The sequence below is a fragment of the Paenibacillus mucilaginosus 3016 genome (assembly GCF_000250655.1).
GTDB lineage: Bacteria > Bacillota > Bacilli > Paenibacillales > NBRC-103111 > Paenibacillus_G > Paenibacillus_G mucilaginosus.
Genome location: NC_016935.1, coordinates 3747280 through 3803681 on the forward strand (window position 1 = coordinate 3747280; position 56402 = coordinate 3803681).

Annotated in this window: 56 protein-coding genes, 4 pseudogenes and 1 riboswitch (1 of these 61 running past the window's edge); of the genes and pseudogenes, 46 read left to right on the forward strand and 14 right to left on the reverse strand. The window is 60.5% G+C overall.

What is annotated here, in order from left to right; translation table 11 throughout:
• The 3 genes from PM3016_RS16165 to PM3016_RS38685 form a co-directional block, all read left to right on the forward strand.
• Positions 1-594, forward strand: partial view of a sensor histidine kinase gene (locus tag PM3016_RS16165; protein ID WP_014370158.1) — the 3' portion only. 468 nt of this gene lie to the left of the window's left edge; 594 of the gene's 1062 nt are visible here — the last part of the coding sequence; the start codon falls outside the window, past its left edge; its stop codon occupies positions 592-594.
• 177 nt (positions 595-771) lie between these two features.
• A complete protein-coding gene (locus tag PM3016_RS16170; RefSeq protein WP_014370159.1) occupies positions 772-1326 on the forward strand; it encodes a TetR/AcrR family transcriptional regulator in 555 nt (184 codons plus the stop codon).
• A gap of 192 nt (positions 1327-1518) precedes the next feature.
• Positions 1519-1686, forward strand: coding sequence for a hypothetical protein (locus tag PM3016_RS38685; RefSeq protein WP_013916745.1), 168 nt, complete (start codon positions 1519-1521; stop codon positions 1684-1686).
• Positions 1687-1785: 99 nt separating this feature from the next.
• On the opposite strand, the pseudogene PM3016_RS16175 reads toward PM3016_RS38685, so the two are convergent.
• The 4 genes and pseudogenes from PM3016_RS16175 to PM3016_RS16195 form a co-directional block, all read right to left on the reverse strand.
• Positions 1786-3955: pseudogene (locus PM3016_RS16175) on the reverse strand (HelD family protein).
• Between the two features lie 1276 nt (positions 3956-5231).
• On the reverse strand, positions 5232-5627 hold the full coding sequence (locus PM3016_RS16185) for a hypothetical protein (RefSeq protein ID WP_014370160.1): 396 nt from the start codon (positions 5625-5627) through the stop codon (positions 5232-5234).
• 54 nt (positions 5628-5681) lie between these two features.
• The gene (locus PM3016_RS16190; RefSeq protein ID WP_014370161.1) at positions 5682-6080 is read right to left on the reverse strand and encodes a hypothetical protein; all 399 of its coding nucleotides are present in this window, start codon (positions 6078-6080) and stop codon (positions 5682-5684) included.
• Between the two features lie 56 nt (positions 6081-6136).
• Complete coding sequence (locus tag PM3016_RS16195) at positions 6137-6334, reverse strand: helix-turn-helix transcriptional regulator (RefSeq protein WP_014370162.1); 198 nt, start codon at positions 6332-6334, stop codon at positions 6137-6139.
• A gap of 611 nt (positions 6335-6945) precedes the next feature.
• On the opposite strand from PM3016_RS16195, the gene fumC reads away from it, so the two are divergent.
• From fumC to PM3016_RS16270, 15 genes are all read left to right on the forward strand, one after another.
• The gene (fumC, locus tag PM3016_RS16200) at positions 6946-8340 is read left to right on the forward strand and encodes a class II fumarate hydratase (protein WP_013916752.1); all 1395 of its coding nucleotides are present in this window, start codon (positions 6946-6948) and stop codon (positions 8338-8340) included.
• 519 nt (positions 8341-8859) lie between these two features.
• A riboswitch (cyclic di-GMP riboswitch) is annotated at positions 8860-8948 on the forward strand.
• Between the two features lie 84 nt (positions 8949-9032).
• The gene (locus tag PM3016_RS16205) at positions 9033-9374 is read left to right on the forward strand and encodes a DUF192 domain-containing protein (RefSeq protein ID WP_013916753.1); all 342 of its coding nucleotides are present in this window, start codon (positions 9033-9035) and stop codon (positions 9372-9374) included.
• 38 nt (positions 9375-9412) lie between these two features.
• Positions 9413-9595 carry a Flp family type IVb pilin gene (locus PM3016_RS16210; protein ID WP_013916754.1) on the forward strand — a complete coding sequence of 61 codons (183 nt, stop codon included), beginning with the start codon at positions 9413-9415 and terminating at the stop codon, positions 9593-9595.
• Positions 9596-9801: 206 nt separating this feature from the next.
• Positions 9802-9984, forward strand: coding sequence for a Flp family type IVb pilin (locus PM3016_RS16215; RefSeq protein ID WP_013916754.1), 183 nt, complete (start codon positions 9802-9804; stop codon positions 9982-9984).
• Positions 9985-10165: 181 nt separating this feature from the next.
• Positions 10166-10348 carry a Flp family type IVb pilin gene (locus tag PM3016_RS16220; RefSeq protein WP_013916756.1) on the forward strand — a complete coding sequence of 61 codons (183 nt, stop codon included), beginning with the start codon at positions 10166-10168 and terminating at the stop codon, positions 10346-10348.
• 181 nt (positions 10349-10529) lie between these two features.
• The gene (locus PM3016_RS16225; protein ID WP_013916756.1) at positions 10530-10712 is read left to right on the forward strand and encodes a Flp family type IVb pilin; all 183 of its coding nucleotides are present in this window, start codon (positions 10530-10532) and stop codon (positions 10710-10712) included.
• 106 nt (positions 10713-10818) lie between these two features.
• Positions 10819-11343: an A24 family peptidase gene (locus PM3016_RS16230; protein WP_013916757.1), complete on the forward strand. Its 525-nt coding sequence runs from the start codon at positions 10819-10821 to the stop codon at positions 11341-11343.
• A complete protein-coding gene (locus tag PM3016_RS16235; protein WP_013916758.1) occupies positions 11340-11801 on the forward strand; it encodes a TadE/TadG family type IV pilus assembly protein in 462 nt (153 codons plus the stop codon). The genes PM3016_RS16230 and PM3016_RS16235 overlap by 4 nt, the downstream gene beginning before the upstream one ends.
• A 37-nt stretch (positions 11802-11838) precedes the next feature.
• Positions 11839-12747, forward strand: a complete 909-nt coding sequence (locus PM3016_RS16240) for a pilus assembly protein TadG-related protein (protein ID WP_013916759.1) — start codon at positions 11839-11841, stop codon at positions 12745-12747.
• Between the two features lie 64 nt (positions 12748-12811).
• Positions 12812-13483, forward strand: a complete 672-nt coding sequence (gene cpaB / locus PM3016_RS16245; RefSeq protein ID WP_013916760.1) for a Flp pilus assembly protein CpaB — start codon at positions 12812-12814, stop codon at positions 13481-13483.
• Positions 13484-13598: 115 nt separating this feature from the next.
• A complete protein-coding gene (locus PM3016_RS16250) occupies positions 13599-14459 on the forward strand; it encodes a CpaE/TadZ family protein (RefSeq protein ID WP_013916761.1) in 861 nt (286 codons plus the stop codon).
• Between the two features lie 51 nt (positions 14460-14510).
• On the forward strand, positions 14511-15941 hold the full coding sequence (locus PM3016_RS16255; protein ID WP_013916762.1) for a TadA family conjugal transfer-associated ATPase: 1431 nt from the start codon (positions 14511-14513) through the stop codon (positions 15939-15941).
• A 2-nt stretch (positions 15942-15943) separates the two neighbouring features.
• A complete protein-coding gene (locus tag PM3016_RS16260; protein WP_013916763.1) occupies positions 15944-16906 on the forward strand; it encodes a type II secretion system F family protein in 963 nt (320 codons plus the stop codon).
• Positions 16907-16910: 4 nt separating this feature from the next.
• A complete protein-coding gene (locus PM3016_RS16265; RefSeq protein WP_013916764.1) occupies positions 16911-17852 on the forward strand; it encodes a type II secretion system F family protein in 942 nt (313 codons plus the stop codon).
• 143 nt (positions 17853-17995) lie between these two features.
• A complete protein-coding gene (locus tag PM3016_RS16270; RefSeq protein ID WP_014370163.1) occupies positions 17996-19081 on the forward strand; it encodes a LysM peptidoglycan-binding domain-containing protein in 1086 nt (361 codons plus the stop codon).
• Between the two features lie 247 nt (positions 19082-19328).
• On the opposite strand, the gene PM3016_RS16275 is transcribed toward PM3016_RS16270, so the two are convergent.
• Positions 19329-20621, reverse strand: a complete 1293-nt coding sequence (locus PM3016_RS16275; RefSeq protein ID WP_014370165.1) for an MFS transporter — start codon at positions 20619-20621, stop codon at positions 19329-19331.
• 210 nt (positions 20622-20831) lie between these two features.
• On the opposite strand from PM3016_RS16275, the pseudogene PM3016_RS16280 reads away from it, so the two are divergent.
• A pseudogene (locus PM3016_RS16280) lies at positions 20832-22289 on the forward strand (DNA topoisomerase); the annotation flags it as partial.
• On the opposite strand, the pseudogene PM3016_RS41385 reads toward PM3016_RS16280, so the two are convergent.
• From PM3016_RS41385 to PM3016_RS16290, 3 genes and pseudogenes are all read right to left on the reverse strand, one after another.
• Positions 22290-22901: pseudogene (locus tag PM3016_RS41385) on the reverse strand (GT-D fold domain-containing protein); the annotation flags it as partial.
• Positions 22902-23018: 117 nt separating this feature from the next.
• Positions 23019-23645, reverse strand: a complete 627-nt coding sequence (gene trhA / locus PM3016_RS16285) for a PAQR family membrane homeostasis protein TrhA (protein ID WP_014370167.1) — start codon at positions 23643-23645, stop codon at positions 23019-23021.
• Positions 23646-23838: 193 nt separating this feature from the next.
• On the reverse strand, positions 23839-25200 hold the full coding sequence (locus PM3016_RS16290; RefSeq protein WP_014370168.1) for a hypothetical protein: 1362 nt from the start codon (positions 25198-25200) through the stop codon (positions 23839-23841).
• 647 nt (positions 25201-25847) lie between these two features.
• Between PM3016_RS16290 and PM3016_RS16295 the strand changes: the two genes are divergently transcribed.
• The 19 genes and pseudogenes from PM3016_RS16295 (at position 25848) to PM3016_RS16385 (ending at position 43789) form a co-directional block, all read left to right on the forward strand.
• The gene (locus tag PM3016_RS16295; protein ID WP_014370169.1) at positions 25848-27830 is read left to right on the forward strand and encodes a methyl-accepting chemotaxis protein; all 1983 of its coding nucleotides are present in this window, start codon (positions 25848-25850) and stop codon (positions 27828-27830) included.
• Between the two features lie 234 nt (positions 27831-28064).
• Positions 28065-29123, forward strand: a complete 1059-nt coding sequence (locus PM3016_RS16300; RefSeq protein WP_014370170.1) for a CobW family GTP-binding protein — start codon at positions 28065-28067, stop codon at positions 29121-29123.
• A 62-nt stretch (positions 29124-29185) separates the two neighbouring features.
• Entirely contained in the window at positions 29186-29662 is a 477-nt protein-coding gene (locus PM3016_RS16305; RefSeq protein WP_014370171.1) for a Fur family transcriptional regulator, read from the forward strand.
• 372 nt (positions 29663-30034) lie between these two features.
• Positions 30035-31132 carry a sulfate ABC transporter substrate-binding protein gene (locus PM3016_RS16310; protein WP_013916777.1) on the forward strand — a complete coding sequence of 366 codons (1098 nt, stop codon included), beginning with the start codon at positions 30035-30037 and terminating at the stop codon, positions 31130-31132.
• A gap of 60 nt (positions 31133-31192) precedes the next feature.
• Positions 31193-32029 carry a sulfate ABC transporter permease subunit CysT gene (cysT, locus tag PM3016_RS16315; protein WP_013916778.1) on the forward strand — a complete coding sequence of 279 codons (837 nt, stop codon included), beginning with the start codon at positions 31193-31195 and terminating at the stop codon, positions 32027-32029.
• 21 nt (positions 32030-32050) lie between these two features.
• Positions 32051-32935 (forward strand): sulfate ABC transporter permease subunit CysW, encoded by an 885-nt coding sequence (cysW, locus tag PM3016_RS16320; protein WP_013916779.1) that lies wholly within the window; start codon positions 32051-32053, stop codon positions 32933-32935.
• A 4-nt stretch (positions 32936-32939) separates the two neighbouring features.
• Positions 32940-34001, forward strand: a complete 1062-nt coding sequence (locus PM3016_RS16325) for a sulfate/molybdate ABC transporter ATP-binding protein (RefSeq protein WP_014370172.1) — start codon at positions 32940-32942, stop codon at positions 33999-34001.
• A gap of 179 nt (positions 34002-34180) precedes the next feature.
• Complete coding sequence (locus PM3016_RS16330) at positions 34181-35011, forward strand: alpha/beta hydrolase family protein (RefSeq protein ID WP_013916781.1); 831 nt, start codon at positions 34181-34183, stop codon at positions 35009-35011.
• A 166-nt stretch (positions 35012-35177) separates the two neighbouring features.
• On the forward strand, positions 35178-35381 hold the full coding sequence (locus tag PM3016_RS16335; RefSeq protein ID WP_013916782.1) for a YezD family protein: 204 nt from the start codon (positions 35178-35180) through the stop codon (positions 35379-35381).
• A gap of 230 nt (positions 35382-35611) precedes the next feature.
• Positions 35612-36196 (forward strand): NADPH-dependent FMN reductase, encoded by a 585-nt coding sequence (gene ssuE, locus PM3016_RS16340; protein WP_014370173.1) that lies wholly within the window; start codon positions 35612-35614, stop codon positions 36194-36196.
• Positions 36193-37206 carry a sulfonate ABC transporter substrate-binding protein gene (locus tag PM3016_RS16345; protein ID WP_014370174.1) on the forward strand — a complete coding sequence of 338 codons (1014 nt, stop codon included), beginning with the start codon at positions 36193-36195 and terminating at the stop codon, positions 37204-37206. Before ssuE ends, PM3016_RS16345 begins: the two co-directional genes overlap by 4 nt.
• Before the next feature lie 66 nt (positions 37207-37272).
• A complete protein-coding gene (ssuD, locus tag PM3016_RS16350) occupies positions 37273-38448 on the forward strand; it encodes an FMNH2-dependent alkanesulfonate monooxygenase (protein ID WP_014370175.1) in 1176 nt (391 codons plus the stop codon).
• Complete coding sequence (gene ssuC / locus PM3016_RS16355) at positions 38445-39227, forward strand: aliphatic sulfonate ABC transporter permease SsuC (protein ID WP_014370176.1); 783 nt, start codon at positions 38445-38447, stop codon at positions 39225-39227. Before ssuD ends, ssuC begins: the two co-directional genes overlap by 4 nt.
• A 127-nt stretch (positions 39228-39354) precedes the next feature.
• Positions 39355-40029 (forward strand): annotated as a pseudogene (locus PM3016_RS16360) (ATP-binding cassette domain-containing protein); the annotation flags it as partial.
• A gap of 77 nt (positions 40030-40106) precedes the next feature.
• Positions 40107-40460 carry a hypothetical protein gene (locus PM3016_RS16365; RefSeq protein ID WP_013916789.1) on the forward strand — a complete coding sequence of 118 codons (354 nt, stop codon included), beginning with the start codon at positions 40107-40109 and terminating at the stop codon, positions 40458-40460.
• A 14-nt stretch (positions 40461-40474) separates the two neighbouring features.
• Complete coding sequence (locus PM3016_RS16370; RefSeq protein ID WP_014370178.1) at positions 40475-41251, forward strand: ABC transporter ATP-binding protein; 777 nt, start codon at positions 40475-40477, stop codon at positions 41249-41251.
• A 37-nt stretch (positions 41252-41288) separates the two neighbouring features.
• A complete protein-coding gene (locus tag PM3016_RS16375) occupies positions 41289-42182 on the forward strand; it encodes an ABC transporter permease (RefSeq protein ID WP_014370179.1) in 894 nt (297 codons plus the stop codon).
• A 46-nt stretch (positions 42183-42228) separates the two neighbouring features.
• On the forward strand, positions 42229-42711 hold the full coding sequence (locus PM3016_RS16380) for an OsmC family protein (RefSeq protein ID WP_014370180.1): 483 nt from the start codon (positions 42229-42231) through the stop codon (positions 42709-42711).
• 67 nt (positions 42712-42778) lie between these two features.
• Positions 42779-43789, forward strand: coding sequence for an aldo/keto reductase (locus tag PM3016_RS16385; protein ID WP_014370181.1), 1011 nt, complete (start codon positions 42779-42781; stop codon positions 43787-43789).
• Between the two features lie 39 nt (positions 43790-43828).
• Here the strand turns inward: PM3016_RS16385 and PM3016_RS16390 are convergent, their stop codons facing one another.
• Positions 43829-45103, reverse strand: a complete 1275-nt coding sequence (locus PM3016_RS16390) for an MFS transporter (RefSeq protein WP_013916794.1) — start codon at positions 45101-45103, stop codon at positions 43829-43831.
• 263 nt (positions 45104-45366) lie between these two features.
• Between PM3016_RS16390 and PM3016_RS16395 the strand changes: the two genes are divergently transcribed.
• The 3 genes from PM3016_RS16395 (at position 45367) to PM3016_RS16405 (ending at position 47749) form a co-directional block, all read left to right on the forward strand.
• Positions 45367-46218, forward strand: a complete 852-nt coding sequence (locus PM3016_RS16395; RefSeq protein WP_014370182.1) for an ABC transporter substrate-binding protein — start codon at positions 45367-45369, stop codon at positions 46216-46218.
• A 134-nt stretch (positions 46219-46352) separates the two neighbouring features.
• Complete coding sequence (locus PM3016_RS16400) at positions 46353-47030, forward strand: amino acid ABC transporter permease (protein WP_014370183.1); 678 nt, start codon at positions 46353-46355, stop codon at positions 47028-47030.
• Positions 47027-47749 carry an amino acid ABC transporter ATP-binding protein gene (locus tag PM3016_RS16405; RefSeq protein WP_013916797.1) on the forward strand — a complete coding sequence of 241 codons (723 nt, stop codon included), beginning with the start codon at positions 47027-47029 and terminating at the stop codon, positions 47747-47749. The genes PM3016_RS16400 and PM3016_RS16405 overlap by 4 nt, the downstream gene beginning before the upstream one ends.
• A gap of 137 nt (positions 47750-47886) precedes the next feature.
• Here the strand turns inward: PM3016_RS16405 and PM3016_RS16410 are convergent, their stop codons facing one another.
• The 3 genes from PM3016_RS16410 to PM3016_RS37385 all read right to left on the reverse strand — a co-directional run bounded on the left by PM3016_RS16410 (position 47887) and on the right by PM3016_RS37385 (position 49831).
• Entirely contained in the window at positions 47887-49071 is a 1185-nt protein-coding gene (locus PM3016_RS16410; RefSeq protein WP_014370184.1) for a M20 family metallopeptidase, read from the reverse strand.
• A 214-nt stretch (positions 49072-49285) separates the two neighbouring features.
• Positions 49286-49468, reverse strand: a complete 183-nt coding sequence (locus tag PM3016_RS16415) for a hypothetical protein (protein WP_013916799.1) — start codon at positions 49466-49468, stop codon at positions 49286-49288.
• Between the two features lie 186 nt (positions 49469-49654).
• Positions 49655-49831: a Spo0E family sporulation regulatory protein-aspartic acid phosphatase gene (locus tag PM3016_RS37385; RefSeq protein WP_013916800.1), complete on the reverse strand. Its 177-nt coding sequence runs from the start codon at positions 49829-49831 to the stop codon at positions 49655-49657.
• A 173-nt stretch (positions 49832-50004) separates the two neighbouring features.
• Here PM3016_RS37385 and PM3016_RS38690 point away from each other — a divergent pair, with 173 nt between their 5' ends.
• Positions 50005-50154 (forward strand): hypothetical protein, encoded by a 150-nt coding sequence (locus PM3016_RS38690; protein WP_013916801.1) that lies wholly within the window; start codon positions 50005-50007, stop codon positions 50152-50154.
• 236 nt (positions 50155-50390) lie between these two features.
• Here PM3016_RS38690 and PM3016_RS38695 read toward each other — a convergent pair whose 3' ends face one another.
• Positions 50391-50564: a hypothetical protein gene (locus tag PM3016_RS38695; RefSeq protein WP_013916802.1), complete on the reverse strand. Its 174-nt coding sequence runs from the start codon at positions 50562-50564 to the stop codon at positions 50391-50393.
• A 164-nt stretch (positions 50565-50728) separates the two neighbouring features.
• Here PM3016_RS38695 and PM3016_RS16420 point away from each other — a divergent pair, with 164 nt between their 5' ends.
• Complete coding sequence (locus PM3016_RS16420) at positions 50729-51457, forward strand: phosphonate ABC transporter ATP-binding protein (RefSeq protein ID WP_013916804.1); 729 nt, start codon at positions 50729-50731, stop codon at positions 51455-51457.
• A gap of 144 nt (positions 51458-51601) precedes the next feature.
• On the opposite strand, the gene PM3016_RS16425 is transcribed toward PM3016_RS16420, so the two are convergent.
• The gene (locus PM3016_RS16425; RefSeq protein WP_014370186.1) at positions 51602-52579 is read right to left on the reverse strand and encodes a YpdA family putative bacillithiol disulfide reductase; all 978 of its coding nucleotides are present in this window, start codon (positions 52577-52579) and stop codon (positions 51602-51604) included.
• 237 nt (positions 52580-52816) lie between these two features.
• Between PM3016_RS16425 and PM3016_RS16430 the strand changes: the two genes are divergently transcribed.
• The 3 genes from PM3016_RS16430 to PM3016_RS16440 all read left to right on the forward strand — a co-directional run bounded on the left by PM3016_RS16430 (position 52817) and on the right by PM3016_RS16440 (position 56168).
• On the forward strand, positions 52817-53626 hold the full coding sequence (locus tag PM3016_RS16430) for a hypothetical protein (protein ID WP_014370187.1): 810 nt from the start codon (positions 52817-52819) through the stop codon (positions 53624-53626).
• Between the two features lie 402 nt (positions 53627-54028).
• The gene (locus PM3016_RS16435; protein ID WP_014370188.1) at positions 54029-54577 is read left to right on the forward strand and encodes an NfeD family membrane protein; all 549 of its coding nucleotides are present in this window, start codon (positions 54029-54031) and stop codon (positions 54575-54577) included.
• Between the two features lie 73 nt (positions 54578-54650).
• Positions 54651-56168, forward strand: coding sequence for a flotillin family protein (locus tag PM3016_RS16440; protein ID WP_014370189.1), 1518 nt, complete (start codon positions 54651-54653; stop codon positions 56166-56168).
• Positions 56169-56402: the final 234 nt, after the last annotated feature.

Consider the following 56402-nt stretch of genomic DNA (forward strand, 5'->3'; position numbering starts at 1 on the left):
ATCAAGTTCCGGATCAATCAGGTGCTTCAAATGACAAGAGCGAACCATTACCGGGAAGATATGGCGGCGGAAGAGGTGGACATCCGTCAGGAACTGAGGAATGCCATTAAGGAAAACTCCCTGTTCTTCATTCATAAAAATATCGAGATTGAGACGGACCTGAAGCCGTTTACGGTGATCAGCGACAAAAAATGGGTATTTGATATCTTCTGTCAAATTTTGAACAACTGCAGTAAATATACGGCTTCGGGCGGCCGTCTGATCATCACCGCTCACGAGACGGACCGTGCGTATGATGTACGCATTCGCGATAACGGAATCGGGATTCCGCGCGAGGACCTTCCCCGCATTTTTGACAAGGGCTTTACCGGCCGAAACGGCAGACTCGGGACGAAATCCACCGGAATGGGGCTGTATTACGCGAAGAAAATGGCCGACCGCTTGCGCATCGGGCTGGAAGCGGCAAGTGAAGAAGGGGTTTATACCGAATTTACGGTCACCTTCTATAAGCTGTCCGATGATTACAACGCTGCTGCTTCCGCTTATTCCAAAGCATCCAACACCCTGGCCAGCAGGGGCTCGGGAGAGATATGAACGGCCCGCGCCCCCGGGAGGCTTCGATACACAGGGAATCCCGGGGGGACCGAGCTTGCGTTGGCGGGTGTGATCTGGTAAGCTAAGAATGTAGTAATTGATCAATCACTAATTAGAACGGCACAACAGGATGCATCCTTGATTCACCATCATCATTTCAGAAAAGAGGGATTGGCTATGGCCCGGGAATCCGGAAGAACGGCGGAAGGGGAGGCGGCGTCCGTCAGCCGCAGGGAAGAGATTCTGGAAGCGGCCGTCAGCGTCTTCGCACAGTGGGGGTATTACAAGGCGACCACGGCTCATGTTGCGGAGCGGGCGGGCATCTCGCAGCCTTATGTGTTCAAGTTTTTCAAGACGAAGGAAGAGCTCTTCACGGCGGCGCTGCAGCGGGCCTTCGGCCGGATCCGGCGCGTCTTCGACGGGGTGCAGGCCCCGCGGGAAGCGCTGCTCGGGAAGATGATCGCCGCCTACGAAGGGCTGATGACCACGCATCATCAGGAGATTGTGCTGCAGGTCCACGGCCAGACGATTCCCGAGGAAGGCATCCGCGAGACGATGCGGACCGGCTTGAGGGAAGTGTGGTCGCAGGTGGAGAACAAGTTCCGTGAAGCGGGGCTGCCCGATCCCGAGGTGCTCACGAGCACGTTCATGGCGAACGGGATGCTCTGTCACGTATCCGCCGTGCTGGGGATGCCGGAGATCAAGCCGGTGCATAAGGCCGGAGCGGAGTAATTGCAATGGAGCACACCTGAATCCGTGGTTGCCTGAAGAATGTACTGCCAATGCGATGGATATCCGGGAGCAGATCCGGCATTTCGGTTGTACAGGCAGCTGTAATTGTGGTAAAATATTCCATAATAAGTCTTGATTGCTCCTGCTCCAGTAAGTAGTAGCAGCTCGGCAGCGGAGGCTGGTGATGGAATCGTGAAAAACCTGATCTACAGTCTCGTCAGTACCTTTGTGATTGGAGTCGGAACGATTTACTTATACGGCAGGATCATCAACTTCACGGTTCCTTTGCTGTCCGTCGGGATCGTTCTGGCCGGTTATCTGCTCGTGCACCTGGTGAGACGATGGAGCTCGCATCGATAAGAGGTCATGGTAATCGTAAAAAAGCAGAACAAAGCGGAGTCTCCAAACGGGACTCCGCTTTGTTTATTGGACAGCTGCTTTTCCTCGTAACCTCGGCTCTCAGGTGTGCCGGACAAAGTCGCCTTCGACTCCTGCGATCAGCGGGGAAGGCTCGCCGCTGTAGAGGAGCTTCAGCTCATGCAGCGCCCGGGTGCAGCCGACGTAGAGCAGCTTCGCGTCCTGCGGCGAGGCCGCGTAGTGGAGCGGGTCGACGTCCGTAAGGAGCACGGAGTCGAATTCGAGGCCCTTGGCCATGTACACGGGCACGATGGAAACGCCGCCCTCGTACTGCTGCTGGCCGGGCACGATCAGGTTCACGCCGCTGCAGCCGGCGGCCTCCAGGGCCGTATGCAGCTCGCGGCACCGCTCTTCGGTGCGGGCGAGCACGGCCAGCGTGCCGGACCCTTCGCGGGCGCGGTGGGCCGAGATGTCCGCAGCAAGCCTTGCGGGCATCTCGGCTTCCTGTGTGCGCAGCAGCTCCACCGGCTCGCCGCTGCGGAACACCGGGACGGCCAGGGAGGCCGGCTCAGCGATGCCGCGCTTCAGCACCTCGTTCGCGAAGTAGATGATCTCCATTGTCGAGCGGTAGCTCCGGTTCAGCGAGTAGTAGGCCCGGTTCTCCTCCGGGAATAGCGACAGAAGCTCCTGCCAGTCGTGTACGCCCTGGTAGGCGTGGATGCCTTGGGACAAGTCCCCAAGGATCGAGAAGGACCCGTTCTTCGTATGCAGCGAGAGCAGCGCTATCTGGAACGGCGAGAAATCCTGCGCTTCGTCAATCACCGTATGGTCGAACCGGAGATCGCCGTGGATGCCGTAGAACCGCTGGCGGATATACATGAGTGCCGGGAGATCTTCCGGCTGCACTTTTTTCTTCTTCGCGAGCTTGAGCGTCTCGGCGCGCAGGTCTTCCGGCAGGAAGGTGTGCGGGGCATCCTCTCCACCGGCCGCGAAGGCAGGCGGCGTATCGGCGAAGAGCTCCCTGTAGAAGCTGAACGGCGTGTATTCCGTCCACTGCTTCCCGAACTCCCGCAGCTTGGCCGAGGACTTTTTCTTATAGTCCTTCTTGAGGTGGACCTGCCAGACCTTCTCGAGCTCCATCTCGGTCCAGCGCTTGATCCGCGCCAGCACGCGCTCCCGGCGCTTCATCAGCGGCTCGTGCTTGTACTCGGTTTCGTACCACGTCCTGATCTGGCGGCGGGGCAGCCGGGCTCCTTCCCAAGGGGGAGAAGTCGGCCTGCGGCACCGCCGCCGCCTCGTACGCGTCCAGCTGCCGGTCCAGCCACTGCATGAAGCGAATGGAGCCCTTGAACCGGCCGGGGGCCTTCTCGTCGATGACGGGACGGTTCTTCCCCGAGCCGAACCAGTAGCGCAGCCGCTCGGCCGGATCGGCCAGCGCCACCTCCTGCTCCAGCAGGTCCAGCGCCCAGTCCGCGAAGGTCGTCTGCTGGATATGCCCGACGCCCAGCTCCGGCAGCACGCCCGAGATGTAGTCGAGGAACATGCGGCTTGGGGCGAAAATAATCATTTTCTCCGCTTTGACCTGATCTCTGTAATGATAGAGAAGGTAAGCCAGACGATGGAGGGCGACGGTCGTCTTCCCGCTTCCCGCGACCCCCTGGATGACGAGCGCGTGGTTTTTGCCCGCCCGGATGATCGCATCCTGCTCCGCCTGGATCGTGGATACGATGTCGCGGAGCTTGTTATCCTTGTTCTCGCCGAGCCGGTAGAGCAGGAACTCGTCCGTTACCGCCGGATCGTCGCCTTCCCGGTCGAACGTGTCGACGACCCGCTGCAGGATCTGCTTGCGGATGACAAGGTTGCGCTTCAGGTAGACGAGGCCCTCGATCGTACCATCCGGCGATTCATACTGTGCGCTCTCGCTGCCGCCCGTGAAGGAATAGAAGAGGCTGGCAACCGGCGCCCGCCAGTCCACGACGAGCAGCTCGGGCGAGTCCGCTTTTTCCACACCGAACTTGCCTATGTATAAGGGCTGCGGCCCTTCCTTGCCTGCCTCCTGAAAGTCCAGCCGTCCGAAGTAGGGCTCGGGTCTGGCGTGGGTGAGGCTGCGCCGTTTGTTGTCGCGGATGGACTCCAGCACCTGCTCGGTCAGGTCCGGCCCCGTGTACACAGGCACGCCCTGCAGGTAAGAGAGCTGCTCCTCCATCTCTTGGATCGTACTCTCGAGGCGTTCAAGTTCCTCGCTGTAGGCTTGCTGCAGACCGGATTCCAAGTTGTTTCACCCTCCGTTCGAATATGCTTTTGCTGTGGATGGATCACGTTTCCTTGTTTTGACAGGAGTAATACTATAGCACACGGCCTGGGCGGCTGCAAGTGATTTGAAGCGTTTTTATGACGGCGGCGGGCGCTTCGCGGCGGGGGCTGAATAAGGGGGCTCCGCCTCTGGGAAGGAGCAGGGGACACGGCGGTGGGCGTGCTTCAGAGAAACAGGAAGGGGGGAGCGAGGGGGGCAAGCGAGGAAAGGAACGAGGAAACTGGAAGAGAGTGAGGAACACGGTGGAATGAGGAAGAGAGAGCGGGGAAGTGGAGGGGTGCGAGGAGTGCAGATACAGGGGTTCGAAGTAACTGGTGGGGACGAGGAAGGCAGGGGGGAGAAATTGAAGGGGGCCTGCCTGGTAACGTGTGGGAACGAGGGGAGAGAAGGGGACTGAGGATGCTGGGAAACTGAGGGGGACGGGAAAAACGGTGGGAGCTACGCAGCGTGGGATCATGGAATGCCGGTGGAACGAGGACGCGGCCGGAAAGGGCGTGGGAAAAGAGAAGAGCTAGCCATGCCATGCGGAGGGGCACAAGGGAACCGGAGGAGAAGAACAAGGCGGGCAAGGGTCCGGGTGGAAACAGGGGAAATAGGAGGACGCCAGGAAAAAGGAGGATGCAAGAGATTCGGAAGTGCACAGGGGAAGCTCAGGTGGACCAAGACAAGGGCGGAAGGGTGCCGGGAAAGAAAGGAACGAAGAATTACGGTGGGGAGCAAGTGGACCGGAGGAGAACAGAGCGGGGAATACCGCACCAATCTAAATAAAGGAACTCCGATGCCTTATTCGAGTATTTCCCATCATTTCCCGTCAAATAGCGGAACCCAGATGCGTTATGGGCACCGATTTCCTCCAAAACCAGGCTCGATCATCGAAATAGCGAACTTCAGTTCCTCTATTCTCGAAAAAGCCCCTGCGGCGGGGCCGATAGCGCACTGAAGTTCCGTTATTTTCTTTTTCCCCGTGGTTGAGAGCTTCGGAAGGGGTTCCCGGGATCTCAGAGGGTCCAATCGGAGCATGCATACCGCGCAGATCAGCTGCGGTTCTCCGTCATTCGAGCCTATTAAGTGTCTTAGGTACTCCAGAGCTCTCTGGATTCTTCACAGACTCTCGCTCACCCGGGTTTTCGTCGAACCGGCACCCAAGTCAAGCCCATACGTGCGGTTTCAGCCCGAGTATAGTGCTGGGAGCTTCACGGACCGCCTGAGTTGGCGCTGCCGCCCGCATTGCAGGCTAGCGGTGCTTGCGGGCCTTCCACCATTCAACGACGGGCTGAAGGATAAGGGCGGCGCACAGCACGACGAATAAGGGCACATTGCTGACGAACTCCCCATTGCGGCGTCCCAGCCACAGATCAACAATAAACATCAACAGCAGCAGCACCAGCAGAACATGGTAGCTGAAGGCCGCACTCTCGGTGGAGAAGGTTTTTCCCCGTTCATCCCGTTCTTCCTCCATGGAATTCCATGTGAACGTGTTCAGGAGCGTGTGAAGGACCAAGGCAAGCAGGAACAGATCCATGATGCTGATCGACTGGCCTTCGAGCAGCTTCCCAGCAGCAGAACCAACCATATAAAGCGCGGCGGCGCAAACGGCTGCCCGGCGGACCAGCTGAAGAAGTGGAGGCATGGCGGACATCCTTCCTTTTCTGGGATAGGGTTTGCGGGCTCGGATCTCCCGGATCTAGCGGTATTTGCGTGCCATCCACCATTCGATGCAGGGCTGCAGCACCATGCCTGCGCACAGCGCGGCGAACAGCAGCTCATGATCGATGCTTCCGCTGCCGCGTCCCCTCCATTCTCCGATAAGGAACAGCAGCAGTAACACCACAAGCATGGCATAGTAGCTCAGCGACGCGCTCTCTGTCGCGATGGAAACGCCCATCTCATCCCGTTCCTCCTCAGACGTATTCCAGGTGAATACGTTGAAGAATGTGATAAGGGCTATGGGAATCGAGATCAGGTCACTTTCGGTGAGAGGTTTGCCCTGAAGCAGCTTGGCGGCATTGAGGCCGAGAATGGCCAGAATGGCAGTTGCAGCAAGGGTACGGCGGATCCGTGTAAGGGAGGGCGGTTTGGGCATATTCGGATCTCTTCCTTTCGGGGGGATTGGAACGGATCGGTATTCCGCTCACAAAGTCAGGACTTGCCGCCGCAGAACAACTCGTCTACCGTCACCCCCAGCACCCGGGCCAGCTGAAAAGCCAGGGAGAGACTCGGATCATACTTGTTGTTCTCGATGGCATTGATCGTTTGGCGGGACACCGCGCAGGCTTGGGCGAGATCGTCCTGTGAGAGGCCCTTGGCCTTCCGGCGCTCTTTGATGTCATTTTGCATGGAGAGCTCCCTTGTGGATGTCAAACATGTTTGACACTATTGTAGATGGGGAATCCAGAATATGTCAATTGTTATTTGGTAGAAAAAGGACGGATGTCAAAAAGTTACCGGACAACCGGTGCTAGTGCCGTTAGCGTGCCATATTCAGTGCAGGCGGGGGAATACGATACGGTAGGGAGGAGTTCCAGGAGTTCGGCTGGAGGCGCCGCCAGGATCAGCATGACAATACATTAGTAGAAGGAATACCGGCGATAGGCTGCACTTTTACCTAAATGAAAGAAGGGTTATAATCAAAACGATACCAGATATTGGCTGGCCTGCCTTTGATGATAACGGTTGGCTGATCCGCCTGGGATGAGGCACTCCTGATTCGGCAAAAAGTATACTCATGCCAATCCGCTTGCCGGACACCCGCTGCATCTGCTCCTCGTCTGTGCGGCGTTCGTGTATGTTCTTCGTTCGGGCTCCCGTTGTCGCCCTGGTTCTGCTGGGATTCTCACGGATGGCCTCGGGAGCCGGGCGGCGCGTTCCACGATCCGCCCAACCGAATGGAAGGAGCAGGAAACGGGGTAATATAAGTGGATGAGATCAAGTCAAGGAGAGTGACGAGAATGGAAGGGTTCAGAATCGAACGCGATACGATGGGCGAAATCAAAGTGCCGGCGGATAAGCTGTGGGGCGCGCAGACGCAGCGCAGCAGCGAGAACTTCCGCATCGGTACGGAGCGGATGCCGCTCGAGGTGGTGCATGCCTTCGCCATCCTGAAGAAGGCGGCGGCAAGGGCCAACGAGCGGCTCGGCAAGCTGGAGCCGGAGAAGGCGGAGGCGATCTCCGCAGCGGCGACGGAGATCATCGAGGGCAGGTGGGACGACGAGTTCCCGCTCGTCGTCTGGCAGACCGGCAGCGGCACGCAGTCCAATATGAACGCGAACGAGGTCATCGCCCACCTGGCCACCAAGCGGCTGGAGGAGGGGGGCAAGTCGGTGCGGATTCATCCGAATGACGATGTGAACCGCTCCCAGAGCTCCAACGACACGTTCCCGACCGCGATGCATATCGCGGGTGTGCTGGCGGTCGAGAAGCGCCTGCTGCCGGCCCTGGCCGAGCTTCAGGACACGCTGAAGTCGAAGATGGAGGAGTTCAGCGACATCGTGAAGATCGGGCGCACGCATCTGCAGGACGCCACGCCGCTGACGCTCGGCCAGGAGATCAGCGGCTGGTGGGCGATGCTCGAGAAGAGCGGCGTGATGATCCGGCAGAGCGTGGAGACGATGCGCGAGCTTGCTATCGGCGGGACGGCCGTCGGCACCGGGCTCAATGCCCATCCGAAGTTCGGGGACACGGCGGCCGAGGAGATTTCGAAGGAAACGGGCATCCCGTTCGTGTCCTCGGACAACAAGTTCCACGGCCTGACGAGCCACGACCAGATCGTCTATACGCATGGGGCGATCAAGGCACTGGCGGCGGATCTGATGAAGATCGCCAACGATGTCCGCTGGCTCGCCAGCGGTCCGCGCTGCGGCATCGGCGAGATCCGCATCCCGGAGAACGAGCCGGGCAGTTCGATCATGCCGGGCAAGGTGAACCCGACGCAGAGCGAAGCGCTGACGATGGTCGTCTGCCAGGTGATGGGCAATGACGCGGCGATCGGGTTCGCGGCCTCCCAGGGGAATTTTGAGCTCAATGTGTTCAAGCCGGTCATCATCCACAATTTCCTGCAGTCCGTCCGGCTCCTCGCCGACAGCATGGAATCCTTCAACCGCAACTGCGCGGTCGGCATCGAACCGGACCGGGCGGTGATCCAGCGCTATCTGGAGCAGTCGCTGATGCTGGTAACGGCGCTCAACCCGCATATTGGGTACGAGAAGGCGGCGTCCATCGCGAAGACAGCCCACAAGGAAGGGCTTACCCTGAAGGAGGCGGCGATGCGCAGCGGGTATTTGACGGCGGAGCAGTTCGACAGCATCGTGCGGCCCGAGGACATGATTCATCCCTGGGAATCGTAAGCGGATTTTCCATAAAATACAGAGCGCACCATAGAGCTCCGTTCAGCGGGGCTCTGTTTTTGCTGCCCAGGCGTTCCGTCCGGGCACTTCTGAATGCCGTCCGGATCGTCCCGCAGCCCTTAAGACCGCAGGAAAAGAATGGGGAGCCGTCCGGATCCTCGATCCCGACGACAAGGGTTGGGTCTGTGGGCCCGGGGGTATGCCTCAGCCAGTACCGGGACTTCGTGCAGGGCCTACGCCCTTACTTCCAGCCTACCTCTGTGCAGGGTGGATTTACCAAGGAGAGGAGAATCCCCTTGTTTCCTCCCGGAAGCAGGGGGATTCCCGCCTCTTCCCATGCCGTTAGCCTCTTTCGGGCACCATGAATGCAGGTCCTGAGGCTCTTCTGGTAATAATGCCGAAATGCCTATTAAAATGGATGTCAAGCATAAAAAACATAGTTCATTAAGCACATGGAAACTCCCCTAAATCCCGATAAGATATGGCTATCAAACGAGTTCGACGACAAAATTCGCCGAATCTCGATAAAGGCAAACCTGGTGAAAACCAGCGACGCAAAGCTACAGGGGCTACAGCGACAAGGTGCGCTATGCCAGCCAGCTACCGAAAGATGACGGGGTACATAGATGTTTCCCATCCCTCCTTTCGGCTGAAGCAGGGATATTTTGTATGAAAAGGAGGCGAAATCCAAGATGAAGCTGGTGAATCTCGAGACGGGAGAAATCCTGGCGTGGGAACTGCGTACAGCGAAAACCTTCATGCAGAGGCTGCGCGGCCTGATGTTCTCGAAAGAGCTGCCGGAGGGCACCGGCCTTCATATCCGTCCCTGCCGCTCAATCCATACTTTCTTTATGCGTTACGCCATCGATGTGCTGTATTTGGACGAGAACGATACCATTGTGGGCATGCAGGAGAAGCTGCCCCCGGGCCGGGTCGGGCCGCTGGTCCCCCGCGCCGTATCGGTCATCGAGCTTCCTGCGGGAAGTCTGGGCCTGACGCGGACGAAGCATGGACAAGCCGTAGTTTTGCTCTAACCACCTAAACCTTACACCCCAAAGGAGAGAGACACACCATGATGAACAAACTGAGAGCACTCGTAACCGAAGAACAGGGACAAGGCATGACGGAATACGGATTGGTCCTCGGGCTGATCGCCGTAGCGGTCGTCGCGACACTGGTGATGCTGCGTACGGAAATCACGAACATTTTCACTGACGCGCTGAACACGGTCCAGAGCCGCAACACCACGCCGTAACCTCTTCGGAAGCGGAATCAAGTTCTGAAGACCTCAGGCGCAGGGAACCGGAAGCTGCCTAAAGCCAAGCGGACTCCCCATAATGCAGGCAGCCTGCCGCCAACAAAAGTCGGAATTTTCAAACTATAAATCGGATCGGATCATTCGGCCCTTCCGGCACCAATCGATCGATACTCCAAACCAACACCACAAAGGAGACATACACCATGATGAACAAACTGAGAGCACTGGTAACCGAAGAACAGGGACAAGGCATGACGGAGTACGGTTTGGTCCTCGGGCTGATCGCCGTAGCGGTCGTCGCGACACTGGTCATGCTGCGTACGGAGATTACGAACATTTTCACCGACGCGCTGAACACGGTCCAAAGCCGCAACACTACGCCCTAATCGGTCCAGGGCTGCCGCTCCAGAGCAGGGAACCGGCGAAGGGCGGCCCCAGCACCTCCGGCCCTCCCGGCAGCGGACTGTCACTAATCATCGGAATTTTCAAACGACACCACCCGAGCGGGCGGCCAATTCAACCGCCCTTACCACCTAACCTACCCATTCAAAGGAGAGACATAACATCATGATGAACAAACTGAGAGCACTCGTAACGGAAGAAAAGGGACAAGGCATGACGGAGTACGGTCTGGTCCTCGGACTGATTGCTGTAGCCGTGGTCGCCACGCTGGTGATGCTGCGTACGGAAATCACGAACATTTTCACCGACGCGCTGAACACGGTTCAAAGCCGCAGCGAGACGCCATAAACGGCGAGACAGAGGGCGCACCCGCACACTCTTAGGGGGAGCCGCAGCGGCTCCCCGACATATGGCAGCCCAGGTTGACGGCAAACATAGACCGAAGCCAGGCTTGTTGGAACCGCTTCCCACGGCCGCAAAGCGGAGGAACACACCTACACCCTACCCATTCAAAGGAGAGACCGACATCATGATGAACAAACTGAGAGCACTCGTAACGGAAGAAAAGGGACAGGGCATGACGGAGTACGGTCTGGTCCTCGGACTGATCGCCGTAGCCGTGGTCGCTACACTGGTGATGCTGCGTACCGAGATCACGAACATTTTTACCGACGCGCTGAACACGGTTCAAAGCCGCAGCGAGACGCCATAATCGGGCGGCGCACACGGCAGCCTGCGGTTCGTACCCGGATTCGCAGGCTCCGGTGTTTCCCGGAGGGAGTCACCTCCGGCAGTACATAACGAAAGAGGGGAGCCTTATGCTGATCGACGCCGTGCTGCTCGTTATTTTGGCGGTATGCACAGTCACGGATATCCGAACACGCAAAATTTACAACAAAGTCATCGGTCCCGGCCTGCTGGCCGCACTGGGACTGCAGGCAGCGGAGGGCGGCTGGAGCGGGGTTCTCGGTGCCGGTATCGGCTTCGCCGCCGGCCTCGGCATTCTGCTGATTCCCTACATCTTGGGCGGTATGGGAGCAGGCGACGTCAAGCTCCTGGCGCTGGTCGGCGCCTTCAAGGGAGCGGCCTTCGTCGGGATGGCCGCCGTGTACATGGCGCTGCTGGGCGGGGCGATGGCCCTGTGCCTGCTTCTGCTGCGACGGGGCTGGAAGGAGAGGGCGCGCAGCCTCTGGGCAGCCATGGTCTCGGTGCGCTCGGGCCTCGGACTGCCCGCCGCGCAGCCCCTGCCTGGCGGGGCGGCAGCACTCACGTATCCGTACGGTCCGGCGATTGCCGGCGGCTGCCTCCTCTGCTACCTGGCGAGAGGATGGGGGATCGGATGAAGCGGATGAAGGAGGATGGGGAGCGGAGCGGTACGGGGGGCAGGCAGCGGGGGCGTACCGCTCTCCGCAGGCACCGGCTGCTCCGGGAGGAGCACGGCCAGTCCTTGACGGAGCTGGCCCTGATGCTCCCGCTCCTGCTGCTGCTGGTCTGCGGCGTCGTGGATTTCGGCCGCGTGCTGTATGCCTACCTGCACCTGAACCTTGCGGCGCAGGAGACGGTCCGCCTCGGGGGGCTGGGCCGCAGCGATGCGGAGATCACCGCGTTCGCCCGCAGTTACGTTCATCTGGGCGGAGCGGAGTCGCTGGTGGTGACCATTGCTCCCCTGCAGGCGCAGCGCCGGTCCGGCGAGTATATCAAAGTTACCTTAAGCTATCCGGTAGGGTACATCACCCCGCTTGTGGGAGGGCTGCTGCCGGCGCCGGTTGTGGCGGCGGATTCAACCATACGGGTGGAGTGAGACATAAGACAAAGCCAACAAGGAAGGGGGAAGAGTCATGGGAAGACGTTTCCTCGGGGAACAGCAGGGCAGCGCGCTGGTCCTCGCCGCCTTGATGCTGGCGGTGCTGCTTGGCGCAGCGGGCCTGGTCATCGACGGGGGGACGGTCTACGTGCAGAAGAGCCGGCTGCAGAAAGCCGCTAATGCGGCGGCGCTGTCGGGGGCTCAGGAGCTGACGGGCGCGCAGGCCGCGGTGAACGGGGTCGTCCGGGAGGTGCTGCTCCGGCACGGAGAGGAGCCGTCCCTCGTGTCTTCGCAGGTCGAGCTTGGCCGCAAGGTGACGGTGTCGCTCCGCCGGGAGGTGAAGCTCGGCTTCTCCGGGCTGTTCGGGCGGGAATCCGCACCGGTGGAAGCCCGGGCCGCGGCGGAGATCCTGACGATGGGCGAAGCGGCCGGAGCCGCACCCCTCGGGATTGACGAGAGCATCCCGCTCGAATTCGGCCGCCAGTACCGGCTGAAGGTCGACCAGACGGAAGTCAGCTACGGCAACTTCGGGGTTCTGGCGCTGGGAGGCACCGGGGCGGCGACATACGAGGATAATCTGAAGTACGGCTACAAGAAAGCGCTCAAGGTCGGCGATATCATCGAGACGCAGACGGGCAATATCGCGGACAAGACGCGGGGGGGCGTCAACGAGAGGATCAACAGCTGCCCCTACCCGGACGGGGATTATTCCCACCGGGACTGCACCCGGATTATCCTGATCCCGGTGTACAAGCCCTACGCCCAGACGTCCAGCCAGCTCAAGCAGGTGGAAATCAAGGGGTTCGCCTACTTCTATATCTCGAAGCCGATGGCTCCCAAGGACACCTATATCGACGGGATCTTCATCCAGCGGGCCGGTACCGGGATCGCTGCGCCGGGAGCCGTCTCCCGGGGAGCTTATGCGATCCGGCTGACAGAGTAAAGGGCGGCATCGTGGGTGGTGAATAAGACGGACAGAGGAACGGACAAAGGAGAGGACAGACATCATGAGATCCAAGCTGATTATGGCCGCGGCCCTGGTCATGGGGCTGTGCACGACCTTCTTATTTTTCAATTATATGAAGAAATTCGATACCGCGGCCGCCGTTCAGGCGTCCATGGTGGAGGTGGTGGCCGTGAAGGCCGCCGTCAAAAAGAACCAGGTGCTGGATGCCTCGCAGCTGGAGCTCGTGCAGGTGCCGGAGCTCGGTCTGCATCCGCAGGCCGTACGAATGCTGGCGGAGGCCGAGGGCAAGCTGGCCGGCGGGGAGCTGGCTGCGGGCGAAGTACTGCTCGCCCATCACCTGACCGGAGGCCGCGTGGAATCGCTGTTCGTCTCCCGCAAGGTGCAGGAAGGCTTCCGCGGCGTCTCGGTCGGCGTCAACTTCGTCCAGTCGGTCTCGAATCTGATCGAACCGGAAGACATGGTCGATGTGGTGTTCACGCCGGCGGACAAGGGTACGGGGCCTGTGGCCTCCATCACGCTGCTGGAGAATGTGCGTGTGCTGGCGGTAGGCCGCCGGATGGTCGAGGCCGACAAGGATACGCCGTATGCGGAATACAGTGCGGTCACGCTGGAAGTGAAGGCGGCGGATACCGTCAAGCTGGTTCAAGCGGATGAGCTCGGCACCGTTTCGCTGGTGCTGCGCGGCCGTGCGGTGCAGGCGGGCTCGCCGTAAAGCGAACGGGCATACAAGCGCTGGAGCGAATACACGTTAGAACGATCGGAGCTCCGGGCGGCTGCCCGGAGGGATGCAGCGATAGAAGGATGGATGGAAGGAAGGGGGAGTCCGAATGGAACAGCGGGACAACGGTCCGGGTGCGGACCAGGCCCCGGTTACGAAGCGGGGGGAGATCATCGCGGTGGCCGGGGCCAAAGGCGGCATCGGACGCACGGTGATGACGGTCAATCTGGCCGCGGCGCTGGCGAAGAATACCCGGCTGCAGGTGGCCGTATTGGACGGAGACCTGCAGTTCGGAGATGTGGGCCTGGCGATGGATCTGCAGCCGACCTTCACGATCAAGGACGTGGCCGAGGGCATCGCCACGATGGACGGCTTCACGCTCTCGAGCTATCTCAGCCGGCACGGCAGCGGGGTGCGCGTCATGGCGGCGCCCGAGCGGCCGGAGCAGGCGGACCTCGTTACACCGCATGCGGTCGAGCGGATTGCCCTGATGCTGGCCGCTCAGCATGATTACCTGCTGGTCGACACGGGGGTAGGCCTGCAGGAGCAGACGCTCCAGTTCATCGAGAAGGCGGACCAGGTGTTCGTGCTGACGACGCTGGAGATGGTGGCGATCAAGAACACGAAGCTGATGCTCGAGACGATGGAGATGCTGGGCCTGCGCGACAAGGTCCAGGTGGTGGTCAACCGGGCGACGATGGAGAGTGTGATCAAGGCGGGGGACGTGCCGGACATCCTCGGGGTGGAGACGGCGTACTATGTGCCGAACGACTTCGGCATGGTGTCCCAGTCGCTCAATCTCGGCATTCCCTTCGTGCTGAACCAGACCAAGAGCGAGCTGGCCAAGGCCGTATACAAAATGGCCGAGCAGCTCATCGCCAGACGCGAAATTTCGCATTTCAAGCCGAAGCCGCAGTCGCTGCTGCAATCGCTGCTGCAGAAGACGAAGGGGCCGGCATCGTTCTTTTAATGAAAGGCAATCGATTCTTCTCATTTCAACCATGACTAAGGAGGCCGTGTGATGAGTTTGATGGACCGGATTCAGGCCAAGGCCAAGGAGGCGCAGGCCCAGGGGGAAGGCGCTCCGGAGGAAGCGTTCGAGACGCAGCCGCCGAAGCCGCCGAAGAAAGATCCGATCGCCGCGTTCCGCGAGTCCCGCCGGACCGGTGAAGGCAGCCCGAGCCGCGAGCAGCGGTCTCAGCCGACGAAGCACCAGGAGCTCAAGAACCGGCTCTACAAGCAGGTGCTCAGCGAGCTGAAAGACGACGATGTCGAGTCGGTGATCGGCAAGCTCGACGCGATGGCTGTCGAGATTCTGAAGGAGGATGAGTCGTTCCGGGGCCGGATCGACCGCAAGAAGGTCATCGACGAGCTCGTCAACGACCTGACGGGCTTCGGACCCATCAATCCGCTGCTGCTCGACGACGAGGTCAGCGAAGTGATGGTCAACGGGCCGAACCAGGTATACGTGGAGCGGAGCGGCCGGCTGGAGCTGACCCATGTGCAGTTCAGGGATGACGAGCATGTCATGAGCGTCATCGACAAGATCGTCGCACCGATCGGCCGACGCATCGACGAGAGCTCGCCGATGGTCGACGCGCGTCTGCCCGACGGCTCCCGCGTGAACGTGATCATTCCGCCGCTGGCGCTCAAAGGGCCGACGATCACGATCCGGAAGTTCTCGAAGGATCCGTATACGATCGAGGACCTCATCGGCTTCGGCACGGTGAGCCGCGAGATGGCCATCTTCCTCGACGCCTGCGTCAAGGCGCGGCTGAACATGTTCGTCAGCGGCGGCACGGGCTCGGGCAAGACGACGACGCTCAACGTGCTCTCCTCGTTCATCCCGAGCGACGAGCGGATCGTGACGATCGAGGATGCCGCCGAGCTGCAGCTCTCCCAGGAGCATGTCGTCTCGCTGGAATCCCGCCCGCCGAACATCGAGGGCAAGGGCGGCATCACGATCCGTGATCTCGTTCGCAACTCGCTGCGGATGCGCCCCGAGCGCATCGTCATCGGCGAGGTGCGCGGCGGCGAAGCGCTGGACATGCTGCAGGCGATGAATACGGGCCACGACGGGTCGCTGGCGACCGGACACTCGAACTCCCCGCGGGATATGATCTCGAGGCTGGAGACGATGGTGCTCATGGCCGGGATCGACCTGCCGGTGAAGGCGATCCGCGAGCAGATTGCCGGGGCGATCGACGTGATCATCCAGCAGTCCCGGCTCAAGGACGGCTCGCGCAAAATCACGAACATCACCGAGGTGCAGGGGATGGAGGGCGATGTCATCGTCCTGCAGGACATCTTCATCTACCGGCAGACCGGCGTCAGCGACGAGGGACGGATGATCGGCCGTCTGGTGCCGACGGGTGTGCGCCCGAAGTTCTACGAACGCCTCGAAGCCTCGGGCATCTACATCCCGCCGACAGTCTTTATTGAGGAGGAATGACGATGAAATGGCTCATTGTGCTTTTTTTCGCCCTCTCGTCCTTCCTGCTGTTTGCCGGGCTCCTGCAGACGCTCTTCCTCTCGGACCGCAAGCTGAAGGGACGGATCCGCCGTTACCTGGCCCTCAATGACAAGCGGAAGCTCGGCCGCCGCCAGTTCGGTCTTCTCGTGCAGCTGCAGCTCTACAAGCAGGCGGTCAAGGAGAACGTGCTCACAAAGAAAAAGAACGACCGGCTTGAGGATATGCTGGGCCGTGCGGGGCTGACCCTTCGTCCGGAGGAGTACATCCTCCTGCAGTGGGTCGCGATGGCGCTGCTCGGCGGCCTGCTCCTGCTGGTGACCGGCAGCCTGCCGGGCCTGCTGCTTGGGGTGCTCCTGGGGTATCTGGCACCGAAGCGGGTGGTGAAGAGCAAGGAGCAGGAGCGGATCACCCGGTTCAACGACGGACTGCAGGACATGATCACGACGATCATCGGCTCGCTGAGGGCGGGCTTCTCGTTCGCCCAGGCGCTGAAGACGGTGGTCGACGAATCCGAGGACCCGATCCGCAGCGAGATGGAGATCGTGCTGAAGGAGATGCAGTACGGCACGACCATGGAGGAGGCGCTCCTGCGGCTCAAGGAGCGGATGCCGAGCGCGGACCTCGATCTCATGATCCAGTGCATCCTGATCCAGCGACAGGTGGGCGGCAATCTGGCCGTCGTGCTCGAGACGATCGTGCAGACGATCCGCGACCGGAGCAAGATCCAGCGCCAGATCCGCACCCTGACGGCGCAGGGGCGCCTCTCAGGCCTCGTGATCGGCCTGCTGCCGGTGGTGCTCGGCGTGCTGATTTATTTTATCGAGCCGGATTACATCGGCTCGCTGTTCCACCACCCGGTGGGCCTCCTGATGGTAGGCGCGGGCGTCTTCTCGGGAATCATCGGCTTTATCTTCATCCGCAAAATGACGACGATCGAGGTGTAGACCCATGGTGTTTCTGAGCTTTTTTCTTACCGTTACCTTAAGCGTCTACGCGCTCTTCGTTATATGGGAGCAGCGCCGTGGGCAGGTGCGGCGCCGTCTGGCGATGATTACCTCGGAAGGCGAACCGGCGGTTGACGCCATCCTGGAGAGCGGGCCCCCTGAGCGCGGCAGCCCGGCCCGGTCCGCTCTTCTGGCTTCCTTCGCCAAGAAGGGCTGGGTGCTGGCTAAGCGCCGCTTCGGGCGCCGGATGACGGAGGCGCAGGCGACCCGCCTGGAGATGAGGCTGCTGCAGGCCGGAAGGCCCTTCGGCATGGGGACGCTCGAGTTCCGCATGCTGCAGCTGGTGCTCTATGTGCTGCTGCCCACGCTCTTCGGGCTGTACGGGGCGCTGATCGGCGCCGGCTTCGGGGGCACCGTGCTCTTCGCCGGCATGGGACTCGCCGGAGCGGGCATGCTGCCGCCGTATTACCTGCGGCTGAAGACCAAGCAGCGGCTGCGCCTCTCCCTCCGCGAGCTGCCCGACGTGCTTGACATGCTCACCGTGTCGCTGGAAGCCGGGCTCGGCTTCGATGCCGCGCTGAGCAAGCTCGTCGCGAAGTCCGACGGCGTGCTGCCAGGCGAGTTCCGCTACTGCCTTGAGGAGATCCGCCTCGGCAAGACACGGCGTGAAGCGCTGAGCGGCGTGCGCGACCGGCTTCCGCTCGACGAGCTGCGCGTGCTCATCTCCTCGATCCTGCAGGCGGAGAAGCTCGGGATCGGGATGGTGCAGGTGCTCCGCGTGCAGTCGCACGAGGTGCGCGAACAGCGCAAGCAGCGGGCGGAGGAAGAGGCGATGAAGGCGCCGATCAAGATGCTGTTTCCGCTCATCCTGTTCATCTTTCCTTCGCTGTTCATCGTGCTGCTGGGACCGGCCGTCATCCAGTTCATCGAAGCGTTCTCGAAGTAACCTTTTGGCTCCGGCTTCCGGGGAGGGACTGCGCCTTGGGCTTATGGGCGGCCTCCTGTTCTGGTAAGAAACTCCTCTTATAGTTTCTGGTAAATGGAGGAACAGTAACCGGAGAGACCGGAGACAAAAGGGAGGAAGCGAGTGTGTTTCGAAGCATGAGAAAGCGGATTCTGGCCGCAGCCGTCCTGATCTCCATTTGTTCCGCCGCGGGGAGCGTATCGGCCAAAAGCCCGACCGTGCCCCTAAGGGATGTGTTCGAGGCGATGGGCGCCAAAGTCACCTGGACGGCGGCGAGCGGCAGGATCGAGATCCAGCGCGACGAAGTGACACTGCGGTTTCAGACCGGATCGGCTACCGCCTACAAGAATGGGGTGGCGGTCGCCATGGATACGCCGGTGGCGATCAGCCCATCGGGCAAAGCGATGATCTCGGCCTATGCCGTCTACCCGCTGGCTAAGAACTACAAGAAGGAGCGCCATTATTTGGTTCAGAAGGGCGATTCGTTGTGGAGCGTCTCGCGCAAATACGGCGTGACGATCTCCCAGCTCAAGACCTGGAACGGGCTGAAAAGCGACGTCATCGTGCCGGGGCAGCATCTGACGACGGTAAGTCCGTGGTACACCGTGCAGCGGGGCGACACGCTCTATTCGATCTCGGGGAAGACGGAGACGTCGATCGCCGCGCTGAAGAAGGCGAACGGTCTGACGAGCGACCGGCTGAGCGAGGGCCAGAAGCTGACCATCCCTGCCGCACCGTCGGTGTCCGCTCCGCCCATGCTCGTCGAAGGGACGTTCCCGCTGATCGGCCGCACCTATCTTCCTTTCACGGATACCTACGGGGATGCCCGCATGTTCTCGCTCGGCCAGACCTCAAGGGTGCATGAAGGCAACGATATGGAGGCAGGCACCGGAGTGCCGGTCTTCTCGGCTTGGGACGGCAAGGTGATCCGCAAAGGGTGGAACACGTACGGGGGCTGGAGGCTGACGATCGAGGCCGATAACGGCATTGCGATGTATTACGCGCACCTGTCCGGCTATGCGGACGGCATCGCACTGGGGAGCCGGGTGAAGCGGGAGCAGCTTATCGGATACGTCGGTTCCACAGGCTACGGGCCGGAGGGGACCTCCGGCAAGTTCATTTCCCACCTGCACTTCGGCATGTACGATACGAACGTGTCCTGGAAGCCGCTCAACCCGTATCCGTATCTGAAATGGTGGGAGACACGGTAAGCGCAGGAGATCTGGATGCAGCCGCTGTCCGCGGTCCTTTGGGGGGTCGGGGGAAGCGGCTTTTTTGCTGTGGGTTTACAAGGAATTGAGAAGCGGTTGGAAGTCGATGAAGCCGGGGGTGTCGGGGAGGAGCCGCAGGTTTCCAAGCAGCCGTCGGAAAAAAGGTCCTCTTGCGCCTACCTGTGAGGAGAGAGCGGAAGAGGGCAGGAACAGGCTGGAAAGCCCGTCTCTGCCCTTCTCGTCGTCCTCATGCGGAGGATGCTTCCTCTGCGGCCGGAACCGGTGCAGCGGGGACAGCCGCATCCTCCCGGTACTGCCGGGGAAGCACGGCAAGATAGTAGAGGCCGGTCACCACAAAGCAGCCGCCTACGATCAGGAACAGTCCCTCGATGCCGATCCGGGAAGGGAAGAAGAGGGCGATGAGGCCGAGCGTCACTGACTGGGTAAGCATCATCAGAGGACCGATCCAGCCTTGGACGCGCCCCATCCGCCCCGGGTCGACAATGCGCGGGAGCCAGCCGCCCAGGCCGATATTCACGGCGGGCAGGGTGAAGGCGACGATGAAGCTGAGGCCATAAAAATACGGGATGGACGTGACCCATCCGGACAATCCGAGCAGGAGGCCGCTGCTCACCAGTCCTCCGATAATCAGATGATACGGCCTGCACTTCGCCGCAAGGACGGATGCGGCCACACTGCCGAGGAGCAGGCCGGTCCCGAAGAGGATACCGAGCCATACGGCATGCTCCTCGTAGGTTTGGGGCGCGAGCTTGTACTTCAGGATAAAGACCGGCATGACGCTCATGCCGCCGTTAATGATGCCGAAGACGGCAAAGCCCGCGACGAGCATGGCGAGGAGCTTGTGCCCGAGAATGTACCGGAGCCCGTCCGCGAAGTCGGAGACGATCACCCGGAAGTTCAGCTGCCTCCACGTATGGCGGCCGTTCGGCAGGCGGACGGCTTCCCCGATCCGGCAGGAGCGGATGAGCAGTCCGGACACGGCGAAGGAGACCGCATCGAGAAGCAGGGCGCCCGTAATGCCGAGCTTCCAGTAGGCCGCGGCGCCAAGAGCGGTGCCGAACAGCAGGAACAGGCTCCCCATCATCTGGTTGAGACCGGCGGCTACGCTGTAGTCTTTGTCAGTCAGAACGCCCTGCACCAACGCTTGTTCGGCCGGAAAGAAGAACCGGGAGACGGCGCTTCGGATGAACAGCACGGCGAAGATCAGCGGCACCCAATCCCACTGCACCATCGCGAGCAGGGCAAGGGACAGCACGGCGTTGATCCAGTCGCAGTTCGCGGCAATCTTTTGGCGGTCCATCCGGTCGGCCAGCACGCCGACGAAGAAGAAGACGGACAAGGCGGGAAGGGACTGCATCAGCTCGGAGAGCGTCGCATAGAAGGGCTGGCCCGAGAAGCGGTCAAGCAGATAGAACATGAAAGCCGTGAGCCCGATCACGCTCCCCATCTGGGAGGAGAATGCGGCAAGCAGAAGATTGCGGTAATTCGGGATGCGGAGCACTTCGAACAGCGGTTTCATCGGTACCTCTCCTTTTTCTAGTCGGACAGTTCAATGGTAATATATGTAACAACAAAAGTCGAATGGAAAATGGGTAAAGATCTAGTAGGCGCTTGGCGGCGTTTATCTCAGAAATGCATTTCTTTTTGTTCCCGAAGTCTGTAAAATAGACAGGCGGTCTGAGATAGGCCTGCGCCAAGCTTTAGGATGGACTGAAGGAGCGATACACTGTTGAAGACACTCATCATTGCGGAAAAGCCCGACATGGGCCGGAACATTGCGGCCGCAATCGATCCCAAAGCCAAAAACCAGCGGACTTATATTGAAGGAGAACAATATATCATTACTTGGGCGATCGGCCATCTGATCGGTTTGGCGGAGCCGGATGCTTACGATGACAGGTACAAGAAGTGGAATCTCGGCGATCTGCCGATCATTCCGGAGCAGTTCAAGCTCGTCCCGAATGCCAAAACGAAGGATCAGCTCAAGGTGATCGCGGAGCTGGCGAAACGCTGCTCCCATCTCGTCAACGCCTGCGACGCCGGGCGGGAGGGGCAGCATATTTTCTCGCTGATCCAGCGGCATCTGAAGCTGAAGCAGCCGGTGAAGCGGCTGTGGATCTCCGACCTGACGCCGGAGACGATCCGCAGGGGCTTCGCCGAGCTCAAGGAGGGGGCGGATTTCGAGCCGCTTACCCGGGCGGCGAAGGCGCGCAGCGAAGCGGACTGGCTCATCGGGATGAACGGGTCGCGCGCGTTCACGACCAAGCACAAGGAGCTGCTGTCGGTGGGGCGGGTGCAGACCCCGGTGCTCGCGCTGCTGTATGACCGCCAGAAAGAAATCGAAGCGTTCCAGTCGAACAAGTACTACGAGGTGGAAGCCTGGTTCGAGCAGGGCGAGACCCTCTACCGCGGCCTCTGGCAGGGGGAGCGGCTCACGGACGGCGAGAAGGCGAAGGCGCTCGCCGAGAAGGTGAAGGGCAAACGCGGGCGGGTCGAGAGCTACGAAGTCAAGGATACGAAGGAGTATCCGTTCAAGCTCTATGACCTGACGCTGCTGCAGCGGGAAGCCAATGCGAAGTTCGGCTTCTCCGCGAAGAAGACGCTGGATCTGGCGCAGACGCTCTACGAGAAGCACAAGGCGATCTCGTACCCGCGGACGAACTCCAACTATGTCACGGAGCAGAACATCCCGGAGATGCACCGGGCGCTCGACCAGCTGGCGAAGACGGATTACCGGGGACTGGTCGAAGGGGCGGACAAGAAGTTTGTGCATAAGAATAACAAGGCGGTCTGCAATCCTTCCAAGGTCGAAGACCACCATGCGATTCTGCCGACCCACAAGACGCCGGGGGCGCTGCCTCCGGATGAAGCGAAGCTGTACGACCTCATCGTCCGGCGGTTCCTGTCGCAGTTCTATCCGGCCGCTTCCTATAAAATGCATACCGTGCTGACGGCGGCGGAGGGGGAGCGTTTCAAGAGCACGATCAAGCAGCTGCTCGACCTCGGCTGGAAGGTCATCTATGCCGACCAGAAGAAGGAGAAGCCGACCGGTAGGGGCAAGGGTAAGGCGGACGGCAAGGAGGACGACGAGGAGTCGGCGGAGGAGGAAGTCCAGACGCCGTTTACTCTCGATAGCCGTGCGGCCGAGCCGCCGGGCGATCCGCGGGCAGAGGATCCGCCCGGGCACGCTGGCGCCGACGAGCACGAGCTGGTAGCTGCCCTTGTGGCGGGCAAGCGTACGGTAGGCGGCGGCCAATCCGCCGTAATTGTCGAGCGGCACGGTCAGCGCTACGCGGATGCCGTGGCGGCGCAGCTCTTTGGCGGCAGCCGGTGCAGCGCGCCCGACGAGAGCGACCTTGTAGCTGCGGAGCAGCCGGTGGATCATGCCGCGCTCATAGAGCTGGTCATTGATGAAAGAATCGACTATGACCGGAGGCCGCCAGCCCGAACGCTTCATGAAGAGGGAGATATACTTCATGGAGCTCTCATAATGGGAGAGTCCGACGATATTCGAGGAGCGGACGGCCTGCACGAGCTCCATGCGCAGCTTCTTCGGCGGCGGAAGCGGGATGCCGAGGAAGTCGGAGACGTAATTGAGCGACTTGACATTGCGCCCGGAGAGCAGCTTGGCCATGACATCCCCAAGCCGGATGACCGAGATGGCCTTGTGACGGTCGATCGACCGCCGGATGGCCTTGTATACCCCTACAGGACCGGCTGTTTTGCGGCCAAAATGCTTCTCGATGGTCCTAACCCTCTGCCTGCTGCTTAGCATAATATACAAAACACCCCTTCGCATGACTGTCCATAGGTATACTATGAACGCCGAACGAGGGGGTGCATCGAAAAGGCGGGGGCCTGCGCAAATTGGACGACCGTCCCCGGAGGCACAGGGACAGCCGTTCAGCCGGAGCGTCTACACGTACAGGTACACCGAGATGAAGTGGCAGACCGACCCGGCGAGCACGAACAGGTGCCAGATCATGTGATGGTACGGCAGCCGCCGCCATAGATAAAAGACTGTGCCGAACGTGTACAGCACCCCGCCGATGACGAGCCACATGACGCCCGGCGCGGAGAGCTGCTGCTGGAGCGGCTCGAAGGCGAAAATGATCATCCAGCCCATCCCGATATAGAAGAGGGTGGAGAGGAAGTTGAATTTTTTGACGAAGAAAAATTTGAAGATAATCCCAAGCAGGGCCAGTCCCCAAACGGTGCCGAACAGGCTCCAGCCCAGCGGCCCGCGGATCGTGACGAGCAGGTAGGGCGTGTAGGTGCCTGCGATCAGCACATAGATGGCCGAATGGTCGAGTACTTCAAAGAAGCTGACCCATGGCTCTCTTCGGGCGCTGTGCAGCAGGGTGGAGGCGGTATACAGCAGGATCAGGGACAAGCCGAACACGGTAAAGCTCGCAATGTGCCACACATTGCCGGTCTGCACGGCCTGCAGAATGAGCAGGATGAGTCCGGCGATGCTGAGCAGGATGCCGACACCGTGCGAGATGGCGTTCGCGCGCTCCTGCCGGAGAATGGATTGTTCCAAGGGGAATCAACTCCTGTCCGAATGGGATTCGTGTACATGGAATAAGGAATGCGGAACGGGGCTTGCATGGGGGTTCATCCGGAAAAGGGTCCCGGCATCCGTTCGCTGGTTTCTTCTATTGTACCTCTCCGGCATCCAAATGACCAATGTCTAATTAGGAAACATTCCCGGCCCGAGGGGCAGGGCAAGCGCATCATCCCTTGGCTGCAGCAGAAACCGGGACCCGGCTGCCCGGAGCGATCGTATGGGTCGGCTGATCGGGAACGAGCCACCGTTCCGGCGTATCACGGATGCCGCTCACCTCCAGCTCGAAGGGACCGGCGGGCCAGACATCCGTCTTCAGAAGCACCCGGCTTCCGTCCGGCGCAGCCGCCAGCGGCGAGACGTCCCGGAGCTGCCCCCCTTCAAGGCAGCGGTAGGAGGAGACTGCTGACGCCGAGGCTTCATCGATCCGCTTATCGAATTCGATCACAACCGTCCGGCGGTCTGTCCGCCGGGCGCGCAGCAACCGCGGCGGCTCGGTGTACATGGACAGGCCGATCGAATGCTCGTAGGCCGTCCACATCCGGTAGCCTTCCTCCCGGGCCGTCCGTGCGAAGATATCCAGCCAGGCCCGGCTGCGCCGCATCCGGGCGAGCGACCCGATGTCGGTCTGCACGCCGAGCGGCACATCGGGATGGGAGGCACGGATGTGGCGGACGAACGGGGCATAACGGCGCACGTAATCCGCCGGAAGTCCGGACCGCATCCAGTCCGGCCAATGGGTCTGGAGGATGTGCAGGTCGGGCCGGATCAGGCGGATCATCTCCGCGGCATCGGTGCCCTGCACCTCACGCACGGCACCGACCGGATCCCGTCCGGCATCCACGGCAATCGACCAGGTGGCGATCCGGATGTCCGGGCGCACGCTTCGGGCGCCTCCAGGGCCGTTGATCAGCTCGTGGAGGAAGCGGTTGACCGCCCGGACCCGGAAGTCGATCCAGAGCAGATACCGGGCGCGGTCTCTTTTATAATATCTGGGCGAGGTGCGATGTGTGAATTCGGGCATCTCGCTTCCGCTGAACTCCTTGAAGGCCGCCTGGGCCATCGGCCCAACATCGCCGTATACGCCGGAAGACAAGCCGTTCCACTCCGGCAAATAGGGCTCAGCCACTTCCAGTCCGGTGAAGGGATGCTCCTGGAGCAGGCGGGCGATGCTGCTTTTTTTCCACTTCAGATAGGACGTGCTGTGGGGCGAGAAGCGGAAGTATCCGTCGTCCGTCTTCTTCAGCAGGGTCATCTGCCATTTGGGCCAGTCGGGCGGCAGATGGCCGGTCGAATAGGCGCCGTTGCCGAGCACCATCGCCCATACCTGCATGCCGTGTCTGCGCAGGGCGCGGATCAGGTCCCCGTTCACCCGGGTTTCATCCGTAACGAAGTATCGGACGTTGCGGTAACCGGCAAGGAGCAGCTCGGAGGCGATGCTCTCGGGTGAGCGGTCAAGATAGTACGGGAATGTAGGATCGATCTGGATCGAAGCTTCGATGGGCAGGTGATCTGCAGGGCTCGCGGTCACGATGGGCTGGCCTCCTTTACGGATCCGAGGGTGGGAAGGACGGAAGGGCACTGGAATCAGGTGTCGAATGTAAAGACAACTTGCGGGGCAGATCGGTTGGTTCCACCAGGCAATGCGGTCAGGTGAAGGTAATTTCGAGCAGAAGCAGTCCATGGAAGGCCGTTGAAGGTTATTGGGCAGCTGTAGTCAGTAAAAAGGCTGCTTCAGGCCGTTGCAGGCATCAGCACGTGCAGGGTTCTTATAGTCTAGGTTCCCTCTGTTTCCAGTATTCGCAGGCCGTCTCATTGTTCCAGCAGGCAGCTTCCATTCGGCTTCAGACCGTCGCAGGCAGCCGATGGCAGATTGACGCCCGGGCAGATTCAGACCGGCTTCCGTATGCCCGAGTCAGCTGCAAGCAGTTCCCAGCCCGTTCCAGACTAGTTGCCGGAGAGCTTTGTCTCTATTATTGTACCTGATAGAAGGGCGGCATAGAACAGATGAAGAAGACGCCTTTCTTTGGTTATTGTACAATTTGTCGAAACGTGTTTTAATGATCTTAATAAAGCGCTTACAATTAAAATTCATCTTATCTTCATTCATCAATCTGCCGTAAATAGGAATAGAACGTGAGTTAATCTTACCAAAAAAGTAAAGAACAGGGGTGCTCTATGCCTACCAGATTCCGGTCTCTCACCGGCCAATTCATGCTGATTACCTGTATTGTCCTTATTCTTCTCTTCGGTGCGCTTTACCTGCGGCAGTATCAGGCGGTGAGCCGGCCGATCGAGGACAAGTTCCTCGAGGAGGGCAAGGCGCTGGCCGTTACCCTGGCGAAGACGCTGACGAGCATCACGGAGAACGATCTCAAGAACGGCGTCACCCTGAACGGGGAGTTTCTGCCGGGGGCGCAGCTCCGTACCCGGCTGTTCGACGATAAGCTGACGGTGATCCCGGAGAGCGAGCAGACGGCGGAGCTGCGGCGCAAGGATCCGGAGTATGCAGGACAAAAGCAGAAGCTGTTCGACGGCACGGAGATTCCCCTGTGGCAGTACGAGCTGAAGTACACGAGCAGCTACGAAGCCTATACCGATGAGCGGTGGCAGGGAGTGATCGACAGCACTCTGGTGAATTCGATGGTGGTGTTCGCGCTGCCGACCGCCTATTCGGACAACCCCCAGGAGGCCGGGTACATCGCAACCCATAACAGCACCTATAGCCCGCAGGGCGATGCGTCCAAGGACAAGTGGGGCTCAAGCGGGCTCCTTAGCCAAAAATACCGGGCCAACCGCGTCTTCAATGATGCGACCGGCTACAAGGCGGCGGCGACCAAGGATACGAAGAACCCGCTCGTTCAGGTATATCCTCGGGTGATCGACGGTCGGACGGTGACGATGTGGGATATTTCGTACCCGCTGGTCTTCGGAGGGGAGCACTGGGGGGCGGTACGGGTGGCCATGAATATGGAGAAGGCGGAGGCCATGATCGCCGAGCAGCGGCGTGAAGCTCTCCTGCAGTATGTCTTCATGTTCGCTGCCGTTCAGGTGCTGCTCTTTTTCCTGACCCGCATTCTTGTCGGACGGCGGATCCGGGAACTCTCGGAGAAAACGCGCAGCGTGTTCGCGGACGGAACCGTAGATTTGACCCGTTCCGTGGCGATGGGCGGCCAAGACGAGATCAGCCGGCTGTCCCAGGATCTCGAAGGCCTGTTCGCGGGTCTGCGGGAGACGGCGGCTTCCATTCACATGCTGTCCGACCGGGTGGCCGCCGCGTCCCAGGAGGTGACCGGGCGGGCGGAGGAGACCCGCTTAACGCTGCAGCGGGTGAACGAGGCGGTGCAGGACGTCAGCGGGGGCGCCAGCCAGCAGGCTCAGGGCGCCAAAGAAGGAGCTGTCGCCATGGAAGAGATGGCGGCAGGCATCCAGAAGGTGGCTGAAGCTTCCGGCGGAGTGGCCGCTTCTTCACAGGGCATGGTGGATCAGGTGAACAAGGGCAGGGAGGCTGCCGCCGGCGTGACCGCGCAGATGGACGGGCTCCGCGCCTCAACGGAGCACACGGCCGCGGCGGTCCGCAGGCTGGCGGAGCTCTCCGGCGAGATCCGCCAGTACGCGGGAGTCATCACGTCCCTTGCGGGCCAAACGAACATCCTGTCACTGAACGCTTCGATCGAAGCCAGCCGCAGCAGCGGGCAGGGCAAGGGCTTCGCCGTGATTTCCGGCGAGATCCGCAAGCTTGCCGAGCAGTCGGGGAGCTCCTCGGCCCGCATTACGGAGATGATCGGCGAGATCCAGACGGTGACGCAGGAGGCGGCCGCTTCGATGCTCGGCAATACCAAGGAAGTGCAGCGCAGCGTGGCCATGGTCCGCGATGTGGAAGAGGCGCTCGGTCAGATGCTGCGGATGGCCCGCACGGTCGACGAGCATGCGCAGGACGTCTCTGCGGTGGCGCAGCAGATGTCGGCCGGCACCGAAGAGGTGTCCGCTTCGATGGTCGAGATCGCCGGGATCGCGGAAGGGTCGGCGGGAAGGCTGGGGTCGGCGGCCCAGGCATTCGGTGAACAGCTGCGGCTGATGGACGAGATCACTCGGGCGTCCTCGAAGATGGACGAGCTGGCAGGCGAGCTGCAGGGAAGCATCCGCAAGTTCAAATTCTGATGAAGGGGACCGGACCGGCAAAAAAGGAACGATGAGGAGCATGCTCTGCACGGGATTTCCCGGGGACGTGCTCCTGTTTCCGTTATCTTTGTCATTCTTGTATCGGCTTCCGCTCCATCCATGCGGTCAAATTGACGGGCTCCGGCCGCGGAAGGTAAAATGTGAGTTTAGACAACGCTGCTGCCCGGCTGAGCCGGCAGAGCGGCGGCAAAGACCTGAACGGAGTGATGCGGCATGGATGATAAGAAAGCAGTACCCGTACATATTCTCAGCGGTTTTCTCGGCAGCGGCAAAACCACGCTGCTGACCCGGGTGATCGATTATTACCAGCTCTCCGGCCGTAAACCGGCCGTCCTGATGAACGAGCTCGGCGACGTCAATCTCGACGGGATGCTGGTGGATGAAGAGGTGCCGATGACCGAGATGCTCGGCGGCTGCATCTGCTGCACGATACGCGGCGACCTCGGCATGGAGCTGAAGCAGCTCATCGAAGAGCATGAGCCGGACGCCGTGTTCGTCGAATGCACGGGGGCGGCCAATCCCATCGAGATGCTCGACGGGATCACGGATGCCTCCATGCTGACCCGGGTGGAGCTGAAGTCGGTCGTCACGGTTGTGGATGCGGCGCACCTGCTGGAGCGTTCCCGTACGCCCAAGGCCAGGACGTACAAGCTGATGCAGGACCAGATCCGCTGTGCGACGCAGATCATTCTCAATAAGGCCGATCTGGTGACGCCGCAGGAGCTCCTCGATACCGAGAGCCTGCTCCGGGAGCTGAACGGTACGGCACCGATTACGGCGGCCGTGAAATGCGAGATCGACTTGTCACTCTTCGACCGGCTCGAAGGCGGCGTGGCGGAGCGGCATGCGGCTGCTGCGGCAGCCGGCGGCGCAGAAGCCGGACACCGCGCGTGCAGCCACTCGCAGGAGCCCGGCCATATCCACGACGAGCACTGCGGGCACGGTCATGGGCTTGAAGCAGAGGGAGGGCATACGCACCACAGTCATGATCACGTGATGGTGCATACGCACTATTTCCGTTCCCCGGTGGACAGCGAAGCCTTCGAAGCGATGGTCGGCCGGCTGCCGAAGGAGATTTTCCGCGCGAAGGGGATTCTGCGCTTCTCCGATACGGTCTCCCCGTTCCTCTTCCAGTACGCCTACCGGGAGATGGACCTCATGAAGATCACGCCGAAGGAAGAGCTGCCGAGCGTGGCGGTCTTCATCGGGGAGCACTTCGACAAGCGGGGGCTGGAGGCGGAGCTGGCTGCGCTTGAAAGCGGCCAATCTTGACGGGCGTACGGCTCATGGGGCATTATTAGAAGAGGTCAAGTCTTCACAGGGAAGAGGTCATTATGTCCAAACACGAGCATGCGCACGAGGTTCAAAGCACGATCGACGAAATCGTCGGGGCGATGTCGAGCAAGGGATGGCGGATTACCGACCAGCGCAAGAGTCTGGCGGCCCTTTTCGCCGGCTCCGAAGGCTACCAGTCCCCCAAGGACGTTTATGAACATATGAGGCAGAAGTACCCCGGTGTCAGCTTCGATACCGTCTACCGCAATCTGCGGCTCCTGAGCGAGATGGGGGTGCTCGAGCAGATTTATCTTAACGACGGGCTCAAGTTCCGTGCCCGCTGCCAGACCCATCATCACCATCATCTGATCTGTCTTCGCTGCGAGAAGACGATCCCCTTCGAGTTCTGTCCCATGAAGCAGGTGCCCGGACTGCCGGACGACTTCCAGATCGTTAACCACCGCTTCGAGGTGCTCGGGTACTGCGGCGACTGTTCGCAGTCGCCAGGGGCGCCGTCCGAAGAGCCGGCCGAGTAAGAGCGGTCCCGGGATTTGCGCGGCACCGTTCTTGTCCCAGGCCCATACCCATGCTCCAGGCAAAGGATAAGCGAACCGTAGGTCCCCATACGCAAGATCCAGCCTTCATCTTCGTCTCTCTTTTCGGGAGAGCACGGGATGAAGGCTTTTTTTTGTGCTTCCAAAAAGGAAGGTATAATTTTCTAAAAAACCGATTGACAGGACAGGAGCCCCGATGCTAAGATACGCAATAACAAAGTAAGTTTATCGGAATTATGAATATGAGTGACCGGTCAACCGGAGCGCATATCTTTTGGCATAGGCTGATATCCGCCTAATCCCATCTGATAAACCATATATAAGAAAATATGATAAATGGGGAGCGTCACTCTTATGAAGCGTACACAAAGAAGCCTGCTGGCTCGATTCGGAAGATTCTCGGCATTGACCGTACTGGCCTTGTCCCTTGCAGGCGTCACCGCCTGCGGCAGCAAGGAAACCTCGTCCGGCACCGCACCGGCGGCGGGCGATGGGGCCAAACCGGCAGCCTCGGCGAAGCCGGTGGAACTGCTCAACGTATCCTACGATCCGACCCGCGAGCTGTATGTATCCTTCAACAAAGCGTTCCAGGCGTACTGGAAGAAGGAGAAGGGGCAGGACGTCACGTTCAAGCAGTCCCATGGCGGCTCCGGCAAGCAGGGCCGCTCGGTGATCGACGGTCTGGAAGCGGACGTGGTCACTCTCGCTCTTGCCTACGACATCGACGCGGTGCAGAAGGCCGGCCTGATCGAAGCGGGCTGGGAGAAGGAGCTGAAGGACAACGCTTCGCCTTATACCTCGACGATCGTGTTCCTCGTGAAGAAGGGCAACCCGAAAGGCATCAAGGACTGGGACGATCTCATCAAGCCGGGCGTGCAGGTCATCACCCCGAACCCGAAGACGTCGGGCGGCGCCCGCTGGAACTATGTGGCGGCCTGGGGCTATGCGTACCAGAAGAACAACAAGGATGAGGCGAAAGCGAAGGAGTTCGTGCAGGCCCTCTACAAGAACGTGCCGGTGCTCGATTCCGGAGCCCGTGATTCGACAACGACGTTCGTGCAGCGCGGGATCGGCGACGTGCTGATCGCCTGGGAGAATGAAGCTTATCTCTCCATTAATGAATTCGGCAAGGACAAATACGAGATCGTTACGCCTTCGGTCTCCGTGCTCGCCGAGCCTCCGGTTGCCGTAGTCGACAAGGTGGTTGACAAGAAAGGCACCCGCGAGGTGGCCAAAGCGTACCTTGAATACCTGTATTCGGAAGAAGGCCAGGAGATTGCGGCGAAGAACTATTACCGTCCGCGCCTCGAATCGGTGGCGAAGAAATACGAGAACCAGTTCAGCAAGGTGAACCTCTTCACGATCAACGACGAGCCGTTCGGCGGCTGGACGAAGACGCAGACGACCCATTTTAACGACGGCGGCATTTTCGACCAGATCTATAAGCCGTAACCTGCGTCGTCAGCACCCCAGAATGACAGAATTTTATTAAGGAACGGGAGAACGATATCCATGGCAAAAGCTTGGAAAGAGCGCAGTATTCTACCCGGGTTCGGACTTTCGATGGGTTATACTGTCATGTATCTCAGCCTGATCGTCCTCTTCCCCCTGTCGGCGATCTTCATTAAGACATCGGGCATGGGATGGGATAAGTTCTGGGAAACAATTCTTGACCCTCGGGTCATCGCGGCTTACAAGATCAGCTTCGGCACCGCGTTCGGTGCGGCCCTCATCAATTCCATTTTTGGGTTTATCGTCGCCTGGGTGCTCGTGCGTTACCAATTCCCGGGCCGGAAGCTGGTCGATGCACTGGTGGATCTGCCTTTCGCACTGCCGACCGCTGTGGCCGGGATTGCGCTGACGACAATCTATTCGCAGAACGGCTGGATCGGTTCGCTGCTTGAGCCGCATGGCATCAAGATCGCCTTCACGCCGCTTGGCATCATGCTGGCTCTGACGTTTATCGGCATCCCGTTCGTGGTGCGGACGCTGCAGCCGGTGATGGAGGAGCTCGACAAGGAAGTGGAAGAAGCGGCCGTCTCGCTGGGCGCCGGAAGGTGGCGCACCTTCACGAAGGTCATCTTCCCGGCCCTGTTCCCATCGCTCCTGACCGGATTCACGCTGGCCTTCGCCCGCGCGGTCGGAGAGTACGGCTCAGTCGTCTTCATCTCCGGCAACATGCCGATGAAGACCGAGATTGCTCCGCTGCTCATCATGACGAAGCTTGAGCAGTACGACTATGCGGGGGCTACGGCGATTGCGCTGGTCATGCTCGTCATCTCCTTCATCACCCTGCTGATTATCAATCTGCTGCAGTGGCGGGCGAACCGTCATGTCACCTCAGCATAGCGTGAAGGAGGAGGAGAGAGCATGGCCGGTTATGTAGCCACCGCCGTCCGCACCAAGACGGCTGCCGCCGGGAGACCCCGGCATATAACGGAATCCGGACTCGTCCGGGGGATTCTGATCACGATTGCCCTGCTGTTCCTGGGGTTCCTGCTGATTCTGCCGCTTGTCAGCATCTTCGTCGAAGCCTTCCGCAAGGGCTGGGAGGTGTACGAGGCGGCGCTGGTCGAAGCGGATGCGGCCGCAGCGATCCGCCTGACGCTCACCGTGGCGGCGATCGCGGTCCCGCTGAACCTGGTGTTCGGGGTTGCGGCCGCTTGGGCGATCACGAAGTTCCGCTTCAAGGGCAAGAACCTGCTCATCACGCTGATTGACCTGCCTTTTGCCGTATCCCCGGTCATCTCGGGCCTGATCTTCGTCCTCCTGTTCGGGGCGAAGGGCTGGTTCGGGCCGTGGCTTCAGGAGAACGACATCAAGATCATCTTCGCCCTGCCGGGCATCGTGCTGGCCACGATCTTCGTCACCTTCCCCTTCGTCGCCCGGGAGCTGCTTCCGGTGATGCAGGCGCAGGGAACGCTCGAGGAAGAAGCCGCCGTCACCCTGGGGGCCAAGGGATGGCGGATCTTCTGGAAGGTGACGCTGCCGAATATCAAGTGGGGACTGCTCTACGGCGTGATTCTCTGCAATGCGAGAGCGATGGGCGAGTTCGGCGCCGTCTCCGTGGTCTCGGGCCATATCCGGGGGGCGACGAACACGATGCCGCTGCACATTCAGATTCTGTACAACGAATATAATTTTGCGGGTTCCTTCGCCATGGCGTCCCTGCTGGTACTTCTCGCTGTGGTTACCCTGGCGGTCAAGAGCATCATCGAGTGGAAACATGGGCAGCAGCGCCCGGAGGAGGAGTAAGAACATGCATATCGAGGCCAGACACTTGACGAAAAGCTTTGGCAGCTTCCGGGCGACGGATAACGTAAGCTTCGGTATAGAGAAAGGAAAGCTGATCGGCCTGCTGGGCCCGAGCGGCGGAGGCAAGACAACGATCCTGCGGATGCTCGCCGGGCTCGAGGAGCCCGACAGCGGCGATATCCTGTTCCATGGGCAGCGGGTCAACGACCTGGCGCCGCAGGCCCGGGGCATCGGCTTCGTCTTCCAGAACTATGCGCTGTTCCGGCATATGACCGTATTCGATAACATCGCCTTTGGGCTGACCGTGCAGAAGAAGAGCAAGGCGCAGATCAAGGCCCGGGTGGAGGAGCTCATCGAGCTCACCGGGCTGAAGGGCCTCACCGGCCGGCTGCCGCACCAGCTCTCCGGCGGACAGCGCCAGCGGGTCGCGTTCGCCCGGGCCATTGCGCCGGAGCCGCAGCTGCTGCTGCTCGACGAGCCGTTCGCGGCCATCGACGCCAAGGTCCGCAAGGAGCTGCGGACGTGGCTCAAAGAGATGATCGACCGCGTAGGGATCACGACGATCTTCGTTACCCACGACCAGGAGGAAGCGGTCGAGGTGGCGGACCAGATCATGATCATCAACCACGGACGGCTCGAGCAGCAGGGAACGCCGATCGAGATCTACAAGAAGCCGCGCACGCCGTTCGTCGCCGGGTTTATCGGCGAATCGAACCAGCTGGGGGACATCTCGAACCTGAAGGGCTTCGAGGCGGACCTGCTGCCGAACGCCAGGGCGATCATCCGTCCCGAGTTCATCGAGATCGGACGGCCGGGTGAGGTATCTTATCCTTCGGCGGCCGAGCAGGGCACGGTGAAGCAGGTCTACTTCCGCGGGATCAACTGGCAGGTGGAAGTGGAGGTCGAAGGCGACAGGCTGTTCGCCTACCGGTCGCCGGAGCTGCCGGAGCTGAAGATCGGCGAGCAGGTGCAGGTGCTGATCCACCGGGTCTACCTGTTCAACGAGCAGGATCAGCTTACCCAGGAGAACGGGCTCAAAGGCGATCCGATGCCGGTGCACATTTAACCGCAGAACACTGCGGACGGCAGGGCTGACAGGCGGCCTGCACGGGAACAATGGGTTATGATGGCCGGGCGTTTATAGGGCGGGCCGGCCCACGAAGGCCCCTGCAGTCCGGGCCGTCCGCTCCATAGCGCACGAGGGCGCCATCCTCAGGTTACTTCTTTTCTGAAAGGGGCATAAGCATGGAACATCATATCACGATACGCAGCACAGAAGGGCTCGAGCTCGCTGCTACGCTGCATTACCCCGAAGGGGAAGGAGCTGCCGGGAGGACGTGCGGGAAGTACCCGGTGATCATCATCGCCCACGGCTTCGTAGGCACACGCATCGGCGTGGACCGGCTGTTCGTCCTGGCCGCCCGGGAGTTCGCCAAGACCGGCTACATGGTGCTCCGCTTCGATTACGGCGGATGCGGGGAGAGCACCGGCGAGTACGGGGCCGGGGGCCTCGATTCGATGATCGACCAGACGCGCAGTGTCATCGACTATGTGCTCGACATCGACTGCGTCGATCCGCAGCGGGTCATCCTGCTGGGACACAGCCTGGGAGGCGCCGTATCGGTGCTCACCGCGGCCCGCGACAAGCGGATCAAGACGCTGGTCCTCTGGTCGGCGGTAGGCTACCCGTTCAACGACATCGTAGGGATCACCGGCAAAGCCGCTTACGAAGAGGCGGTGCAGAAAGGCTCTGTCGACTACCTGGGCTATTCGCTCCAGCCGGTGTTCTTCGAATCGCTGCAGAAGCATCAGCCGTTCGAGCAGCTTCGCAAATTCAACGGCGACGTGCTGCTCGTGCACGGTACGGCCGACGAGGTCATTCCGGTCGATTACTGCTTCCTGTTCCAGAAGCTGTTCTGGCTGCGGAGCCAGGGCCAGTGCGACAAGGAAGTGATTTTCCAGGCGGACCACACCTTCACCGGTGCGAAAGCGAAAGCGCAGCTGCTGAGCAAGACCCGCGACTGGCTGCTCTATATCGACAAGCGCAAGCAGGAGTGGAACGACTGGACGATTTGACGCAGGGCATCATTCCGGTGCAGGATGCAGGTAGAGGGCCATCGAGTAAAGGTTAACCCAGGTGAACGCTTACGGTTCCATGGAACGTGATGTGGGCGTTTCTCCTTCACATATAAAGCCGACTAAACACATAGGAATATAATAAAAATTCCCGGAGGGATGCAGAATGGCTAAGCCGCTGGATGTAGATGAATTGTGGACGAAACGGATTATCGGAAGTGTTAACGGGCTGGAATACGGTACCGTTCAGATCGTAGTACATGACGGACGAATTGTGCAGATCGAGAGAACGGAACGCAAGCGGTTTGAATCCGACACGGCCTCCCAGCGGACTGCTGCTGAACCGAAGCAGCACAAGCGGACACCTTAGCCCTTCCGAACAAGCAAGCCAACGACATCCAGAAGCAGCCCGAAGATCAGGCGGGTGCCTGATCATGAAGAAATCAGATAGAACGAACCGCCAACTGAATCAGCAGGGTCTACCGGACCGCCGGAGACCTCCCGAAGTGACGCAGTGCCGCATAGAGGCCGCTGCGACTTCAGGAGGTCTCTTTTGCTGTATCCCAATAATCCAAAGCCAACCGAAGGAGACCAGCCATTATGCCAACCATTGCGATCATTTCCGGAAGTCCGTCCCCCAGCTCCCGCCTGAACGGAGTGCTGCAAAGTGTCGAAGCGAAGCTGAAGGAAGCGGGCATCGAGCTGGAATGGGTGCACGTGCACCAGCTTCCGCCCGAGGATCTCGTCTATACGAAGTTTGATTCCCCTTCGATTATCGAAGCGAACCGCATCGTCGAACGTGCGGCGGGGGTGGTCGTGGCCACGCCGATCTATAAAGCTTCCTATACGGGCGTGCTCAAGGCTTTCCTTGATCTGATCCCGCAGAAAGGCCTGGAAGGCAAAGTAATCCTTCCGCTGGCCATTGGCGGAACGCTCGCTCATCTGCTCGCCATCGACTACGCGCTGAAGCCGGTCTTATCGGCGCTCGGCGCACGCAACCAGCTGCAGGGCGTGTACGCGCTGGACACCCAGGTGAAGCGGCTGGAGGAAGGCGGCTTTGAGGTTTCGGATGAGCTTGCCGGCCGTCTGCATCAGGCCGCTGCCGATCTCGCGGGCGAAGTGCGGCTGCTGCACGGAGCCTCCGCCGTATCGAATCCGAATGACGAAGGAGCTGCGACTGCATGATTGCCTCGGTGCTGAGAAGAACGCTTCAAGCCGGTTTACTGATAACGCTGGTTACCGCTCTTGCCGCCTGCGGCACAGCCGCCCCTCAGGGAACGCAGGGGACCGCCCCCGCTGCACAGGAGGCCAAAGGAGCGGAGCCTTCCGCCAAGGCGAAGGAGGTGCGCATCGGGTTTCAGAAGTACGGGACGATGAACTTCCTCAAGGCGGAAGGGAAGCTGGACGCGCGTCTGAAGGAAGCGGGCTATACCGTGAACTGGACGGAGTTCCCCGGGGGGCCTCAGCTGCTTGAAGCGCTGAATGTCGGCTCCCTGGACCTCGGGCATACCGGGGAAGCGCCGCCGATCTTTGCGCAGGCTGCCGGTGCGCCGCTGGTGTATCTGGCCCACGAGCCGGCAAGCCCGAAGAGCGAGGCGATCCTTGTGCCGGAGAACTCCCCGCTGAAGAGCGTGGCGGAGCTGAAGGGCAAGAAGGTGGCGCTGAACAAAGGCTCCAACGTGCATTATCTGCTCGTCAAACAGCTGGAGAAGGCCGGCCTGAAGTACGGTGACATCCAGACCGTCTTCCTCCCTCCGGCCGATGCGCGGGTGGCCTTCGAGCGGGGCAGCGTCGATGCCTGGGTGATCTGGGATCCGTTCTTCGCGGCAGCCCAGACGGCAACCAAGGCGCGCGTGCTGGCCGACGGGACGGACGTCGTATCGAACCATGAGTTCTATCTTGCTGCCCGCAGCTTCGCGGAGAATAACCGGGAGGTCACGGCGATTCTGCTCGAAGAGCTGAACAAGGTGGATGAGTGGGCGAAGACGAACCAGGGAGAACTCGCGAAGCTGCTCTCTCCGCAGCTCGGCATCGATATCCCTTCGCTGGAGACGGCCTCGAAGCGCCGGGAATACGGGGTGCTGCCAATCGACGACAAAGTGATTGCGGAGCAGCAGAAAATTGCCGACACGTTCCTTCAGGTGGGATTGATTCCGAAGCCGATTCAAGTGAAGGAAGCCGTGCTTTCCAAATAAAGAAAGCGGCACAGCCGCATACGCACCGACAGACTCAAACATGAGATGAAGAGAGGACGATGGAGCATGGAAGTATTCTGGTTTATCCCGACACACGGGGACGGACGTTATTTGGGGACGAACAAGGGAGCAAGAGCGGTGGATTATCACTATATGCGCCAGATTGCGCAGGCGGCGGACCAGCTCGGCTACGGGGGCGTGCTGCTGCCGACGGGCAAGTCCTGCGAAGACGCGTGGATCGTGGCCTCCTCGCTTGTGCCGGCTACGGAGCGGCTGAAGTTTCTCGTTGCCGTCAGACCGGGCCTCATGTCTCCGACGCTGTCGGCCAGAATGGCGGCAACCCTGGACCGCATCTCCGGGGGGCGGCTGCTGATCAACGTGGTGACGGGCGGCGATCCGGTGGAGCTTGCGGGTGACGGACTGTTCCTGGATCACACAGCCCGCTACGATCTCACCGATGAATTCCTGGAGATCTGGAGAAGGGAGCTGGCCGGCGAGGAAGTCACCTATGAAGGCAGGCACCTGCAGGTAGAGGGCGGCAAAGTGCTGTATCCTCCGCTGCAGGGCCCGTACCCGCCGCTGTACTTCGGAGGCTCTTCGATTGCGGCACAGCAGGTGGCTGCAGATCACATCGACGTATACCTGACATGGGGCGAGCCGCCGGCGCAGGTGGAGGAGAAGATCCGCACGATGCGCGCTCTGGCCGCCGAGAAGGGCCGGACACTCCGCTTCGGCATCCGTCTGCACGTGATCGTCCGGGAGACGGCGGAAGCGGCATGGGGAGCGGCGGATGAGCTAATCTCCCACCTCGACGAGGAGACCATCGCGAATGCGCAGAAGGTATTCGCCCGCTTCGACTCCGAAGGCCAGCGGCGGATGAGCGAGCTGCATGGAGGCGACCGGAGCAAGCTGGAGATCTCGCCGAACCTGTGGTCCGGCATAGGGCTCGTGCGCGGCGGTGCGGGAACGGCGCTGGTCGGCGATCCGGAGACGGTGGCCGCCCGGATGAAGGAATACGCGGATCTGGGCATCGAGACGTTCATTCTGTCGGGCTATCCGCACCTGGAGGAGGCCTACCGCTTTGCGGAGCTCGTGTTCCCGCTCCTGCCGCTGAAGGAGCAGGAGGGAGCCCGCCGCAGCACAGGCGCCAAGAACATCTCGCCGTTCGGCGAAATCGTGGCGAACAATGAGCTGCCGAAGCAGGATGCGGCGGCCGGCAGGGAAGAGGTGCACGCGAAGTGAAGGCGGCCTTGCGACTTTCGCGTGCTGCGGAACTCCTGCCCTGGCTTGTGCCCGTCCTCCTGATCGCAGTGTGGCAGCTTCTCGGCCAGACCGGCGTGATATCGACGCGTACGCTCCCGACACCGGTGCAGGTGGTGGAGGCGCTCGTGCTGCTGATCCAGAAGGGAACGATCTTCACTTATATCGCCGTGAGCACGAAGCGGGCGTTCCTGGGCTTCGCGATCGGCGGGGGCATCGGCTTCCTGCTCGGGCTTGTTAACGGCATGTCTCCGCTGCTGGAGAAGCTGACGGACTCCTCCATGCAGATGATCCGCAATATCCCGCACCTGGCTCTCATTCCGCTGGTCATCCTGTGGTTCGGCATCGGCGAAGAGGCGAAGCTGTTCCTGGTGGCGCTCGGCGTCTCCTTCCCGGTCTATCTCAACACGTTCCACGGCATCCGTTCCGTAGACCCGGGACTGATCGAGATGGGCCGCGTGTACGGCCTCAAGGGGCCGGCACTGTTCTGGAAGGTGATTCTCCCGGGCGCGCTGCCGAGCATCCTTGTCGGCGTCCGCTATGCGCTCGGCATCATGTGGATTACGCTGATTGTCGCCGAGACGATCTCGGCGGATTCGGGGATCGGCTATATGGCGATGAACGCGAGGGAATTCATGCAGATGGACGTCGTCGTCCTCAGCATCCTGATCTATGCCCTGCTCGGCAAGCTGTCCGACGTGGCGGCGAAGCTGCTTGAGAAGCAGTGGCTGCAGTGGCATCCGAACTTCAAGAAAGCCTGACCGGGCAAGCGGAAGGAGGGCTCTTCGCATGAGCCGCAAACAGGGAACGGAGCTTAGCATCAAGGGAGTATCGAAGACGTTCGGGGACAAAAGCGTGCTGACCGGCATCGACCTCGAGCTGAAGCCGGGCGAATTCACCGCGATCGTCGGACGAAGCGGCTGCGGCAAAAGCACGCTGCTGCGCCTGGTGGCCGGCTTGGAGGAGCCTGCGAAGGGAAGCATCGCCGTTAATGGGGCGGTAAGCCGGGGCATTCATCCGGATACCCGCATCATGTTCCAGGACGCGAGGCTGCTGCCCTGGCAGCGGGTGCTCGCCAATGTGGAGATCGGCGCTCTGCCCGGCGACAAGGCCTCCGCAGCCGAGGCGCTGAGGCTCGTCGGCCTCGAAGAGCGCGCCGGTGCATGGCCCGGCGTCCTCTCCGGCGGGCAGAAGCAGCGTGTCTCACTCGCCCGGGCGCTGGCCGGCAGGCCGAAGCTGCTGCTTCTGGACGAGCCGCTGGGGGCGCTCGATGCGCTCACCCGCATCGATATGCAGGAGCTCATCGAACGGCTGTGGCTCGAGCAGGGCTTCTCGGCGATCCTCGTCACCCATGACGTCAGCGAGGCCGTGGCGCTCGCAGACCGGGTCGTGCTGATCGAGGAGGGCCGGATCGCGATGGATCTGCCCATCGAGCTGGACCGTCCGCGCGAGAGGGACAGCGGCTTCGTTTACTATGAGAAGCTGATTCTCGACCGCATCATGCAGCGGGAGCGGGGGCAGTCCGTTTCGGGACGCAAACGGGAAATTTCGTTCTCCATATAATCCGACTTTTCGCATAGGAAAATACATTACCATTCGTTTAGCCAGCATCCCATTCCAAATTGGAAGGAGCCCGATCCATGACCGCGTACTCCGCATTACAGGAAGACGTAACCTTTCCCCCAGCCGGTTCGGCCGGTCAAGCCGGCACATCCTCACAGGGCGGGGCTGATGTACTGCAGCTGCCCGACCTGCTCTTCGTCACTTACTGCTTCCGAACGTTCGGTCTGAACCGCGGCATCTACAATACGATTGACGAGTGGCTGTACCGCTACGGGATCCTCGAGATTACGAAGCGGCGGCGGACCGTGATCGCCTTCCTGTCGGAGCAGCAGCGGCAGGGCAGGCCGCCCGGCACTTATCTCAAATTCGGGAAGGGCGCATTGACCGGGCTGCTCCACGATTTTGTAACGCACGGACCACAACAAGGTTAGAGGAGGCACCGCGCATGAGCGTCGTTGCGATTGACATTGATATACCGGAAAAGAGTTTCTCCACCCCGCAGGGAAGCGTTAAGGCGCTGCAGGATATCCGCCTGAACATCCGGCAGGGGGAATTCATCACGATCATCGGCCCGAGCGGCTGCGGCAAGAGCACCCTGCTCAAGATTATCGCCGGGCTCGACACGGAGCATGGGGGGCGCGTGCTGCTCGAGGGCCAGCCGGTGGTGAAGCCGGGCATTGACAAAGGGTTCATCTTCCAGGAGCATCGTCTCTTCCCCTGGTTGACCGTCGAGAAGAACATTGCGGCGGATCTGCCGCTGAGCCGCCCGGACGTGCGGGCCAAGGTCGACGAGCTGATCGCTCTCGTGCGGCTGCAGGGCTTCGAGAAGTCTTATCCCCGCGAACTGTCGGGGGGGATGAGCCAGCGGGTGGCGATTGCCCGGGCTCTGCTCCGCAGTCCCAAGGTGCTGCTGCTTGACGAACCGTTCGGCGCGCTCGACGCCTTCACGAGAAGCCACCTGCAGGAGGTGCTGCTCGATATCTGGCAGAAGAACCGCACCACGATGATCCTGGTGACGCACGACATCGACGAGGCGGTGTTCCTCGCGAACCGCGTCATTGTCATGGACGCCAGACCCGGCACCATCCGCCAGATCGTGCCGGTCGACCTCCCGTTCCCCCGCAAGAAAGCGAGCTCTTCCTTCCTCGAATTCCGCAAGGCGGTGCTGAGCGAGTTCGAGCGCGTCGACGAGCTGGAGCTGGTGGACAGCTCGGGGATCTGATGAACGGTACAAACCGAGAAGAGAGGAAGTAGACACGATGAGTCAAACGGAAGCCGTAAGAAGCCCGGGCGGTGTGATCGTCCAGGAGGGGGGCTCGGGCCGGCAGACGCCTGCCCCGTCGCAGCCGTCCGCGAAGTATGAGGACCGCGTAAAATCGCAGAGGCGCAGGGAGCTGTGGAACGCGATATGGCGGGGCAGTGTGCTGCCGGTGACCATCCTGGCGGTGTGGCAGCTGCTGGGAAGCTTCGGGGTCGTCTCCGAGACGATCCTCCCGACACCGGCCGCCATCGTGCAGGCGTTCTGGGAGCTGCTTGTCTCCGGCGAGCTGCTCGGGCATCTGGAGATTTCGCTGTGGCGAGCAGCCGTAGGCTTCGCGGTCGGCGGGACGCTCGGGCTGCTCCTGGGGCTGGCGGCGGGTCTGTTCCGCGGCGTGGAGCAGTCCGTCGATCCTTCGATCCAGATGCTGCGCACGGTGCCGCATCTGGCCGTGACGCCGCTGTTCATTCTGTGGTTCGGCTTCGGCGAGTTCTCGAAGATTCTGCTGATTGCCAAAGGCGCTTTCTTCCCGCTGTACGTCCAGACGTTCCTCGGCATCCGCAGCGTCGACTCCAAGCTCTTCGATGTGGCGCGGGTGCTCGAATTCAGCCGGCTGCAGCAGGTGACCAAGCTGGTGCTGCCTGCCGCACTGCCGAACATTCTGCTCGGCCTGCGGCTGTCGATCGGGGTGGCTTGGCTAGGTCTCGTCGTAGCGGAGCTCATGGGCTCCAGCGAAGGGGTCGGCTACCTGATCCTCGACGCGAGACAGTTCTCGCAGACGGCTGTCGTCTTCGTGGGGATCGTCATTTTTGCCACCGTGGGCAAGGGCTCGGACTCGCTGGTCCGCCTGCTGGAGAAGCGCCTGCTGAAGTGGCGGGACAGCTATAAGGGCTAAGATCCGGACCTGGCTTTCGGACTTTCCCGATATAAGGAGGTTTCCTATGAACATTCAAGTAGCGCCGCTGGAGCGCAAGCAGCTTCTTGGAACCGCCGGCGGGCACAGCGTGGTGCTGGACCAGCCGGTGGAGCGGGGCGGGGACGGCGGCGGCTTCCGCCCGACCGAGCTGTGGCTGATCGGCCTGTCCGGCTGCGCGGCGGGGACGCTGAAGGGCATCGCCCGGGAGAAGGGCTATGCTCTCGAGAGCGTAAGCATAGAGGCCGAAGAGGAAACGGATGCGGAGGGGGCGATCTTCCGCGTCACCTTCCGTGCCGCCCTTCATGGGACACTGACGCCATCGGAGAGAGCGCAGCTCCTTCGGGAGGTGAAGGGACGCTGCAAGGTTGTCAGGACGGTGCATCCGTCCATCAGCGTGGCATTCCGGGATGCGCTTGAGGCCGGCAGTCTCGCGGGAGTCAGCGGTGACACGGTGCAGTCTGAGCTGCGGGCAGGCTGCTCTTCGGAAGGCGGAGCCTGCTGCATATAAGTAAGGATCAGGGACAACCCGCCGCTGCAGAACGGGGGGTCCATACATAAGAAAAGAGGGATGGACGATGAGCATCACTTACCGCAGACTGGGCCGAACAGGGCTCAAAGTATCCAATGTGAGTCTGGGAACGATGGCCTTCGGCCGGTGGATTGACGAGAAGCAGTCCGCAGATGTGCTGGACACGGCCCTCGACGCGGGGATCAACCTGATCGACACGGCCGATGTGTACGGTTCGGGCATGGACAAGGGGAATCCGCTGGAGACGGGGGAATCCGAGACCATCCTCGGACGCCTGCTGGGCGCAAGGCGCGAAGGAGTCGTCCTGGCGACCAAAGTGCATGGCCGGGTGGGGCTGGGACCGAATGATGCGGGCCAGAGCCGGTATCACATCTACCGGGCCGTGGAGAATTCCCTGAAGCGGCTGAAGACGGACTACATCGACCTGTACCAGGTTCACCGGTTCGATGAAGAAACGCCCTTGGAGGAAACGCTGCGCGCGCTGGACGATCTGGTACGCCAAGGCAAAGTACGCTATATCGGCGCCTCGAATTATGCCGCCTGGCAGCTCGCCAAGGCCCACGGCCTCTCCGCTCTTCACGGCCTGCACCGCTACGAGAGCGTTCAGCCGGAATACAGCCTGATCAACCGCGGGATCGAGCAGGAGCTGCTGCCCTTTGCGGGCTCCGAGGGGGTAGGCGTCATCGTGTACAGTCCGCTCGGCCGCGGGCTGCTGACCGGCAAGTACGCCTATGGGCAGACCCCGCCGGAGGGCTCGCGCGGTGCCGCCGGCGAGAAGCGGCTGCAGTCCCTGCTCGAAGAGGAACGCCACTTCGAGATCGTGGAAGGGCTCGGTGCCATCGCTCAGCGCAGAGGCTGGACGCTTGCCCAGCTGGCGCTGAACTGGGTCGTCGGGCGTACGGGCGTGACCTCGGCGATTCTGGGGGCGTCCCAGGCGAAGCATATTCTGGATTCCACGGCAAAGCTCGGTGAAGCCTTGTCTGAGGAGGAGCTTCGGGAGATCGATGAAGTAAAGGGGCCGGGATGGGGAAGACGCCATACGGTCCAGGCACAGTAAACGAAGAAAATAACAAGCAAAAAGGGACTGCCCCAAGCTTCACGACTCGGGTGCAGTCCCTTTGATGTTGCCCGGCATGTCCCGGACGCCCGCCGGCTTGAAGACGGCGATGGTTTCGGTCTGCTCCTTTGCTTGTTTGGATCCGCCCGATGCCTTCGGCCCCTTCTGCTTCGGCCGGATGGCGAACAGTGCGGTGAGCACCCCCAGAATCGAGACGCCCGCCAGCGAATAGAATAGGGCTGCCGTCGGCCACTTCATGCCGATCGACATCAGCGGCGGGCCTGCGGCTACGCCGATGAACCGCATGGAGCTGTAGACCGAGGAAACCGTGCCGCGCTGTTCCTTGTCTATGCCCTCGGTAATCAGGGCGTCCAGACAAGGCAGGGCGGTACCGATGCCGATGCCTCCGATACCGACGACGAGGAGCAGCAGCCACAGCGTCGTGATACCGAACCAAGCCATGAAGAGCATGGATGCGGTCAGGATCGTGAGACCGATGACCGTTACCCATTTCATTCGCGGCTTGTCCTCGCCGATCCATTTGCCCGTCAGGTAAGAAGCCAGGCACAAGGCGGAGAGGGGAACGGCGAGCAGGCCGCCTTTGGGCACCCCGTCAATGCCATACAGCTCCTCCAGCAATGTGGACAGATAGAACAGGACGGCAAAGAGCACGAACATGCCGATAATCCCGATCAAGAAGATCGCACCGAGCCAGCGGCCTTTTTCTTTGGCAATATTTACCAAAGAATGCAAAAATGCTGAAAACTTTGGTTTCTCCTTATCCTCGGCTGCCGGAGGAACCTTGACCAGGAAGGCAACGAGCAGGATGGAGATCAGGCACAAGACCGGAATGGACAAAAAGACCGCATACCAGGACAGCAAGGCGAGCAGAGAGCCCGCGATGGGACTGAGCACCTTGCCGAACGTATTCGATGTCTCGACGACCCCGAGTCCCTTGCTCACATCCTCTTCCTTCTTGAACATGTCCCCGACCAGGGGAAGCACGATCGGGAGTCCTCCCGCAGCGCCGATTCCCTGAATGCACCGGCCAATCAGGATGACAGCGAACGTGTAGGCTCCGGCGAACCAGTGGGCCGTCCCGCACAGGAGTCCTCCTACGGCTGCGATGAACAGGCTCGGGATGATGATTTTCTTACGCCCGAACCGGTCCGACATGTACCCTGCAATCGGAATCAGGACAATGGCCACAACGGAGTACAGCGTAATGATCAGCGAGATCTGAAAGGAGGTGACCGCCAGCTCCCGCTTCATCAATGGAAGCGTCGGAATCAGCATGGAATTGCCAAGCGTCATGATGAGCGGTATGGATGATACGGCGACAAGATCCCAAGTCTTTTTGGCTTCCAGTCGGGTTACCTCCTTGGGTAGTCATAATGGCGCAGCGGCGATGGTACGGGAGGTTTCCGGTATGCCCGGTCAACGCACGAGTGTTATTTTGTGACAGCCGGAGCCGATTTATGCGGGGTTGGCCGGTGTCGAAAAGCAGGGGTTATTGTCAAACTATTACCCTCTATTATATAATGTGGAAGTTCATTGAGAGAAAGGGGAATTGACCTGTGTATAAAAACAAGATGGTATTATCTGTCATTATGAGTTTGGCGCTTCTCGTCAGCGCCTGCGGCACGAAGCCGGCAGAGCAGACGTCGGGTAACGCAGGCTCCGGCGAACAGCCGGCAGCGGCCACCCAGGCATCGAAGCTGGATGCAATCAAAAAAGCGGGGAAAATTATTGTGGGGACGAGCGCGGACTATCCTCCTTATGAATTCCACAAAGAGATCGATAAGAAAGACCAGATCGTGGGCTTCGATATCGAAATCGCCAAGGAGATTGCCAAGGACCTCGGCGTTACGCTTGAGATGAAGGACATGAAGTTCGAAGGCCTTCTGCCGGCGCTTGAAGCAGGCAACATCGATTTCATTATCTCCGGCATGACGCCGACTCCGGAGCGCCAGAAATCCGTTGACTTCACGAAAATCTACTATACCGCCGTTCAGCGGGTAGTGGTGCGTGCGGACGATAAGGCGAAGTACACGACGGTCGATTCGCTGAAAGGCCAGAAGGTAGGCGCCCAGAAGGGAGCCACCCAGGAGACGATCGTGAAAGAGCAGATGCCGGGCTCTGAAGTGAAGGCGATCGGCAAGATCACCGACCTGATTATGGAGATGAAGACGAAGAAGATCGAAGCGCTTGTGGTGGAGCAGCCGGTAGCGGATGCGTTCCTCCAGAAGAACCCGGATCTCGTCTATGCCGATATCAAGCTGACGACCGAAGACAGCGGCTCGGCCATTGCCGTAAAGAAGGGCAGCGCGGATCTGGTGGAAGCGATGAACAAGACGCTGGACCGTCTGATCTCCGATAAGTCCATCGACAAGTTCGTTACGGAAGCCAACGCACTGGTGGAGCAATAATCTTCGCTTACCGGATATAAAGCAGGACCCGGCGGGACACGCTGCACAATCCTTGAAGTCTCTTTTGTGCAGAAGCGCCCCAGTCGGGTTTTTGCTTGTCAATATGCAGTTAACCAAGGAAAGGGGGGGAATCGGTGGATTTTTCGTTTTTGCCGCAGTACTATGGCTTTTTTATTGAGGGAGCAAGGGTCACGCTCATCCTCTCTTTGTTTACAGTGATCTTCGGTGTCATTCTCGGGGTGCTCATCGCCCTGATGAGGCTCTCCAGCATCTGGCCTCTGAAATTCTTCGGTTCCGCCTATGTGGAGTTCATCCGGGGGACGCCGGTGCTTGTGCAGGTGTATCTGTTCTACTACGGTCTGCCGATGGCGGGTGTGGAATTCCCGGAAGTGCCGTTCCTCGGATCGAACTTCCCGGATATGATGGCGGCGATTCTGGCGCTCTCCATCAACTCCTCCGCCTATGTGGCCGAGGTTTTCCGTGCAGGTATTCAGGCTATTGACAAAGGCCAGATGGAAGCCGGCCGCTCCCTCGGCCTCACCCATGCCATGACGATGTGGAATATCATTCTTCCGCAGGCGCTGCGCAACATTCTGCCTGCGCTGGGCAACGAGTTTATCGTTGTCATTAAGGAATCTTCGATCGTCTCGGTCATCGGGATCGGCGAGCTGATGTACAAAGCCGATACGATCAAGGGGAATACGTACCAGGCCTTCGAGCCCCTGATCGTCGTCGCAATCATCTACTTTATCATCACCTTCACGCTGTCGAAGCTGCTCGGCGTGGCCGAAAGGAGGATGAAGACCCATTGATTAACGTCAAAGGACTGGAGAAAGCCTATGGCTCCAACAAGGTTCTCAACGGAATCGATATCGAGATCGCGAAGGGCGAAGTGGTTGTCGTCATCGGGCCGAGCGGCTCGGGCAAGAGTACGTTCCTCCGCTGCCTGAATCTGCTCGAGCAGCCGACCGGCGGGGATATCGAGTTCGACGGCATCTCGCTGCTGAAGGGAAAGCAGGACATCAACCGGCTCCGCCAGCGGATGGGGATGGTGTTCCAGCAGTTCAACCTGTTCCCGCACATGACTGTGCTCAAGAACATTACCCTGGCGCCGCTCAAGCTGAGGAAGCTGAACGGCGAGCAGGCGGACAAGGTGGCAAGGGACCTGCTCCGCCGGATCGGCCTGGCCGACAAGGCCGACAGCTTCCCGGGCCAGCTCTCCGGTGGCCAGAAGCAGCGGATCGCCATTGCCCGCGCGCTGGCCATGTCGCCGGACGTCATGCTCTTCGACGAGCCGACCTCAGCGCTGGACCCGGAGATGGTCGGCGAGGTGCTCGACGTCATGAAGGAGCTTGCGGCCGAGGGGATGACGATGGTCGTCGTCACCCATGAGATGGGCTTCGCCCGCGAAGTCGGCACACGCCTGATCTTCATGGACGGCGGGAAGATCGTCGAGCAGGGGAAGCCGGCGGAGGTCTTCGCGAACCCGCAGCATCCGCGGACCCAGGATTTTTTGCGCAAGGTGCTGTAAGAAACAGCAAAGCCTCACGATGTCTCCGAAGAGAGACCGTGAGGCTTTTTTTGCTGCAGCGTGATAGAGGGGCGAAGGGATATCCGATGCCCCCCGGCAGCCACCCGGGCAGTCGAACACGCAAGGGCGCCCGATGATTATCCGGTGTGCACCGATCCTTTGACCTTCCGGGCGAACTCTTCCCGGATCGCGGAGAGCAGGGCGGGGTCGGTGATGACGTCATAGGCGGTCTGCGCGAGCACCTTGGCTCCGAGCAGCATCCCCTCGAAAGCGCGCGGCTGCATGGCCAGGTCGCGGAATTCCACCGTGTGCAGCAGGTGCCGCTCGTCTACCACCTTGATGTACGGGTGGATCGCCGGACAGTGGCGCGACACATTGCCAAGGTCGAGAGACCCGTGGTCCTGGCCTGTTCCGATCTCGCTCTCCGGCACGCCCATGGCGGTCAGGTTGGCCGTGAACGCCGCGGACAGCGCTTCGTTCGTATTCAGCTCGTCATAAGAATACTCATAATTGGACCACTTGAGCGCGGCTCCGGTTTGCAGCGCGGCTCCTTCCGCACAGCGCAGCACCTTTTGAACGACCTCATCGGTATAGGGACGGTTCGCGGAGCGGATGTAGAACTCGGCCGCGGCATAGTCCGGTATGATATTCGGCGCCTTGCCGCCGTGCGTGATGATGCCGTGAATGCGCGCATGGCTGCGCAGCTGCTGTCTCAGGGCGCCGATCGACTGGAAGAGCAGCAGAACGGCATCCAGCGCATTCACGCCTTCATACGGGCTTGCAGCGGCGTGAGCGGCCTTGCCGGTATACTCGAAGCGGAGGGCATCCATGGCGAGGGATTCGCCGGATTTCTCGTAGGCATAGTAAGGGTGGGCCATCAGGGCCACGTCCACGTCATCGAACAGGCCGGCGGCGGACATCGTCACCTTGGCGCCCTTGGTTTCCTCAGCCGGGGTGCCGTAGACCCGGATCTCGCCGCCGATCTCGTCAATGACGCTTTTCAGACCGATAGCCGCGCCGAGGCCCATCACGCAGATGAGATGGTGCCCGCAGGCGTGTCCGATCTCCGGCAGGGCGTCGTACTCGCACAGGAAGGCTACCGTCGGGCCGGGCTTGGCTGCGCGGTAGGTACCGAGGAAAGCCGTCGGCAGATCGAGCACGGGGGTCTGTACTTCGAAGCCGCTGTTCTTCAGCGCTTCCACCAGACGGGCGGAGGCTTTCCATTCCTCGTTTCCAAGCTCGGGATGGTCCCCGATATAGCGGGATAGGCCGGTCAGCTCGCCGGCGTGGGAGTCGATGGTGGATTGGATGCGTTCTTTCATAGGGGGTTCCGTCCTTCCTGATCTCATACCTATCCCTTCATTATAGGGCAAAGGAGGCGAGCGTTGCAAAGCGGGGGGAACTTATGAAAGGAATGTATGAAAACGCAAACAAAAAAGGCCTTCGGGAATAAACCCTCGGGCCTTGGGGCGTTCCATTTCATATGAATTCTCAGTCTTCCTGCCGCATTCTAGTTACGGGCAGAGCTTCCAAAGATTACTGCAGGTTACGGCGGGCGTCAATGATCTGTTCTTCGAGCTGCTTCTTGATCTTGTGCATCGCATCGACTTCCAGCTGGTGATTCTGAGGGAAGCGGGTACCGGTCAGGGCCAGGGCCTCGTTCAGCGTAAGCTCAACGGAAATCTTCTTCTCTTGGGATTCGCGAACTTCATGATTCATGATCGCATCGCTCCTTCTGAATGGTGTTGGCCAAGGTTTTGTATCGAAAAAAAATTGAGAGTTTTGGGGGGCGGTTGTAAGGAAAACCCTTGATTTTCCTTGGTTTTAATATAACATACCATGTAACATTTAGCAAGCGAAGAATAAAAAAAGAGGCGCATTTTTTAGAAAAAAATGGCCTCGTTTTTATTCGACTTTTTCCTTCATGCGCAGCCGCTGGATGCCCAGCACCACGTCATCGATCTCTTGGCTCAACTCGACCACTTGGGGATCGACAAAGCTGCCTATTTGTTCCACCAGCCTGTAGAGCTGATGCTGCATCTGCTCCAAGTGGCGTTTGAGTTCCTGTTCTTCCATTTTCATCTTACCCCAATTCTACATAGCCTACGTTTTCCCGAGACTTATTATAGTCTATCGCGTTTGTAATTTTTGTAAATCCCTGTCGAAGAGTTATAAAAATTTTGTGACATCTTTTAGCAGGCGGAATAGAAGAAGGATGGGAGCGGAATATTAGCGGAAGTGGAGGTGAGCGTACCATGGTGGACAGTGCCAAGGCGAACACAAGGAATAATCCGAATTTCAAGGAGAACAAATTCACCGAAGAGGAAGCGATCATGCATGCGGACAAAGCGGCGAACCGCCCTCCGAGCCTGAATGAGATCCAGAAGGAAACGAACCCGCAGTAATCGATGCGGACAGGCGAACACCTTCCTGTCCCGGCCGCCCGGCATTCCGCCCGGCGGTTCTTGGCGCTTCGCAGGCTTCACGCCCTCTATGTGAAATGGCCCGCCAGCCGGAGTATGAACTATTATCGCTCAGGCCGTACTCTAACGGAACGATAGCGGCAATCCCCGAAGTCCGCTGCACTCCCGGAATCACCGCTGCCGCTTTTTTATGGAACCTTATGGAGCCTGAGAAAGTTCTATTCCTCGTTGACGTCGCTGTTGTGACCCTGCGCCAGGTTATGCAGCTCCTCGGCAAGCTCGGCCGGAAGACGGGTCCGGAAATACCCGACGACCGCCTCCACCGCTTCGTCCGCCTGGCCCTCCGTAATCCCGGCCTGCTCGCAGACCAGCTTCACCAGTTGATGTTTCATGTCGGCACCTCCTCTTCGAATAGGTAGTCCAAGACTTCAATAGGATGTGCCGAATTGTGGTTTTTATGTGGGGGGTTTGGTATAGTAAAAGAAAAGATGCGGGGCTTCGGCGCGGAGAGCCGGAGACCGGACAGGCATCGCTTACATAAGAAGGAGCTTGGCGCATGATCATCGTACGCAACTTAAGCAAGAGCTTTCCGCCGGATTCGCGCGTGCTGCAGCGGCTGAGCTTCCAGGCCGACGAAGGGGAGCTGGTCACGCTGCTTGGAGCCAGCGGGAGCGGGAAGACAACCCTGTTCCGCTGCCTGATGCTTCAGGAGAAGTGGGACGAGGGACAGTATATTTATGAGGGGAACGACATTACGAAGGCCGGCTTCAGCGAGAAGCTCAAGCTGCGCAAGCAGTGGGCGTATCTCGAAGAGAAGCCGAAGCTCAATCCCAAAAAATCCGCGCTGAAGAACGTGCTGAGCGCGCTGCTTTTCCGCAAGTCATGGGTGCGCTTTCTTACCGGCACGGTCTCGGAGGACGACCATCTGGAGGCCATGGACTACCTGGACCGGGTAGGCCTGCTCGATAAGGCGCATGAGCCGGTGGAGAAGCTGAGCGGCGGGGAGAAGCAGCGGGTGGCGGTCTGCAAGGCCATGATCAAAGGGGCCCGCGTCATCTTCGCGGACGAGCCGGTATCGGGACTGGATCCCGAGGCGGCCAGCCGCGTGATGGAAGACCTGCAGAGCATCTGCCGCAAGCACAAGCTGCTTGTATTCTGCTCGCTGCACCAGATCGAGCTTGCCGAGAAGTACGGCTCGCGCATCTGGGGCCTGTCCGGCGGAAAGCTCGTCATTGATATCGCAGGACGCCGGCTGACGCAGCGCGAGAAGGAGCTCATCTTTTAACAGGAACTTATACCGATTGAACATCATTTCCACATGAAGAAACAGGCCGGCGAGCAGCATCTCTCCGGCCCGTTTTGTATGGAATCAGATACTCCGGGATATCACGACAGTACCGGAGATGGCTAAGCGGAGACCCCGCGCCATTCACTCGTGGCCGGGAACCAGATACTCCGCGATCCGTCTGCCGTGCAGGCGCCCGGTCTCGATGAACACTTCATTCGCGTTGGAGCCGGAAGCGGCGACGCCCGCAATGAACAGTCCGGGGACCGTCGTCTCCATGGTCTCCGGGTCGTGCTCGGGGCAGCCGTCGGAGTCCCGCAGAGCCGCACCGGCACCGGTCAGCAGGGCGCGGTCCGGGCGGAAGCCCGTGAGGGCCAGCACGAAATCGTTCGGCAGCTCGAGGCTGCCTTCCCTGCCGCTCACCGTTACGGCTCCCTCCGAGATGGCGGTGACCCGTGAGCCGAAGAGCATCCGGATCCGGCCTTTGTTCACCATGCTCTCGAAGATCGGGAGGACCCACGGCTTGATGGAAGGGGAATATGTCTCGCCCCGGTAAACCACCGTCACCTCGGCCCCGACCTTGAGCAGGTCCATCGCGGCGTCGATCGCCGAGTTGCTGCCGCCGATGACCACGGTCCGCGTCCCGCTGTAAGGATGGGCCTCCCGGTAGTAGTGGGTGACCTTCGGCAGCTCCTCGCCGGGAATGCCGAGCAGATTCGGATGGTCGAAGTACCCGGTCGCCACGACCGTGTAACGGGTTCGGACAGTATGTACAGCGCCGGAGCGCGTCTGGACCGTAAGCTCGAAGCCGCCTCCGGCCAGGGGCGTGATCCCGGTCACCGTCTGATACGGCCGGATCTCAATGCCGCTGCGCTGGGCGACGGTCCGGTAGTACGTCAGGGCCTCCAGACGGGTCGGCTTCTCGTTCGGCGTCGAGAAGGGATAGCCGCCGATCTCCAGCAGCTCGGGAGTGCTGAAGAAGGTCATATAGGTAGGATACAGGTAGATGGAGCGGACGACGCACTCCTTTTCGATGATGATGGGCTTCAGCCCCCGCCGCTGCAGCTCCAGTGCGGCCGATAAGCCGCAGGGGCCTGCGCCGATCACGACGACGTCTTGCATGGTCAACACCTCGTTTGCTTCTCTTGAGACCCGGAAGGCTTGCAGCACTCCGTCCTCTTGTATATTTCACTATAGTACTCCAAGCGGGAGGAGGATGCCAGTCCTGCCGTTTCACCGAGACAGAACCTGAACTCTATGATCATAAACCGTCCGGGAGTTTCATAGAGATAGAGTATAAGATTCACGGGCCGCACAGCCGGCATACGGAGGTTTCCGTCTTCGAAGGAGGCTATATCGATGTTCATCGTACTCAAAAACCGGCTGCCTGTCCTCAAGGGACGCAGGGGACAGCTGCTGGTGCTCGGATTCCTGCTCGGCCTCATCCTGTCGCTTGCGGTGGCGGCCTTCAGCGAGACCGCGCTGTTCCATAATCCTTCCCGCCACTACACCTACTCGACCTACAAGTCCGCCGGCGGGGTGAAGCTGCACGCCATGAGAACATCACCGGACAACATCGAGCTGAAGCCTATCCGCTCGAACGTGACGAACACGGAGGAGTTCGGGATCAACGGAGGCTTCTTCTGGAACGGGGATCTGCTCAGCATCGCCGTCATGAACGATAAGCCGATCCGCGGCGTGCCGCATGAATACGGCTCCGGCTGGACGAATATCGACTACCCCAAGGGGACGCTGGTCTGGGATGAAGCGGCCGGTGCTTTCTCCGTGCAGGTGGTGGAAGGAGCGAACCAGCTGCAGGTCACCGACCGCAGCCGGTACTGGGCTCAGGGCGGCGTCAGCATGGCGCTCGGCGCAGGTGCGAAGTGGGCGGAGCAGGCCAGGAAGGAGGATATGCCGGCCTTCGGCGAAGCGAGACTGCGCTCCGGAGCCGTCTACGACAAGCAGAACAACCTGTGGCTGCTCGTGTCGGGGGAGCCCTGCACGGTGCCGGAATTCCGGTCGGCGGTGCTCGAGGTTATCGCGCCGGGGCAGCTGGTGGACGGCATCTTTCTCGACGGCGACGGATCGTCGCAGATGCGCAACAGCCAGGCTGCGCTGAAGGGAGATTCCCGCGAGGTGTACCAGATGCTGGCACTGCGGCGCAAGTAGGAGGCGGCAGCCGGTGCGACGCTGGTGCGGGAGGGCGGCTGCCGATTATGCCGCCGGTGAGCGGCTGATAGGAATGCCGGACGCGAGGCAGCGGGGAGTATGCACGGGGTATAGCTTCAGCTTCATTTGGCTTGGGGAGCAGTGGACATCGTTCCTATGAAAAGAGCGACAGCCCGGAAAAGCGGGGCTGCCGCTTTTTTTGCGAGCTTTTTGCCATCTTTTAGGCAAAAATTTGGATTCTATAGGTAATTATGCAACTTTATTACTATTTATCCCGTATTAACCTATGGAATCCTTTTACGGCTTGCAGCCGAAGAACGGAAAGCTGGAAGCGGTCCGCGTATCCCGCCATAACCGGGCCGAACTGCCGGGAACGGTATATGCTCAAGGAGGTGAGTCGCGATGCTGGAAGTGTACTGGGGCCTGCTCCTGACAGGCATGCTCTTCGCTCTGGTCACCGTACTCTTCGGGGATCTGCTCGGCGGCGCTCTGCACGGGATGTTCGACTGGATGTCGGGCGATATGCTGCATGCACTGCAGCCGATGGTGCTGTTCAGCGGCATTACGGTGCTGGGCGGTGCCGGTATCCTGCTGACGAAGTATACGGCCTTCACGGCCGGGATGGTCCTCGGGCTGAGCCTGCTGGCTGCGGTGTTCTTGTGTGTCCTGATCTATCTGCTCTATATCAAGCCTATGGCGAACACAGAGCAGTCGCTGGGCTTCTCCATGGAGGAGCTCGTGGGGCGGATCGGGGAAGTGACGGTGCCGATTCCTTCGGCCGGCAGCGGGGAAGTGGTGCTGCGGATCGGCGGCGGTCTCACGAACCAGATTGCGGAGAGCTACGACGGGAGTGAGATCCCGTGGGGCAAGCGCGTGGTCACTGTGGAAGTGATCTCCGGCGTGCTGATGGTGACTGCACTCGATACGGATGAGCCGGGACTCGAACCATAGCCCTCTTTTTCACTTCCTCCCGGCTTCAACGTACGGATGCAGCTGAAATTCAATCTAAACAAGGAGTGATGGAATGGGAATGGATGCGCTGTTGGTGCCTGCGGTCGTCGTCGGGGTGATTGTGGTGCTGGGGCTCGCTTTTTGGGCCCGGTACAAAACGGTGTCCCCCGACGAAGCCATGATCGTTACGGGTTCGTTCCTCGGCACGAAGCACGTGCTGACGGACGATACGGGCCGCAAGATCAAGATCGTCCGGGGAGGCGGCTCCTTCATCCTGCCGGTGTTCCAGCAGGCGGAGTTCCTCTCCCTCCTGTCGCATAAACTCGACATCTCAACGCCGGAGGTGTACACCGAGCAGGGCGTGCCGGTGCTCGCCGACGGGGTCGCGATCATCAAGATCGGCGGGTCCGTTGAAGATGTCGCCACGGCGGCGGAGCAGTTCATGGGCAAGCCGACGGAGGCGCTGAGGGCCGAAGCCCAAGAGGTGCTCGAAGGTCACCTGCGGGCGATTCTCGGGACGATGACTGTCGAGGAAGTATACCGCAACCGGGACCGCTTCGCCCAGGAGGTGCAGGGCGTCGCAGCCAAGGATCTCAAGAAGATGGGGCTGCAGATCGTCTCCTTCACGATCAAGGACGTGCGCGACAAACAGGGCTATCTCGAGGCGCTCGGCAAGCCGCGGATTGCCGCGGTGAAGCGGGACGCCGAGATTGCCGAGGCCCAGGCCGTGCGGGACGCCCGGATCCAGAAGGCGCAGGCCGAGGAAGAGGGCCAGAAGGCGGAGCTGCTGCGCGACACGAATATCGCCGAAGCGTCCAAGGAGAAGGAGCTCAAGGTCGCCTCGTTCAAAAAGGACCAGGACATGGCCCGGGCCGAAGCGGACCAGGCGTACCATATCCAGGAAGCACGTGCCAAGCAGAGCGTGGTCGAAGAACAGATGCGCGTTGAGCTCGTGCGCAAGGAGCGGGAGATCGACCTCGAGACAAAGGAGATCCTGCGGCGCGAGAAGCAGTATGACGCCGAGGTCAAGAAGAAGGCGGATGCCGACCGCTATGCGGTCGTCCAGGCGGCGGAAGCCGACAAGGCGAGGCAGATCGCCGAAGCGGATGCAAGGCAGTACCGCATCGAAGCGGAAGCGAAGGCGAATGCGGAGCAGAAGCGGCTCGAGGGCCTGGCGGTGGCGGACGCCGAGCGGGCCAAGGGTACCGCCGAAGCCGAGGTCATCCGGCTGCGCGGTCTCGCCGAGGCGGAAGCGAAGCAGAAGCTCGCCGAGGCGTTCGAGAAGTTCGGCGAAGCGGCCGTGCTCGACATCATCGTGAAGATGCTGCCGGAGCTCGCCGGGCGGGTGGCTTCGCCGATCGCCGCGATCGACAAGCTGACCGTTGTCGATACAGGCCATGGAGAGGGCGCAGCCCGCGTCAGCAACTACGTGACCCAGCTGATGGCGACGGCCCCCGAGATGCTGAAAAGCGTCAGCGGCATCGATGTCGAGGCGCTGATGAAGGGGCTGACCCAGCGGGCGGGCCAAGGGGCCGCTTCCGGGCAGGCGGCTTCGTCCGGCGGCAGCGGCGGGGGCGGCCAGGGGGAATAAGCTGCGAAGATAGCAGCGGCGGGCCCCGGGGCCGGCAGGGTATCAGGGCTTGGGCGTCGTGCCAAGACCTGTTCACTGGCCGGACTTAACTCCAAGCTTCAGCCGAAAGAACTTTCATCCTAAGCTTTATCACAAAGCTCATCGCAAAAGCGTCCACTCAAAGCTTCCTCCGTGCGGGAGGCCACTGAAGAACTTACGCTTTTTCCTCAGGAGCCTCGTATAAGTCATAAAAAA

Coding starts and splice junctions, on each gene's coding strand:
- PM3016_RS16170 (WP_014370159.1), top strand. CDS start 772: ATGGCCCGGGAATCCGGAAGAACGGCGGAAGGGGAGGCGGCGTCCGTC.
- PM3016_RS16185 (WP_014370160.1), bottom strand. CDS start 5,627: ATGCCTCCACTTCTTCAGCTGGTCCGCCGGGCAGCCGTTTGCGCCGCC.
- PM3016_RS16190 (WP_014370161.1), bottom strand. CDS start 6,080: ATGCCCAAACCGCCCTCCCTTACACGGATCCGCCGTACCCTTGCTGCA.
- PM3016_RS16195 (WP_014370162.1), bottom strand. CDS start 6,334: ATGCAAAATGACATCAAAGAGCGCCGGAAGGCCAAGGGCCTCTCACAG.
- fumC (WP_013916752.1), top strand. CDS start 6,946: ATGGAAGGGTTCAGAATCGAACGCGATACGATGGGCGAAATCAAAGTG.
- PM3016_RS16205 (WP_013916753.1), top strand. CDS start 9,033: ATGAAGCTGGTGAATCTCGAGACGGGAGAAATCCTGGCGTGGGAACTG.
- PM3016_RS16210 (WP_013916754.1), top strand. CDS start 9,413: ATGATGAACAAACTGAGAGCACTCGTAACCGAAGAACAGGGACAAGGC.
- PM3016_RS16215 (WP_013916754.1), top strand. CDS start 9,802: ATGATGAACAAACTGAGAGCACTGGTAACCGAAGAACAGGGACAAGGC.
- PM3016_RS16220 (WP_013916756.1), top strand. CDS start 10,166: ATGATGAACAAACTGAGAGCACTCGTAACGGAAGAAAAGGGACAAGGC.
- PM3016_RS16225 (WP_013916756.1), top strand. CDS start 10,530: ATGATGAACAAACTGAGAGCACTCGTAACGGAAGAAAAGGGACAGGGC.
- PM3016_RS16230 (WP_013916757.1), top strand. CDS start 10,819: ATGCTGATCGACGCCGTGCTGCTCGTTATTTTGGCGGTATGCACAGTC.
- PM3016_RS16235 (WP_013916758.1), top strand. CDS start 11,340: ATGAAGCGGATGAAGGAGGATGGGGAGCGGAGCGGTACGGGGGGCAGG.
- PM3016_RS16240 (WP_013916759.1), top strand. CDS start 11,839: ATGGGAAGACGTTTCCTCGGGGAACAGCAGGGCAGCGCGCTGGTCCTC.
- cpaB (WP_013916760.1), top strand. CDS start 12,812: ATGAGATCCAAGCTGATTATGGCCGCGGCCCTGGTCATGGGGCTGTGC.
- PM3016_RS16250 (WP_013916761.1), top strand. CDS start 13,599: ATGGAACAGCGGGACAACGGTCCGGGTGCGGACCAGGCCCCGGTTACG.
- PM3016_RS16255 (WP_013916762.1), top strand. CDS start 14,511: ATGAGTTTGATGGACCGGATTCAGGCCAAGGCCAAGGAGGCGCAGGCC.
- PM3016_RS16260 (WP_013916763.1), top strand. CDS start 15,944: ATGAAATGGCTCATTGTGCTTTTTTTCGCCCTCTCGTCCTTCCTGCTG.
- PM3016_RS16265 (WP_013916764.1), top strand. CDS start 16,911: ATGGTGTTTCTGAGCTTTTTTCTTACCGTTACCTTAAGCGTCTACGCG.
- PM3016_RS16275 (WP_014370165.1), bottom strand. CDS start 20,621: ATGAAACCGCTGTTCGAAGTGCTCCGCATCCCGAATTACCGCAATCTT.
- PM3016_RS16295 (WP_014370169.1), top strand. CDS start 25,848: ATGCCTACCAGATTCCGGTCTCTCACCGGCCAATTCATGCTGATTACC.
- PM3016_RS16300 (WP_014370170.1), top strand. CDS start 28,065: ATGGATGATAAGAAAGCAGTACCCGTACATATTCTCAGCGGTTTTCTC.
- PM3016_RS16305 (WP_014370171.1), top strand. CDS start 29,186: ATGTCCAAACACGAGCATGCGCACGAGGTTCAAAGCACGATCGACGAA.
- PM3016_RS16310 (WP_013916777.1), top strand. CDS start 30,035: ATGAAGCGTACACAAAGAAGCCTGCTGGCTCGATTCGGAAGATTCTCG.
- cysT (WP_013916778.1), top strand. CDS start 31,193: ATGGCAAAAGCTTGGAAAGAGCGCAGTATTCTACCCGGGTTCGGACTT.
- cysW (WP_013916779.1), top strand. CDS start 32,051: ATGGCCGGTTATGTAGCCACCGCCGTCCGCACCAAGACGGCTGCCGCC.
- PM3016_RS16325 (WP_014370172.1), top strand. CDS start 32,940: ATGCATATCGAGGCCAGACACTTGACGAAAAGCTTTGGCAGCTTCCGG.
- PM3016_RS16330 (WP_013916781.1), top strand. CDS start 34,181: ATGGAACATCATATCACGATACGCAGCACAGAAGGGCTCGAGCTCGCT.
- PM3016_RS16335 (WP_013916782.1), top strand. CDS start 35,178: ATGGCTAAGCCGCTGGATGTAGATGAATTGTGGACGAAACGGATTATC.
- ssuE (WP_014370173.1), top strand. CDS start 35,612: ATGCCAACCATTGCGATCATTTCCGGAAGTCCGTCCCCCAGCTCCCGC.
- PM3016_RS16345 (WP_014370174.1), top strand. CDS start 36,193: ATGATTGCCTCGGTGCTGAGAAGAACGCTTCAAGCCGGTTTACTGATA.
- ssuD (WP_014370175.1), top strand. CDS start 37,273: ATGGAAGTATTCTGGTTTATCCCGACACACGGGGACGGACGTTATTTG.
- PM3016_RS16365 (WP_013916789.1), top strand. CDS start 40,107: ATGACCGCGTACTCCGCATTACAGGAAGACGTAACCTTTCCCCCAGCC.
- PM3016_RS16370 (WP_014370178.1), top strand. CDS start 40,475: ATGAGCGTCGTTGCGATTGACATTGATATACCGGAAAAGAGTTTCTCC.
- PM3016_RS16375 (WP_014370179.1), top strand. CDS start 41,289: ATGAGTCAAACGGAAGCCGTAAGAAGCCCGGGCGGTGTGATCGTCCAG.
- PM3016_RS16380 (WP_014370180.1), top strand. CDS start 42,229: ATGAACATTCAAGTAGCGCCGCTGGAGCGCAAGCAGCTTCTTGGAACC.
- PM3016_RS16385 (WP_014370181.1), top strand. CDS start 42,779: ATGAGCATCACTTACCGCAGACTGGGCCGAACAGGGCTCAAAGTATCC.
- PM3016_RS16390 (WP_013916794.1), bottom strand. CDS start 45,103: ATGACGCTTGGCAATTCCATGCTGATTCCGACGCTTCCATTGATGAAG.
- PM3016_RS16410 (WP_014370184.1), bottom strand. CDS start 49,071: ATGAAAGAACGCATCCAATCCACCATCGACTCCCACGCCGGCGAGCTG.
- PM3016_RS16415 (WP_013916799.1), bottom strand. CDS start 49,468: ATGAATCATGAAGTTCGCGAATCCCAAGAGAAGAAGATTTCCGTTGAG.
- PM3016_RS37385 (WP_013916800.1), bottom strand. CDS start 49,831: ATGAAAATGGAAGAACAGGAACTCAAACGCCACTTGGAGCAGATGCAG.
- PM3016_RS38690 (WP_013916801.1), top strand. CDS start 50,005: ATGGTGGACAGTGCCAAGGCGAACACAAGGAATAATCCGAATTTCAAG.
- PM3016_RS38695 (WP_013916802.1), bottom strand. CDS start 50,564: ATGAAACATCAACTGGTGAAGCTGGTCTGCGAGCAGGCCGGGATTACG.
- PM3016_RS16420 (WP_013916804.1), top strand. CDS start 50,729: ATGATCATCGTACGCAACTTAAGCAAGAGCTTTCCGCCGGATTCGCGC.
- PM3016_RS16425 (WP_014370186.1), bottom strand. CDS start 52,579: ATGCAAGACGTCGTCGTGATCGGCGCAGGCCCCTGCGGCTTATCGGCC.
- PM3016_RS16430 (WP_014370187.1), top strand. CDS start 52,817: ATGTTCATCGTACTCAAAAACCGGCTGCCTGTCCTCAAGGGACGCAGG.
- PM3016_RS16435 (WP_014370188.1), top strand. CDS start 54,029: ATGCTGGAAGTGTACTGGGGCCTGCTCCTGACAGGCATGCTCTTCGCT.
- PM3016_RS16440 (WP_014370189.1), top strand. CDS start 54,651: ATGGGAATGGATGCGCTGTTGGTGCCTGCGGTCGTCGTCGGGGTGATT.